The 53,655-nt window shown below is 35.2% G+C and carries 74 protein-coding genes and 8 pseudogenes; 38 read left to right on the top strand and 44 right to left on the bottom strand.

Annotation, left to right across the window (positions count from 1 at the left end):
- Positions 1 to 14: 14 nt before the first annotated feature.
- From NSQ09_RS21935 to NSQ09_RS21950, 4 genes are all read right to left on the bottom strand, one after another.
- Positions 15 to 512, bottom strand: coding sequence for a hypothetical protein (locus NSQ09_RS21935; protein WP_214288413.1), 498 nt, complete (start codon positions 510 to 512; stop codon positions 15 to 17).
- Between the two features lie 82 nt (positions 513 to 594).
- A complete protein-coding gene (locus tag NSQ09_RS21940) occupies positions 595 to 789 on the bottom strand; it encodes a hypothetical protein (RefSeq protein WP_003231036.1) in 195 nt (64 codons plus the stop codon).
- Positions 790 to 900: 111 nt separating this feature from the next.
- Positions 901 to 1,098, bottom strand: coding sequence for a hypothetical protein (locus NSQ09_RS21945; protein ID WP_010330351.1), 198 nt, complete (start codon positions 1,096 to 1,098; stop codon positions 901 to 903).
- Positions 1,099 to 1,169: 71 nt separating this feature from the next.
- The gene (locus NSQ09_RS21950) at positions 1,170 to 1,388 is read right to left on the bottom strand and encodes a YopT family protein (protein WP_041336980.1); all 219 of its coding nucleotides are present in this window, start codon (positions 1,386 to 1,388) and stop codon (positions 1,170 to 1,172) included.
- 182 nt (positions 1,389 to 1,570) lie between these two features.
- Here NSQ09_RS21950 and NSQ09_RS21955 point away from each other — a divergent pair, with 182 nt between their 5' ends.
- Complete coding sequence (locus NSQ09_RS21955) at positions 1,571 to 1,795, top strand: helix-turn-helix domain-containing protein (RefSeq protein WP_004399410.1); 225 nt, start codon at positions 1,571 to 1,573, stop codon at positions 1,793 to 1,795.
- A gap of 188 nt (positions 1,796 to 1,983) precedes the next feature.
- On the opposite strand, the gene NSQ09_RS21960 is transcribed toward NSQ09_RS21955, so the two are convergent.
- The 13 genes and pseudogenes from NSQ09_RS21960 to NSQ09_RS22020 all read right to left on the bottom strand — a co-directional run bounded on the left by NSQ09_RS21960 (position 1,984) and on the right by NSQ09_RS22020 (position 9,864).
- A complete protein-coding gene (locus NSQ09_RS21960; RefSeq protein ID WP_003231032.1) occupies positions 1,984 to 2,961 on the bottom strand; it encodes a phage lytic cycle repressor MrpR family protein in 978 nt (325 codons plus the stop codon).
- A 23-nt stretch (positions 2,962 to 2,984) separates the two neighbouring features.
- On the bottom strand, positions 2,985 to 4,367 hold the full coding sequence (locus NSQ09_RS21965; protein WP_003231030.1) for a DNA sulfur modification protein DndB: 1,383 nt from the start codon (positions 4,365 to 4,367) through the stop codon (positions 2,985 to 2,987).
- A gap of 106 nt (positions 4,368 to 4,473) precedes the next feature.
- Complete coding sequence (locus NSQ09_RS21970) at positions 4,474 to 5,550, bottom strand: tyrosine-type recombinase/integrase (protein WP_041336981.1); 1,077 nt, start codon at positions 5,548 to 5,550, stop codon at positions 4,474 to 4,476.
- Positions 5,540 to 5,752, bottom strand: coding sequence for a helix-turn-helix domain-containing protein (locus tag NSQ09_RS21975; protein WP_019712296.1), 213 nt, complete (start codon positions 5,750 to 5,752; stop codon positions 5,540 to 5,542). The genes NSQ09_RS21970 and NSQ09_RS21975 overlap by 11 nt, the downstream gene beginning before the upstream one ends.
- A 48-nt stretch (positions 5,753 to 5,800) precedes the next feature.
- Positions 5,801 to 6,118: a hypothetical protein gene (locus NSQ09_RS21980; RefSeq protein WP_041336982.1), complete on the bottom strand. Its 318-nt coding sequence runs from the start codon at positions 6,116 to 6,118 to the stop codon at positions 5,801 to 5,803.
- A 2-nt stretch (positions 6,119 to 6,120) separates the two neighbouring features.
- The gene (locus NSQ09_RS21985) at positions 6,121 to 6,321 is read right to left on the bottom strand and encodes a hypothetical protein (RefSeq protein WP_032677204.1); all 201 of its coding nucleotides are present in this window, start codon (positions 6,319 to 6,321) and stop codon (positions 6,121 to 6,123) included.
- Between the two features lie 328 nt (positions 6,322 to 6,649).
- Positions 6,650 to 6,775, bottom strand: coding sequence for a lysogeny pheromone peptide AimP (aimP, locus tag NSQ09_RS21990; RefSeq protein WP_009967508.1), 126 nt, complete (start codon positions 6,773 to 6,775; stop codon positions 6,650 to 6,652).
- Positions 6,776 to 6,788: 13 nt separating this feature from the next.
- Entirely contained in the window at positions 6,789 to 7,949 is a 1,161-nt protein-coding gene (locus tag NSQ09_RS21995) for an AimR family lysis-lysogeny pheromone receptor (RefSeq protein ID WP_019712293.1), read from the bottom strand.
- A 176-nt stretch (positions 7,950 to 8,125) separates the two neighbouring features.
- Positions 8,126 to 8,542, bottom strand: coding sequence for a hypothetical protein (locus NSQ09_RS22000; RefSeq protein WP_341032678.1), 417 nt, complete (start codon positions 8,540 to 8,542; stop codon positions 8,126 to 8,128).
- 76 nt (positions 8,543 to 8,618) lie between these two features.
- Entirely contained in the window at positions 8,619 to 9,197 is a 579-nt protein-coding gene (locus NSQ09_RS22005) for a hypothetical protein (protein ID WP_341032680.1), read from the bottom strand.
- A gap of 114 nt (positions 9,198 to 9,311) precedes the next feature.
- Entirely contained in the window at positions 9,312 to 9,446 is a 135-nt protein-coding gene (locus NSQ09_RS22010) for a hypothetical protein (RefSeq protein WP_341032682.1), read from the bottom strand.
- Positions 9,447 to 9,457: 11 nt separating this feature from the next.
- Positions 9,458 to 9,609, bottom strand: a pseudogene (locus NSQ09_RS22015) (hypothetical protein).
- A gap of 3 nt (positions 9,610 to 9,612) precedes the next feature.
- The gene (locus NSQ09_RS22020) at positions 9,613 to 9,864 is read right to left on the bottom strand and encodes a hypothetical protein (RefSeq protein ID WP_121591854.1); all 252 of its coding nucleotides are present in this window, start codon (positions 9,862 to 9,864) and stop codon (positions 9,613 to 9,615) included.
- A gap of 70 nt (positions 9,865 to 9,934) precedes the next feature.
- On the opposite strand from NSQ09_RS22020, the gene NSQ09_RS22025 reads away from it, so the two are divergent.
- Positions 9,935 to 10,114: a hypothetical protein gene (locus tag NSQ09_RS22025; protein ID WP_071579439.1), complete on the top strand. Its 180-nt coding sequence runs from the start codon at positions 9,935 to 9,937 to the stop codon at positions 10,112 to 10,114.
- A 94-nt stretch (positions 10,115 to 10,208) separates the two neighbouring features.
- On the opposite strand, the gene NSQ09_RS22030 is transcribed toward NSQ09_RS22025, so the two are convergent.
- The 23 genes from NSQ09_RS22030 to yonT form a co-directional block, all read right to left on the bottom strand.
- On the bottom strand, positions 10,209 to 10,721 hold the full coding sequence (locus NSQ09_RS22030) for a DUF1643 domain-containing protein (RefSeq protein ID WP_341032685.1): 513 nt from the start codon (positions 10,719 to 10,721) through the stop codon (positions 10,209 to 10,211).
- Positions 10,722 to 10,777: 56 nt separating this feature from the next.
- Positions 10,778 to 11,008 (bottom strand): hypothetical protein, encoded by a 231-nt coding sequence (locus tag NSQ09_RS22035; RefSeq protein ID WP_341032687.1) that lies wholly within the window; start codon positions 11,006 to 11,008, stop codon positions 10,778 to 10,780.
- A gap of 31 nt (positions 11,009 to 11,039) precedes the next feature.
- Positions 11,040 to 11,588: a hypothetical protein gene (locus NSQ09_RS22040; RefSeq protein WP_341032689.1), complete on the bottom strand. Its 549-nt coding sequence runs from the start codon at positions 11,586 to 11,588 to the stop codon at positions 11,040 to 11,042.
- Between the two features lie 25 nt (positions 11,589 to 11,613).
- Complete coding sequence (locus NSQ09_RS22045) at positions 11,614 to 11,850, bottom strand: hypothetical protein (protein ID WP_268400785.1); 237 nt, start codon at positions 11,848 to 11,850, stop codon at positions 11,614 to 11,616.
- Positions 11,851 to 11,895: 45 nt separating this feature from the next.
- On the bottom strand, positions 11,896 to 12,129 hold the full coding sequence (locus NSQ09_RS22050) for a hypothetical protein (RefSeq protein ID WP_019712282.1): 234 nt from the start codon (positions 12,127 to 12,129) through the stop codon (positions 11,896 to 11,898).
- A 72-nt stretch (positions 12,130 to 12,201) separates the two neighbouring features.
- On the bottom strand, positions 12,202 to 12,423 hold the full coding sequence (locus NSQ09_RS22055) for a helix-turn-helix domain-containing protein (RefSeq protein WP_032721663.1): 222 nt from the start codon (positions 12,421 to 12,423) through the stop codon (positions 12,202 to 12,204).
- Between the two features lie 73 nt (positions 12,424 to 12,496).
- Positions 12,497 to 12,829, bottom strand: a complete 333-nt coding sequence (locus NSQ09_RS22060; RefSeq protein ID WP_019712280.1) for a hypothetical protein — start codon at positions 12,827 to 12,829, stop codon at positions 12,497 to 12,499.
- A gap of 69 nt (positions 12,830 to 12,898) precedes the next feature.
- Positions 12,899 to 13,096 carry a hypothetical protein gene (locus NSQ09_RS22065; RefSeq protein ID WP_032677195.1) on the bottom strand — a complete coding sequence of 66 codons (198 nt, stop codon included), beginning with the start codon at positions 13,094 to 13,096 and terminating at the stop codon, positions 12,899 to 12,901.
- 102 nt (positions 13,097 to 13,198) lie between these two features.
- Entirely contained in the window at positions 13,199 to 13,525 is a 327-nt protein-coding gene (locus NSQ09_RS22070; RefSeq protein ID WP_003230992.1) for a hypothetical protein, read from the bottom strand.
- Between the two features lie 48 nt (positions 13,526 to 13,573).
- A complete protein-coding gene (locus tag NSQ09_RS22075) occupies positions 13,574 to 13,720 on the bottom strand; it encodes a hypothetical protein (protein WP_153912182.1) in 147 nt (48 codons plus the stop codon).
- Complete coding sequence (locus NSQ09_RS22080) at positions 13,721 to 13,969, bottom strand: hypothetical protein (RefSeq protein WP_341032692.1); 249 nt, start codon at positions 13,967 to 13,969, stop codon at positions 13,721 to 13,723.
- A 199-nt stretch (positions 13,970 to 14,168) separates the two neighbouring features.
- Entirely contained in the window at positions 14,169 to 14,372 is a 204-nt protein-coding gene (locus NSQ09_RS22085) for a hypothetical protein (RefSeq protein ID WP_041336989.1), read from the bottom strand.
- 33 nt (positions 14,373 to 14,405) lie between these two features.
- Entirely contained in the window at positions 14,406 to 14,675 is a 270-nt protein-coding gene (locus NSQ09_RS22090; protein ID WP_006640590.1) for a hypothetical protein, read from the bottom strand.
- Positions 14,676 to 14,720: 45 nt separating this feature from the next.
- A complete protein-coding gene (locus NSQ09_RS22095; RefSeq protein WP_341032694.1) occupies positions 14,721 to 16,517 on the bottom strand; it encodes an ATP-dependent helicase in 1,797 nt (598 codons plus the stop codon).
- 1 nt (position 16,518) lies between these two features.
- Positions 16,519 to 17,121, bottom strand: a complete 603-nt coding sequence (locus NSQ09_RS22100; protein WP_021493585.1) for a hypothetical protein — start codon at positions 17,119 to 17,121, stop codon at positions 16,519 to 16,521.
- A gap of 1 nt (position 17,122) precedes the next feature.
- Positions 17,123 to 18,049: a hypothetical protein gene (locus NSQ09_RS22105; protein WP_068947526.1), complete on the bottom strand. Its 927-nt coding sequence runs from the start codon at positions 18,047 to 18,049 to the stop codon at positions 17,123 to 17,125.
- Between the two features lie 5 nt (positions 18,050 to 18,054).
- The gene (locus NSQ09_RS22110; RefSeq protein WP_068947525.1) at positions 18,055 to 18,909 is read right to left on the bottom strand and encodes a hypothetical protein; all 855 of its coding nucleotides are present in this window, start codon (positions 18,907 to 18,909) and stop codon (positions 18,055 to 18,057) included.
- A 315-nt stretch (positions 18,910 to 19,224) separates the two neighbouring features.
- Entirely contained in the window at positions 19,225 to 20,442 is a 1,218-nt protein-coding gene (locus NSQ09_RS22115; RefSeq protein WP_341032698.1) for a hypothetical protein, read from the bottom strand.
- An 81-nt stretch (positions 20,443 to 20,523) separates the two neighbouring features.
- Positions 20,524 to 20,712: a hypothetical protein gene (locus NSQ09_RS22120; RefSeq protein WP_003230987.1), complete on the bottom strand. Its 189-nt coding sequence runs from the start codon at positions 20,710 to 20,712 to the stop codon at positions 20,524 to 20,526.
- A gap of 97 nt (positions 20,713 to 20,809) precedes the next feature.
- The gene (locus NSQ09_RS22125) at positions 20,810 to 21,724 is read right to left on the bottom strand and encodes an IS3 family transposase (protein WP_033880480.1); all 915 of its coding nucleotides are present in this window, start codon (positions 21,722 to 21,724) and stop codon (positions 20,810 to 20,812) included.
- Positions 21,721 to 22,038: a transposase gene (locus NSQ09_RS22130; RefSeq protein WP_014479904.1), complete on the bottom strand. Its 318-nt coding sequence runs from the start codon at positions 22,036 to 22,038 to the stop codon at positions 21,721 to 21,723. The genes NSQ09_RS22125 and NSQ09_RS22130 overlap by 4 nt, the downstream gene beginning before the upstream one ends.
- Before the next feature lie 127 nt (positions 22,039 to 22,165).
- Positions 22,166 to 22,417 (bottom strand): hypothetical protein, encoded by a 252-nt coding sequence (locus tag NSQ09_RS22135; RefSeq protein ID WP_144452899.1) that lies wholly within the window; start codon positions 22,415 to 22,417, stop codon positions 22,166 to 22,168.
- Positions 22,418 to 22,435: 18 nt separating this feature from the next.
- A complete protein-coding gene (gene yonT / locus NSQ09_RS22140; RefSeq protein WP_019712271.1) occupies positions 22,436 to 22,612 on the bottom strand; it encodes a type I TA system toxin YonT in 177 nt (58 codons plus the stop codon).
- Between the two features lie 1,022 nt (positions 22,613 to 23,634).
- On the opposite strand from yonT, the gene NSQ09_RS22145 reads away from it, so the two are divergent.
- From NSQ09_RS22145 to NSQ09_RS22215, 15 genes and pseudogenes are all read left to right on the top strand, one after another.
- On the top strand, positions 23,635 to 23,829 hold the full coding sequence (locus NSQ09_RS22145; protein ID WP_041336994.1) for a hypothetical protein: 195 nt from the start codon (positions 23,635 to 23,637) through the stop codon (positions 23,827 to 23,829).
- Positions 23,830 to 23,868: 39 nt separating this feature from the next.
- Positions 23,869 to 25,743 (top strand): annotated as a pseudogene (gene yonO, locus NSQ09_RS22150) (DNA-directed RNA polymerase YonO); the annotation flags it as partial.
- Between the two features lie 185 nt (positions 25,744 to 25,928).
- Positions 25,929 to 26,831 (top strand): NUMOD3 domain-containing DNA-binding protein, encoded by a 903-nt coding sequence (locus NSQ09_RS22155; protein WP_160245136.1) that lies wholly within the window; start codon positions 25,929 to 25,931, stop codon positions 26,829 to 26,831.
- 203 nt (positions 26,832 to 27,034) lie between these two features.
- Positions 27,035 to 27,667 (top strand): annotated as a pseudogene (locus tag NSQ09_RS22160) (hypothetical protein); the annotation flags it as partial.
- A gap of 262 nt (positions 27,668 to 27,929) precedes the next feature.
- A complete protein-coding gene (locus NSQ09_RS22165) occupies positions 27,930 to 28,208 on the top strand; it encodes an HU family DNA-binding protein (RefSeq protein WP_042976245.1) in 279 nt (92 codons plus the stop codon).
- Positions 28,209 to 28,762: 554 nt separating this feature from the next.
- Positions 28,763 to 28,874, top strand: a pseudogene (locus tag NSQ09_RS22170) (hypothetical protein); the annotation flags it as partial.
- Between the two features lie 1,027 nt (positions 28,875 to 29,901).
- Complete coding sequence (locus tag NSQ09_RS22175; protein ID WP_341032706.1) at positions 29,902 to 30,087, top strand: YonK family protein; 186 nt, start codon at positions 29,902 to 29,904, stop codon at positions 30,085 to 30,087.
- Positions 30,088 to 30,098: 11 nt separating this feature from the next.
- The gene (locus NSQ09_RS22180; RefSeq protein WP_327827418.1) at positions 30,099 to 31,298 is read left to right on the top strand and encodes a metallophosphoesterase family protein; all 1,200 of its coding nucleotides are present in this window, start codon (positions 30,099 to 30,101) and stop codon (positions 31,296 to 31,298) included.
- Between the two features lie 101 nt (positions 31,299 to 31,399).
- On the top strand, positions 31,400 to 31,765 hold the full coding sequence (locus NSQ09_RS22185; RefSeq protein ID WP_341032707.1) for a hypothetical protein: 366 nt from the start codon (positions 31,400 to 31,402) through the stop codon (positions 31,763 to 31,765).
- A 37-nt stretch (positions 31,766 to 31,802) separates the two neighbouring features.
- Positions 31,803 to 32,279: a capsid protein gene (locus tag NSQ09_RS22190; RefSeq protein WP_069322705.1), complete on the top strand. Its 477-nt coding sequence runs from the start codon at positions 31,803 to 31,805 to the stop codon at positions 32,277 to 32,279.
- A 101-nt stretch (positions 32,280 to 32,380) separates the two neighbouring features.
- Positions 32,381 to 33,376 (top strand): hypothetical protein, encoded by a 996-nt coding sequence (locus NSQ09_RS22195; protein WP_214288424.1) that lies wholly within the window; start codon positions 32,381 to 32,383, stop codon positions 33,374 to 33,376.
- Entirely contained in the window at positions 33,376 to 35,124 is a 1,749-nt protein-coding gene (locus NSQ09_RS22200; protein ID WP_032721637.1) for a hypothetical protein, read from the top strand. The genes NSQ09_RS22195 and NSQ09_RS22200 overlap by 1 nt, the downstream gene beginning before the upstream one ends.
- 23 nt (positions 35,125 to 35,147) lie before the next feature.
- A complete protein-coding gene (locus NSQ09_RS22205; protein WP_326285353.1) occupies positions 35,148 to 36,686 on the top strand; it encodes a hypothetical protein in 1,539 nt (512 codons plus the stop codon).
- An 18-nt stretch (positions 36,687 to 36,704) separates the two neighbouring features.
- Entirely contained in the window at positions 36,705 to 37,712 is a 1,008-nt protein-coding gene (locus tag NSQ09_RS22210) for a hypothetical protein (RefSeq protein WP_341032711.1), read from the top strand.
- 19 nt (positions 37,713 to 37,731) lie between these two features.
- Positions 37,732 to 38,022, top strand: a pseudogene (locus NSQ09_RS22215) (transposase); the annotation flags it as partial.
- 26 nt (positions 38,023 to 38,048) lie between these two features.
- Here the strand turns inward: NSQ09_RS22215 and NSQ09_RS22220 are convergent.
- On the bottom strand, positions 38,049 to 39,296 hold the full coding sequence (locus NSQ09_RS22220) for an IS256-like element ISBsu2 family transposase (RefSeq protein ID WP_031600262.1): 1,248 nt from the start codon (positions 39,294 to 39,296) through the stop codon (positions 38,049 to 38,051).
- Between the two features lie 97 nt (positions 39,297 to 39,393).
- Between NSQ09_RS22220 and NSQ09_RS22225 the strand changes: the two are divergent.
- From NSQ09_RS22225 to NSQ09_RS22325, 21 genes and pseudogenes are all read left to right on the top strand, one after another.
- Positions 39,394 to 40,356, top strand: a pseudogene (locus NSQ09_RS22225) (IS256-like element ISBsu2 family transposase); the annotation flags it as partial.
- Positions 40,357 to 40,643: 287 nt separating this feature from the next.
- Positions 40,644 to 41,108 (top strand): hypothetical protein, encoded by a 465-nt coding sequence (locus NSQ09_RS22230; RefSeq protein WP_017696875.1) that lies wholly within the window; start codon positions 40,644 to 40,646, stop codon positions 41,106 to 41,108.
- Positions 41,109 to 41,133: 25 nt separating this feature from the next.
- Entirely contained in the window at positions 41,134 to 42,237 is a 1,104-nt protein-coding gene (locus tag NSQ09_RS22235) for a hypothetical protein (protein WP_017696876.1), read from the top strand.
- Positions 42,238 to 42,287: 50 nt separating this feature from the next.
- Entirely contained in the window at positions 42,288 to 42,761 is a 474-nt protein-coding gene (locus tag NSQ09_RS22240) for a hypothetical protein (RefSeq protein WP_017696877.1), read from the top strand.
- 11 nt (positions 42,762 to 42,772) lie between these two features.
- Entirely contained in the window at positions 42,773 to 43,159 is a 387-nt protein-coding gene (locus NSQ09_RS22245) for a hypothetical protein (RefSeq protein ID WP_017696878.1), read from the top strand.
- 9 nt (positions 43,160 to 43,168) lie between these two features.
- Positions 43,169 to 43,831, top strand: a complete 663-nt coding sequence (locus NSQ09_RS22250) for a hypothetical protein (protein ID WP_114523554.1) — start codon at positions 43,169 to 43,171, stop codon at positions 43,829 to 43,831.
- Positions 43,828 to 44,334 carry a hypothetical protein gene (locus NSQ09_RS22255; RefSeq protein WP_017696880.1) on the top strand — a complete coding sequence of 169 codons (507 nt, stop codon included), beginning with the start codon at positions 43,828 to 43,830 and terminating at the stop codon, positions 44,332 to 44,334. Before NSQ09_RS22250 ends, NSQ09_RS22255 begins: the two co-directional genes overlap by 4 nt.
- Positions 44,331 to 44,603, top strand: coding sequence for a hypothetical protein (locus tag NSQ09_RS22260; RefSeq protein ID WP_341032712.1), 273 nt, complete (start codon positions 44,331 to 44,333; stop codon positions 44,601 to 44,603). The genes NSQ09_RS22255 and NSQ09_RS22260 overlap by 4 nt, the downstream gene beginning before the upstream one ends.
- Positions 44,604 to 44,675: 72 nt before the next feature.
- On the top strand, positions 44,676 to 44,993 hold the full coding sequence (locus NSQ09_RS22265) for a transposase (RefSeq protein WP_014479904.1): 318 nt from the start codon (positions 44,676 to 44,678) through the stop codon (positions 44,991 to 44,993).
- Positions 44,994 to 45,004: 11 nt separating this feature from the next.
- The gene (locus NSQ09_RS22270) at positions 45,005 to 45,904 is read left to right on the top strand and encodes an IS3 family transposase (protein WP_026113687.1); all 900 of its coding nucleotides are present in this window, start codon (positions 45,005 to 45,007) and stop codon (positions 45,902 to 45,904) included.
- A gap of 180 nt (positions 45,905 to 46,084) precedes the next feature.
- A complete protein-coding gene (locus NSQ09_RS22275) occupies positions 46,085 to 46,468 on the top strand; it encodes a hypothetical protein (RefSeq protein WP_341032713.1) in 384 nt (127 codons plus the stop codon).
- 35 nt (positions 46,469 to 46,503) lie between these two features.
- Positions 46,504 to 47,298: a hypothetical protein gene (locus NSQ09_RS22280; protein WP_010328117.1), complete on the top strand. Its 795-nt coding sequence runs from the start codon at positions 46,504 to 46,506 to the stop codon at positions 47,296 to 47,298.
- Between the two features lie 17 nt (positions 47,299 to 47,315).
- A complete protein-coding gene (locus NSQ09_RS22285; protein WP_114523556.1) occupies positions 47,316 to 47,927 on the top strand; it encodes a hypothetical protein in 612 nt (203 codons plus the stop codon).
- Positions 47,927 to 48,154 (top strand): hypothetical protein, encoded by a 228-nt coding sequence (locus NSQ09_RS22290; protein WP_114523557.1) that lies wholly within the window; start codon positions 47,927 to 47,929, stop codon positions 48,152 to 48,154. Before NSQ09_RS22285 ends, NSQ09_RS22290 begins: the two co-directional genes overlap by 1 nt.
- 63 nt (positions 48,155 to 48,217) lie before the next feature.
- Positions 48,218 to 48,574, top strand: coding sequence for a hypothetical protein (locus tag NSQ09_RS22295; protein ID WP_120028272.1), 357 nt, complete (start codon positions 48,218 to 48,220; stop codon positions 48,572 to 48,574).
- A pseudogene (locus NSQ09_RS23115) lies at positions 48,574 to 49,122 on the top strand (hypothetical protein); the annotation flags it as partial. The gene NSQ09_RS22295 and the pseudogene NSQ09_RS23115, both read left to right, overlap by 1 nt.
- Positions 49,123 to 49,514: 392 nt before the next feature.
- On the top strand, positions 49,515 to 49,934 hold the full coding sequence (locus tag NSQ09_RS22305) for a hypothetical protein (protein WP_042976260.1): 420 nt from the start codon (positions 49,515 to 49,517) through the stop codon (positions 49,932 to 49,934).
- A 1-nt stretch (position 49,935) separates the two neighbouring features.
- The gene (locus tag NSQ09_RS22310; protein ID WP_080332259.1) at positions 49,936 to 50,076 is read left to right on the top strand and encodes an XkdX family protein; all 141 of its coding nucleotides are present in this window, start codon (positions 49,936 to 49,938) and stop codon (positions 50,074 to 50,076) included.
- Between the two features lie 37 nt (positions 50,077 to 50,113).
- Complete coding sequence (locus tag NSQ09_RS22315) at positions 50,114 to 50,602, top strand: hypothetical protein (RefSeq protein ID WP_341032716.1); 489 nt, start codon at positions 50,114 to 50,116, stop codon at positions 50,600 to 50,602.
- Entirely contained in the window at positions 50,602 to 51,021 is a 420-nt protein-coding gene (locus NSQ09_RS22320) for a hypothetical protein (RefSeq protein ID WP_033885226.1), read from the top strand. Before NSQ09_RS22315 ends, NSQ09_RS22320 begins: the two co-directional genes overlap by 1 nt.
- A 13-nt stretch (positions 51,022 to 51,034) precedes the next feature.
- Entirely contained in the window at positions 51,035 to 52,036 is a 1,002-nt protein-coding gene (locus NSQ09_RS22325; RefSeq protein WP_033885229.1) for a tyrosine-type recombinase/integrase, read from the top strand.
- Positions 52,037 to 52,144: 108 nt separating this feature from the next.
- Here NSQ09_RS22325 and NSQ09_RS22330 read toward each other — a convergent pair.
- The 3 genes and pseudogenes from NSQ09_RS22330 to NSQ09_RS22340 form a co-directional block, all read right to left on the bottom strand.
- A pseudogene (locus NSQ09_RS22330) lies at positions 52,145 to 52,249 on the bottom strand (hypothetical protein); the annotation flags it as partial.
- A gap of 97 nt (positions 52,250 to 52,346) precedes the next feature.
- Positions 52,347 to 53,261 (bottom strand): IS3 family transposase, encoded by a 915-nt coding sequence (locus NSQ09_RS22335; RefSeq protein WP_033880480.1) that lies wholly within the window; start codon positions 53,259 to 53,261, stop codon positions 52,347 to 52,349.
- On the bottom strand, positions 53,258 to 53,575 hold the full coding sequence (locus NSQ09_RS22340) for a transposase (protein WP_014479904.1): 318 nt from the start codon (positions 53,573 to 53,575) through the stop codon (positions 53,258 to 53,260). Before NSQ09_RS22340 ends, NSQ09_RS22335 begins: the two co-directional genes overlap by 4 nt.
- Between the last annotated feature and the right edge of the window lie 80 nt (positions 53,576 to 53,655).

Consider the following 53,655-nt stretch of genomic DNA (forward strand, 5'->3'; position numbering starts at 1 on the left):
TCTGTATGCTGTGTTCATTTCGTCCCCCCTTCCAGTGCCAGTTGTGCTGTTGTAATTGCAAATTGAAGGTTGCAAGTATTAGTTTCATTGTTAATTAAAGGCTTGAGAACAGCGATTTTATTTAAAGCTTGTTTGATGCCGTCATTCTCTTTTGTAAGACGTTGAATCTCATCCTGAGCCAGTCGGAGCTCTCTTGAATTTGCTTCCTGTATAGCTTTCCCTTCACCTTCATGGTACCATGTTTCGTACGAGATTAATTGTCCTTTATTTATATTTAAATCAGGTCTCTTTCTTTTTATGTACTTAGCAAAACCACCACACAAAACTGTTTCATCGCTATGACATGCCCAATTATGTCCACTCTTTTCCTTCATCTCAATAATTTGCTTAGGTGTCGGAAGACAGCCATAATTTTGAGCCATTTCAGCTTCATCGCTGTGTGAGAAAGGACAACCCATACATCCCTCACTTCCACAATAAGAACGTTCAATCATATTAATTTCTTTCAACATACATCCCCCTATCTGAATCTCGATAAAACTTACATTTTATCCACTAATTTTAATTTTGTTACCTTAGTGAAAATTACACAATTCAATATGTACTTACTTCTTTGCCCTTACTTTCTTCTTCTCTTAACATATCTTCAGCTATATACATCCCCTCGTAAGCATAATCAATTATTGAATGAAATTCTCCGATGACTCTTCGTAAATTTTCCTCTTCTTTGTATGCTTTTAATCGCAGAATCGTTTTCATTAATTTATCGAGCTTTTCATCAAGCAACATAGCTCCCTTTACCATCTCCTATATACATATTATTTGTATTTGAATAAACTATAACCCATCATTTAATATCTGTCAATTAGATTCGGTCAATTTATGTGACCGAATCTAATTTTAATCTGAGAACATAAAGATCAATTCATTGATGTCATCCCTAAGCTTAACGAGGCTTTGTGGTGTAACTGAAATTGTAATATCTAATTTCTCTCCCTTGAAACCAAGTAGGAATTGATAATGTTCTGAAGTCAGCAATTTTTTTGTAAGTCTAAGACTAACCTCTTTGTAATTATCTTGATCAACAAATATATTCAAAACAATACCTTCATTCTCCTCTTGCTGCTGATTACATTATATGTTTTAACGGAGTCTTTCTTTTTTTATTTTTACTCAGGCAATTCTTCTGTATTTGTTATTTCATATTCCATATCATTTAATTTAAAATTTTCAACTGATCCGTCAGCTTTTAAAAACGAGACTTCTTTAGATAAAAGTAAATTTTCACAAATCCTGGTTGCCAATGTTTCAGAGACTTCTGGACTATCTGCTTTGTTTTTGAGTACAATCTCCAGATTTAGTGCAATATTGTTTAAATAACCTGCCATCCTCATTCTCCTATGTTCAATTTTCTGTGATAAACCCTTAAGGTGTTAAGGGAACGTGCGTTCTGTTTTGTATAATCATTATACATAGAAAGTAGGTGTTATGCTAGTGGTTATTTATCGGCTTCGTATGGTATGATATGTATTATGTCTTTCCATAACAGAACGCAGGAGGATGTCCGATTATGATTAAAGTTGAGATCGGGCAATGCTTGATACCTGAATTATGTAGAAAGAAAGACATTACAATCAATGAACTTTCAGAGATAACTGGGATTAAGAAACAGCAGCTGAGCGACTATAATCGATTAGTTAAAGTAGACATGTCTATTCGAACTGCAAAAAGAATTGCTGCTGCTTTAGATTGTAATGTCGAAGACCTCTATGAATTCAAGGTTGAAAGGCATTGAAACGACTAAGACTTTGGTCTTGGTCTCCTCCTTAGTAAACCATATGGTTTACATGACCATCTTACTACATTTAAACATGTATTTAAAGTGATTATTTTGTCTATTTTTGTCGAAATGCGAATTTTTTCACAATTTTTTGAGATAAAAGAAAAATCCATTTAACTAAAACAGTCAAATGGATTTCATATTTAAATCGTGGTCTCTTTTAAACCTAATTCTTCTGCGTAATATTTATTAACCTCTTCCTCATTAATATAATCTTGCATTGAATAAACTGCTCGATATTTGGATTTTACCCTTAAATTAAAGTCATCTATAATCTGATATCTTACAGAGTTATCAATAACCCCTTTTTCTTTATAAAGCTGATATGCTCTATACAAATGACCAGATCTAACAATAGTATTTGGTGTTAAAAAGTTAATTTTAAAGAACTCAGATATATCAGTAATTAGATTAGTTATTACAAATTTACTTGCTTGGCCGTCTCCTTTGTTGGACGTTCTTTTTGTTTTAACTACATAATCATTTTCAACTAAAAAGACTTCTTTTGTTTGGCCTTTTGCCTTCCCATTCTTTAATTTATATTTAGTTTCCTGAGCTGCATTTAAGGCAATAACAAGACATTCACTACTAACTTTTAGTTTTCGTTCACCGTGCTTTGAATCATAGAGGGTTAAAACGTTACCATTTAGCATCGCATCCTCAACTTGCTTTTTCGTTAAACTTAGCAATTCAGAATGAGCTAAACCTGAAACGCCTTCAAACAACAGTCTTAATACAGCCTTTGATTGATAGTTAACTAATTGATTTTCCATTTCCTCTAATTCACTATAAGTAATATATAATTTTTTGTCTCCGAGACATTCATAAAGCTCTTCTTCAGAAATAGTTCTTGCCAAATTGGTTAATCCTTTACTTAACTTATATGAAATTGCCCAATCAATATACAATGACAATAATGCTAAGGTTCTTCGAACACTACCAATAGTGGTTTGATCGAATGATCGTATAAGTTCTAAAATTTGCATTGATGTGAAATCATAAATGTCTTTATTATATAAAGTCTCAGTAATCTCTGCTTTTGCAAAAATAGGCCTCATCTGCATAACCATACCCTCAGATAAGGTATCTAAATATTTTTCCTTAATCTCACTATTGAACATTGCAACAAACAACTCCTAAGTAATTACTCGTCTATTTTTAAATTGTTAAAGAAATTCCATATCTTTTGTGGTGATTTAGCATTTCCATTCTTGTCTACTACACCTAATTCATCCCACAATTTATTTTTCTTACTAAAGTCTATAGAGCTTAAAACATCGGTAATTTTGCTTTCTAAATCATCTAGACTTACTCCATCTAACTGCAACTTCTTAGCTAGTACAACGTAGCCGTTAAAGAACAAATAGTTGTTCACAAAACTTCTCTTTCTTTCTTTTGCTATATCACCTAAGAACTCATCCACATATTGTGTAGCTAAAGCATCAAAGAAAGATGTAAGGTATCTTGCAGTTTTTAAAATGTCTGCCTGAGTTGAAAAATCTTTTTTAGAATAACTTCTTTCAATTGCCTTTTTGAAGTCAGAAAAAGTTATAAGTAAGTTCTGATTCTGATTTATCCAGTCTCCATTTGTCTTTATATAATCACCAATTATGCTATTATCCTGAATGAACTTAACAATTTTATTAGAATAAACATTTTGACTCATCTCAGCTACTTTAGATTTCTTCACTGGATTTATTGTATTTTGTTGCCCAAAATGCTCTCTCGCCCTTTTTTGAGTGTAGTTATAGATGTCCACTTTAAAGGTTTCTTCAAACAAATGATCTAACTCAGGATGCTGTCTTATAGCCATAGTAATGCCTATTAGCCGGTGATACCCGTCTAAAACGTCTAAAATGGTGTCTTCAGTCACTGTAAGCGACATAGTGTCGTCATCATATTTTAATTCTTCGCCACAACTTGCGCTTCCAACACGTGCATTAAACGTAAAAACTGATTTAATTAATTTCCCATCTAAGAAAAGTTCCTTTATTTCTTCAACCGATTGTTTATTGAGCTGCGGTACAGGTATCTCAATATCTGAGCCCTCTAGTTTTTTCGTTTTGTTCGTTCTTTGAGCATTAGGATTATAGTGCAATAACTTATTTTCAAATAGCATAAACAACTCTTTAGCAGTGATGGGGAAGAAATAATTATCATCCGAATACTTTACAACTTGTTTGAATGTATACGGAAATTTTATATCTTCCTCCACAGATCCTTCCCATAACGTTTCAATTTCTCTCATATCCGTTTCTGTGAAGTAATTTCGTGGATTAAACCTTTCACTTTCAAGAACTGAGTATAGGGACTTGGCTAAAAAGTACATATATTCTTTAGAAATTTCGACTTCTGGATTTTCTATATCATAAATTAACTTTTGTGTTGTCCCTGGAGTAATTTTATTTTTAGCCATCTCTAATTGAATATCGTTAATAAAAGATCTTATGTGTTTATTTTTCGAGATAGCATCTTTCATTTCTGAAAGCAGTTTCTCATTTGCAGACTGATCAAAGATCACTGTCATATAGCCTTTCACCTCATGTCATGTTGCTAAATTTAAAGTTACCAAAGGCAATCTGGTTAATCAAGAAGAATTATCATTTGAACTGAGTAATATACCGAAAAAATGATTATCGCTCATTTACATGCTTTATAAACTTTTTTAATGTAACAAGATCAGCGTTTTCAAAAAAACTAATAAAATCCTCTTGGGTTGCTTCATATAGTGGATTTAAATCGATTTTTTCATCCATTGTTACACCAGCAGAGTTCGCTATGTCAATCTTTCTGCTCATATATCTCTCTGTTGTTAATGTGTTTTTATGATTTCCTTGTTCTTTTGCTGCAAGTAAATCGTGACCAGAATTCTCATAGACATAGTCAATTCCTACACCCTTAAATGAGTGTAAGACTAATTCTCTTTCAGGAGGTATTCCTAACCTTTTTTTCGACCTTTTTAAGGAGTGTCGTAAAGATTGTTCCGAAAGCCCCTGAAAAACCAATTCAGTTTCGCTGTCATCCTCTTCCTTCAGCTGCAACAATTCCTCATAAAATACCTGGTTAATGCCTGTAGACACAACCTGAGATCCTTTATCAATAACTGTTACTATATAATGGCCTGTACTTTCATCAAGCTGTATGTCTTTCCATCTTACTCGCAAAATCGCACTTACACGAAAAGAAGTTCTGATGGCGAATTTAACAAACAGCTTTTTCATTAAAGGTTTCTGTCTTTCATTTATATACATATCCTGAGCGATTCTTTCGGCTTCTGTCTGGGTTGTTTTATCCCAGTTTTTAGTTACTGTTTTAAGCCTTTCGACAGTATTAAACACCGACAAGTCAATATAGTCCTTATAATCATGCTCCAAATATGTATAGAGCATCTTCAGGGAGGTCATTTTTCTGTTAATACTATTATTAACTAATCCCTTTTCCTGAAGATACTTCACATAGTTGCTTAATTCGCTTTTACTTACAACTAAATCATCGGGAACTAAACTTTTGACATCTTTACCTTTAATCACACTAAAGAACTGCTTAATATCCCCTTCATAATTCTTTCTGGTGTTCGACACCCTTCTAGTTGATGAAGGCATCATATAGTTAGAATTCCCTGAGCTACTTCTTATATCTTTATTGATTAAAAAGCCCTCGATATCATCGTAAACCGCATAATTTTTTAATTGTTTAACTTTATTTTGCATTATCTTCTCCTCCTTTCTCATCCAATAACTCATCAATAGAGACATTCAATACCAGAGCGATAAGCTTTATGGTTGTAACATCTGATTCATCTGGCATTTCAATGATTTTGTTTAATTTCTGAATATCAATCATTGTCTCCCTCGACAATTCCTCTATTGTGATGCCACGTTTGACCAATAGCTGTTTTATTCGCTCTGACATGTCAACCTCCTACTTTTTATGTATACTATAGACTGCAGTGCGTATATGTTATGGTTGATAAATAAACTCTTCAAATTCAATTGCAATGTGTCGTTTTAAATTCTTCACAAAATGTATTAGGGATCTAAAATGCGGATTATTTTCAATGCTTCTTTTTAATCCATCTCCACCTAATAATACTCTATTTAGATCTTTTAATAATGCTGCTATCTCTATTTTTGCACCATGTAGATCATCTTCAGTTTTTGCATTAACAATGATTTTCCTAATGTTTAGTACACTCTCTATGTAAGTTTGTTTAGCATTTAAAACAAAATCGGCATCAATATCTTTATGATTTGTAGATCTAAGTTCTACAACATGCATCATTAATCCTCCTTGTATTCGCTTAGCAATTTCATGTATCCTTTAGTTAGTTGTTTTCGAACATTTTCATTCTTCATTATTTTTGACTTTTCAATGCTTTTTTCATGAAAAAACAAATCATTTTTAACTAAGCTTTCAACTTTCTTTTGGTAAATAGTTTTATGTATTGTCATACTGTTTTTTAAGTAACTAATTGCGGACATACCACCAACCTCCTATATACATATTTTTTGTCTTTTGCATCTATAGCAATTGTAATGCATTACAAAAGGGAAGTAAAGATTTTTTTAACGACAAATAGCACATTCTACGCAATTTTTTTTTGCGAATGTGCTGCTTTGTAATGCATTTCATTTAATTAGGGTGTATGTATTTGAAGTTGATCACTAGATGTTATTAAAACCTAATATTTAAGTGACGGCCTTAAAACTACAAAAGACGCTTAGCTCAAAAGAGCCAAACGTCTTCCTTTTCTCTGTTTAATTTAATTAAATAAATAATAATACTAATAACTTTATGTGTCAATGGATTTTATGCTCCACGTGGCATTCCAGCAACCTCATAATCACCTGAAGCTTGTTGGATTGAAGAATCTGCACTTATGTAAGAAGTGCCTAGTGCGCCCAAGATAACTAAAGCCATAATAAGTTTTTTCATTGTCTCACCTCCTTTAAAGTAAAAGTAATTCTAAAAGTTTTTGATTTTCACCCATCTTTTGCAGTTCTAACAGTGGCAGCCTAATAAGGAATTTGTCATTAGACTTTTTAAAATACTCGATTGAAGAATAGAAACATGCTTTATTTTGTTCGAGTCTTCCTTTCAAATAATAATGCATTGCAAGCTCATTATCGTTGTGAACTAAAAGATCTAGTTTATCCAAAACTTCTTTTGCTTTGGAATTTTCATTAAAGTTGATAAAACAATGGGCTTGCTCCTGCAAATCCATAATTGAATCAGATTCAAAATTAATCCACTTATTTTCTTTGCGCCATACATTATTTAAGAAGCACAAAGCCTGCTGGAAAATCATGTTGTAATTTTCATTTTGAACAGAAACGCTTAGCCCTTTTAAAAAGTTTTCTTGAGCCAATTCATAATTCGAAAATAATAGAGAGTTTCCAATAGTTAAGTAGCTGAAAACCTGAAATCTCAGGATATTTGTACTTTCCAATGCCTTTTTCGAGTACTCTCTGCACTCCTCTAATGAATTTTCATTTAACTTTATATTAGACATTAGAACATGAACTCTTGTTTGATATGTATTTCTAATGTACATGTTCTCAGAAATCTCACTTAGGTCAATTTGTTTTATAAGTTGGGCCATCGGAGAAAAGTTACCAGTGCTTAAATAATGATAAAGCAGCAAGAGTCTTGAGAAAGAATTCATTTCAGGTGTTTTTATATTTAATTTGCCGAGTCTTTTTACTGCCTCAAATTCAGTAATAACACTGTTAGACAGTTCTCTATGTATTTTATACACTTTTCCATATTCTTTACTTTTCATATTGCTGCAAGAAATCATTGAATCTATTAAAACATCTTCTATTTCAAAAAACATATTTGCATCAGCATACTCCAATGCACTTCTTGCTGCCTTTGTCTTAACATCTAGGTTTAAACAGTAATCTTTCATTAATTCATATTCACGGTCTGGATACTGACTCTTAACAATGTTGACTATTGAAGAAAATTCATTAAATGTTTTCCCATCATGGTTTAAGAAGTCATAAAGAGGATTGGGGTTTTTAAGGCCAGCTACTGTTGCCCATTTATTCATTAAAGAGTTGTCATTTTCCAAGTCTTTCTTCATAGCTATCCTTATTAACTCCATTATTTCCCCTCATTTCTTTTTGTTGTCTTTATTGGTTAACTTAATAATACTATAGATCACATTACGAGTCAATTATTTTATACATATTTTTTGTATTTGTATTCTCTTTAAAATTCCTATTTTAACTAGACACAATGAGGACTAAACCTCATTGTGTTCTTTTAAAGCATAAGGCCCTACTTAAGGCTATAATACACCTCTTCCGCAATATCCTTTGCAAACCTAGCGAAAATTTCTCTATCAAAACTTCTTAAGCATTTAGCTAAGGACAGGATATTCTGCACATGGTCAAGTGTATTAGTCAAATCTAATGCCGTTACCAAAGAAAGCAACATGTCTTTGTAGTTCATATCTCCGGCAACGCCTTTATAAACCACATGTTGCCGTTCATCGAAAACTGGGGCATTCTCAGATAGGTGTATATCAAATTTCGCAGCGATATCCTCCCGCTCTATAAATATCAACTCTTTAATTAACTCTACTAATTGCTGTTCACTCAAATTAGAATAACTTGCTCTCAATAGATTAAAGGAATCCGCTCCTATTTCATTGTGGAGGTCTTCCCATCTAAAGTATAAGTAAACTTGTTTCATAAATTCTCCTTATCAACAATTATTTTTATTAAACTTACTTAAATTTAAGCAAGTTTCCATTGTGTCTTATTATAATTTAGGACTTGGATTGAAGATTTCGTATTTCTTCTTTAATTCCTTTTAGACTATCAGCAACATTATTCAAGGTTGCTTTTTGTTTCCAAACTAGTCCTCCAATATAATTTAAATCAAAGTCATAACTTTTATTATATATTCTTCCGTTAGTATCACTATAGTTGATATTACATGTGAAAACAGGATACCCAGAATCAGTTTTAATATCTGATTTTTCAGCAGCAATTCCTTTGATTTCTTGATTAGGAGCAAATGTCTGAATGCTGGTATTAAAAATTCCGTTTTTCATTTTGTACATATAGCTCTTTTGAAAATTACCGCTCTTTTCTTCTAAATCGACAGTCACATTGGTCGCTACACCATTACCGATATTCTTCATTTTAAAATCCAGCATAAATTCATTTATCTCAAAATAGATTATTACTTCCGGTTCCCTTTTACTTTCATACTCTTTCTTCGCTAATTTTGCAGCCTCTAAGCTAGCTTTAGATGATTTTTTAGAATAGTATGCGATGAAAATCGTTAATACAAACATCCCTAAACTTCCTGTGTTAGAAAGAAACCAATCCCATACATTCATTAACGTTACTCCTATTTGATCCACGATAACAAAGCCTTTCCTTTTTAATTTTTTGGTTTAGAAAGAAAAAACAAACTATCCAACATTAAGACACTGTTTATTCAGAATAATGCTTTAATAAAGCCGGTTCCAATCCACATACTCTAACCGCTTTTGATACAAATCTTCAAGTATAGCAGCACATTCAATCCAACCTTCTGCAACAATGCTTTTCTTGTCCCCATCCTCAATCCACTCTATCCAATACACATGAACACCCCTTACCGAGTCACTACTTGAATTTCCCTTACCTCACATTGAACATTTCATGGAGGTCATTAGATGTCAAATAACCACTCTCATCTAACTTAAATGATTTGAAGTATTCCTTGTTTTCAAACTGCAATACATAAAAATAATCAAGCAAAGGCATAAATCAACCTCTTTTAAATAATTTTGTAATTCTCATTATTAATGGCAGCAGACCGATTAACATGAAGAATGCAATCACATTAAGCTTATTTTTGAAAAACAGGCTGGCCAAATTCCTTTCCATGCCTGCTGCTGTTTCTTTATCCATGAGTTCTTTAAACTCTTCATCATAGACCTGATCAACAAAAATAAACTTAATGCCAGTCAATAATCCAACTCCAAGCCAAATAATTAAAAAATAAGCTAATCCAATCATTTGTTCCCTCCCTATATCGAACGGAATTTGGTATTCTTGAGTATGTTGAATAAATTATGTAGGTGATCTTGTGGAAGAGAAATACGAAACAAACGGGTATGATACTTCAATCGTTTATGATTACAAAGAGTATCCTGATGTAAAATACGGTCGCTGCGACAATTGCGATTACACATTGTTCAAAAGCTCTGTGAAGAGTGGGGTATTCTTACGCGAATGCCGTCGCTGCGGTATGAAAAAGAGCATTTAGTGTAATTGCTCTTTTTTTATTTAACTGATATCTATGACCTATTATGCAAACTTTAATCATTTGCTCACCTACCTTCTTTCAACCATTATTATCATCAATACGGAATAGGTTTTAGTTCACTGCTTAAGTACAATGGATGTCTTGGAAACTTATTATCCTTTGTTTTCTTGATACAGTAACAAGAATGTCCTTTCAGTAACTCTGACACCTCTTTTTCTCTCCTTTTAAATACTTTACCTTGAAAGGTATTACCCCAAGCTAAAATGATTTTATCAGCCATGTTAGCCGCATCTAGTAAGTACTTATTATTATTTTCTCCAATAGGGTCGTCTACCTTTTTTAAATCTTGAGGATGCGGAGAGATATAAGCGAATAGGTTCACAATAACCATTCCTCCATATCCCCAAGATTTCGAAAAGTTCACACAACGGTTTAGAGTTTTATCACATACAGAAGTGTCAGCAATGCTCGGATTGAGCATAATAAAGGCAACTTTATTCAACGCTCCATCCCATTCGCAGTCTAACATATAGCGATAAAGCCTTTTTGTTTCTTCATCACTATTAAATATGGCTTTAACTTTTTCTTCTGTAGTCCATGATCTCAACTTAAGACACCTCTTCCCTACTAGTTATCCTTTTTGCCTTCTCCTTTTACTTTTTGTCAACTCTCATCCCAATAAGCTGGTGGTACGCTTAATACTTGATATTTTTCATCTAAATAAGAGTGTTTCCTTTCCCAATCACTTTTCTTCCATGCTTCTTGACTGGTGAATGACGGATCTAAAGGCTTTGGATATTCTCCGTTCGCCCATCCATCTTCAATGTGATTTAATCTCGCTTCGCTGCCTTCATTATTGTATTTATACCAAACTGTAATAATTTTGACCGTCATATGTACACCTGCTCCCCTTAAAATCGTAGTTTTATTTAAATATATTTCTAATGAAGTTGCTTATCTCAGGAGTATAAGTTGAAATAAACATTGGGATTAACACTACACCAAGTATCCACCATATAATATTAAATAATTTTGGAAGCACACTGTTTTTTTTAATACCTAAATAGTTCAATAAAAAACTTGGTAAGTAAATTAATATTTCTAACCATGAAAGAGGGTTAACTGAATTTAACATCCGCTTTCTATATGTCCCTTTAGATGAAGACAATTGAATTAGAATTCCTGTTGCAATATCTTGTCTCCTACTTGGAAACTGTTTCATTGGACTTACCTGACCTGTTCTAATTCGACCGTAACCAGCTTCTTCTGAATATGGAATCAATACATCCCCAAAACCGGCTCTCTCTACTAGAGATATTATATTTGATTTGTATTCTAATAAATTTACATTAAAGTCTGGATCTAAGAGCCATTTTTCATACCATGAGATGAACTTTTCACATTGTTTAAATTTAGCATAGTTATAAACAAAATTTAACAACAGAATACATAAAAAAAGATAAACATATATCATCGAGCTCTCCCCTTAAGATGGATTTTTAGATACCCTGAGTATAGCCTGATTTGTCAATGGTCACGAGATGTTCTATATCTTCGTAATGCTCTGCATTCATAACCTCAAAAATATCAATGCCTAGGTTTTTCTTCAAATTGCTTTTTGCATGCAAAACAATCATATTGTCAGCATTAATACCATTTGGCATTTGTGGTACACCCGCATTTGTTTTGATTTCTATTCCGTTAACATTGAAGGTTACTTTTACTGTATTTTGCATTATAACTTTATTCTCTATGAAAGTACGATTTTATTGAAACTTAGTTTATTCATTATCCCTAACAAACTCTTGCAGCGCTTTAATAACACGCTTAGCTTGCTCTACATTTAAATGAGGAGGAAAATACTTATCTGGATGACTACTTATATCGTTATTCCCAAGAATGAAAACGCAATTCTCTTCAGCTAAAGAGCTTTTTTGAACTTTAACAATTGTTTGTTGAGTGTCACTGAACTCTTCATATATGGCAAAGCCTCTTTCACTATAATTTTTTGGCATATTTAAAACCATCCTCTTAAATAATATGTAAATGTTTCCTATCTCTGCAACTTTAGTATACCATTTTCATCTTTATCCATCGATATGGTTATGGCTTTTTTCGAATATCAGCAATTCCTGCAGCTCGATGTTTAGGTATGTACAGACTTTATCCAGTAGCTCTCTTGGATACCGCTCCATTTCGTCATTATAAAGCTTTCTGACGGTCGGATACTCATGATCAATATCTCTGGATAGCTTCCGTATACTGATCTTTCTTTCGTCTATTATGGGCTTTAAATTTGATTTAATCAGTGGTCTCACCTCAGTCTTGATCTTTATAAATTATCAATATGGTTGTAAAAAATGGTCAAGACTTGCTTGACCTTTATTTTTTCTTGATAACCTTTTCGAAGATGTCTGAAGGTATCCACCACTTTGTATCTTCGTCTAATCCATCCATCATTTGAACTTGAGTATACCCTTTGTTTTTATCCTCTTTTATATACATTACAGTATCGCCTTTAAAGAGGGTGTTTATATAATCTCCATCTACATCAAATGTTCCATCAGTTTTTGCTTCCTTTATTGCAGCTTGATATGAATCAATTGTATCTGATCCCTGTGTAGTTTCTTTTAAAATAAATAAATCCCCTTCTTCGTGACCGCAACCTGATAACAACATACATATTGAAAGAAACAAAATTAGTCTTTTAAACATTGATTAATAATCTCCTTTGTAGCTTTTAGTGAAATTAAAATTCATCATACGTAATGAGGTGTTATTCAATCACACTTGAGATTTAATAAAGTAATAGAATATAAATATAAATACTACTAGGCACCCACAGCCAGCAAATGAGTTTCGTTGACTTTCATATTTGTTCATTTGTTCTTCAGTCACATATGTTCGCTCAACTTTTCCAAATGATTTTGTTTCTTGAATTATTCTGCCATCAGGCTGTTTGTAGAAAGTAACCTTTGCCACAACGCTCCTCCTAAAGTTTTACTCAACAAATCCTATGTCTATAATTATATCGGCATCTACACCAAGGCCTGAACACCCCTTTGACAAATATAAATGCAAATCCTAGCTGATCGTAATCACTTTTTCGATTTTCTTTACAAATTCAATAAACTGATTTTGGTCTTGAAGAATACCAAGCTTTTCATATTCACCGGTAAAGAGCCATTGAGGGTTTTCCCCAGTTGTCTGTATCTCCATGATAAAACTTGTTCCTTTTGTGTTGATCTCTTCATCTTCCTGAATTTCATAATGATGTGTAATTAATTTTTTCAAAGAGTGGCTGTCCTTTATTTCTTTTGTATAAAATGATAATCCCTGCTCCTCATACCGCTTTAGTTCAAAGCCATTATCCACTAAAAAGTTTAAGTTGTTTTGATTTAATGTAAGCAAAATTTATTTCCCCTTTCATTAAAACTGCTGTTTTATTCAGAATTGACACTAATCAAAATATCCAAAAGGAAGGCTTTCTTTTAATAAAGACTGGTGAACTGTGATCACTTCTGAATCTTTTTCTTTTGAGCCTTCCAAAAGTTCAAGTGAGACGCTATTTAATACACCATTTACTTTCTTTAATTCAATCTCCATCTAATCTTCCTCACTATCTCTATTGTACAACCTATAATCACCTTCGCCATCTTCATGTTCAACGTCCCTTGATTCACATTTTTTGAAAATAAGATTCCCTTCATTGAAAATATTGTCTAACCCTGCATAATTAACATCATAGATTTTCCCGTTTCTCGCTCCACCTGTTGTATCAATAAGTTGTTTCGCCGTCACTGATACCTCAAGATAGAAAAAACGTTTGTTGCCGCAATCATTACATTTAGCCATTATTTAACGCCTCCTTATCCTGTCTAAGCTTCCGAATAGTCTCATTCTGTCTTTCTATAACATTTTCGTAATAGCAGAGTCTTTCTAAAGCTTGTATAGGATTTTTCTTAATCCACCTCAATCTTTCAATGAGCAGTCTCAGACTTAATTTATCCATTGAAATCATTTGATCACCCTCTCTATGTATAAAATTGTTGTTTTATTTAGAGTCCAAGTACCTTTTAGCTACTTCATCAATGTGCTTTTCAAGCCCTCCAATTGTTGCTCGTGTATTATTTCTCGCACATTCTCGAATATAGATCGTTACGTTTTCGCCTAATTCTGTGAGCCAATTTTCTCCACACTGTCCTTCATATGCTTTTCTTTCATACGATTCCAGCTTTTCTACAAATCTTTTTCCCATTTCAACCTTCTCCATTCTGTTTAAATTACTGTTTTATTCATCCTTAGAAAATTGTCTATTGAAAAGTTCAATCGCTCTATCATAGGTTGCTAATTGTGCGAGATGTTTGTCAATATTACTGCCATTCCCTTGCAAGCCATCCGATATATATAATTGCTGATTGTTTTTTAACTTTGATTCTAAATTATCTAACATGTTACGAATGCTTGAAATTTCATTCTCTAATCGCATTTTAGCCTGTTCTCTTTCTGCTTCAAGTATAACTAGGTTCCTATTTTCTTTCGTCATATCATTCTCTTTCATTTCAATCTCCTCGTTCTGTTTAAAATATGCATTTTATTTAGATTCTTAACAAACAAGATCATGTTGCCTATACTCATCAAAAAACATATTACAGTGACCAATTTGACTAAGATACAGGCTCTCCTTAGGTCTTGTTACGCCGACATAAAATAATCTTGCTTCGTCTAAAAGATCGCTTTTTATATGAGGAAACTTACCATCTTCAACCCCAATTAAGAACACATGTTTAAATTCTAGACCCTTGCTTGCGTGAATAGTCATTAATCGCACCGCATTTTCATTTTTCTTTATACTTGGCTTGTTGCCGTATACAAAATTAATGAACTGCTCTAAGTTATTATTCTTAACAAATTTCTTCATGGTATTGAGAGATTCTTTTCTGTCAGTTATCTCATCTTCATCGAGGTATTTCTCTTCTATGTAATCATTCATTCTGAAAGTTTTAACTACATTGTCGATCAATTCTTCCACGGCAATCCCTTTAAGCACTTGCATTTGGAGTTTATTAATCATACTTTGGAATTTCAAGACGTTATCGTTTTGAGTCGGACGATCAAATCTCATATTTAACATGGCCTCATATAAGGACATATTTGTTTGTCCGGCAAATGACTCAACATCTTTTAAATTCTTATTGCTAAAATAACGAAATGGATCATTCCTTAGTGTGAAAATATCTCGAAAGGCTGCATCATCATGTGGATCACGAATTAATCTTAAATAAGCTACAATCCCTTTTACCTCTTTTCTCTTGAAAAAGCTCCCATTATTAGTAATATCATATTCAATTTCACGCCTTTTTAATTCATTCTCAACATAGCTAGAATGAGAGTTTAATCTATAAAGGACACAAATTTCTGATGGTTTTTCACCGGCTTTAAGCAATGTTTCAATTTTATCAGCTGTATTCAGACCTTCTGCTTCTCTGTCCTGATACGTTAGTGTTTGAATTTCGCCATTGTTATGAATATTAGGGACGGAGTCTGCGTAATGTTCATAGTCACCATAGTATTCCTTGATAAAGCTGTTTGCGTTATCAACTATGTTTTTATTTGATCTATAATTTGTATCCAGGTTAATCACAGTGGCGTTTTCCCAATCCTTTTCAAACTCCATACAATACTCAGTATTGCCGCCTCTAAATGTGTAAATAGCTTGTCTATAATCGAATAAGCAGAATATGTTACCAGAGGCGCAAAGTTCTTTTAAAATGAGATTTTGTACTAAGTTAGAATCTTGATGCTCGTCTACAAGAATAAATTCATACGTATACTTATGTTTATTGTTTTTTAGCACCTTGTAACACTCCAATAAATAATCATCATAATCGTACAGTCCGTTTTTGGATTTAAAAGCCTCATACTCCTTATAGAAGAGACGTAATTGCTCCTCGGTATATTTACTCTCTTTAATTAAAAACTCGTCTGTGTAGCCCCTTAAAAAGTTCTTTTGGTAGCTGATGAAACCCGTAATGTCTTTAATGTCTGGTTTCTCTTCAAGTGATTTAAAACAGTTTTCTCGCTGCCATTCTTTAATCGTATTTTTCTCGTTAATTTCAATTCCCTCTTTGAGAAGAATGTTGCGGCATACTGAATGAAATGTACCTACATTCACACTAGTTAATTTCTGCTTATGTAATTTCTTCTTAAGCTCATTTGCAGTATTACGCGTAAAACTGATGGCTAAAATATCCTCTTGATCTTCACCGTAATCCCTCACCAATGTTTTAACACGGTTAAGGAGAACGGTGCTTTTACCGCTCCCTGCCCCTGCAATGACTGCGCAAGCTCCTTTATAAAAATTAATCGCTTCTAATTGTTGTTTGTTAAACTTTACAGTCATTCTAAATAATTCCCCCTTTTGTTCCCTCTTCTGTTTTTTCTAAATATGTAAATAAAGCATTGACTTTCTCTCGTTGAAGTGAATTATTTTCATGCATAGCTATGTATTCGTTAATTTTCTTGTCAATATATTTTCTGCTTGGCGCCCATCTTTTAACAATTTTCAAAGCAGCTTCAAAGTCATTGATGTTAATGCTCGAAGTATTAGGTACATTTAGAGCTTCAGACACTTTTCCATAGCATTGCATCAACAACCCTCTATAAAATAAAAGGTGCTCTGGACTGCCAATTGGTTTTACATAATCAAACACTTTACTTTTAGCAGCATTTTTAAACTCCAGAAATTTTCCTGATTTATCATGTTGGAAGGTAAAGAATGTTTCATCGTATTCTTTAAACTTGCCTTCCATCTTTGAAATTTCTTCTGCATTTTCACTTTCTTTTAAAGACAACTGCTCAACTTGAAGTTCCAGCTCTTTTTGTTTATCAGCCATTTTTATAAAATCTTCACTTAATCTATTAACTTTTAAACTTAATACCTTGTCCATGAGCATATCAATTTCTCCGTTTGACATCTTGTTCAATTCCAATTCATTAATCGCCATATTAAAACACCTCGATAATATTATTTTTATTCGTAATTTTTCTCATTTCTTTGCACCAGGATTCCACATTCCCGATTACAGAATCAAGATTGTTCATTATAATTTGATTGTCACTCATATCCCTAATGGCCTTTGCATACTTTACAGGCGCTAAACTACCTTTTAGTACTTTTTCAATCTCCCAAACCATTTCAGAAAGCTCTGAAGTGGCCTCAACTTGTCTCCCTAGATCATCCTGCTCTCTTGTTACGGCCTTTAATTTGTTTGTTAGCTCCTCGTATTCTTTTACTTTCACATCACTCCTTTCAAGTTGTTGCTCTAAGATCATTTTTTGTTTTGATAAGTTTTCATATTTTTTATTTTTATACTCTAATTCTTTTTTTAATGTTTCTATTTGTTTGTAGTCAGTGTTATCAATGACTTTTTCAACAACTGTCCTGTTCTTCTTTTCTTGACTTAATTCATAACTAAGATTCTTATTATTCTCTTCAGCTTTCCTCAATTTAGCTTCAAGCTCTTTGTATTCCTTTAATGTCTTGACTTCTCCATTTAAGACAGCTTTCTTAGCTTGTTTCTTTGACTCTGTTGATTCTGATGAAGGTTTAGCTATTTCATATGTTAGAGATACTGGCAGGTCTTCAAGAAGTCCTTTTTCGATGTTGTCGCAATTTGCGATGAGATCATATCTGTTAATTAATCGCCAAACGGCATCCCTTTTTAACCCGATAGATCTAAACCACTTTTCAAAAACCCCTTGATATTTGTTGTGACTTGCTAAATGCTCCTGGGCTTCCTTCAGTTCCCTTCCTAGCTTGGTATAAGCTTTACCGACAATCTCACGCATGTTAAATTCTTTTTGTTTAAGGAAATCAGCTGTTGATTGATCGACTAAATCATATTTGAACTCTGTTAATAATTCGTTTGCCATTGTCTTTACATCCTTTCTAAATTACCATTTCGATCCATTTTTAGTTTTATGTTTTTCAAAGGGTTATCCTCTTTTTTCACTTTTGTTGATTTGGAACCATCTTCATCAAGATCAATCAACTCGCTTGCAATAAGCTCTTGAAGCTTGTCTATTCTTTTCTTCTGGCTTTTTACTTTGTTACTAAGTTTATTGATCTTGTCATCTTTATCAGCTAATAGTTTGTTTGTTCCAGTCTTCTCATGTTTCAAAGACAAAATTTCGTTTTTAAGATCAAAGATTTCTTTTGTTGAGGTTTCTGTCATGTTTTGCACAGATTGCTGCATATTAAAAATCGGCGTTAACATGTTCTTCACCTCATGTAGAATTTGTATATTGTTCGACTTCATCATTTCTTTAATTACATTTGTATCTGAAGCAGGCGCAACAACTTCTTTCCTTTCATGAAAAACCGATGGAACAAACTCTTGTTGAGCACCGTCCTCCTCATCTGTGAGTTCTTTTCTTACCTTAATGGCTGTATCTGAATTTTTAAGGATCATTGCCAATCTTAAAGCTGCTCTTTTAGGAACGATATATAGCTTAATGAATTTCCCAGGCATATTATATTTATGCTTAAATCCTTCAAGCTCTAATCCTTCTAGTTTCTTCAGTCCGTCTTCAACCAAAACCTCATTATTTCTGTGGATGTATGTAGTTAATGTAGGTACTTTCATTCCGAAATACTCTGACAAGAATTTTATTGAAGTATGTTTTTTGTCACCTAGCATCTTTAACTTTTTCACTTTGTCCAAGGCATCAATTCGATCCATGTACTGCTCTCTTTCACTTTCCCTGATTAAATATAGATTGGTATTCTTCATATTATGTATTCTCCTCCTAATTCATATTTTTTATATTTGTTAATTACATTATATACGGGTCACTTTAATAATTCAACAATTTATATACATATTTTTTATTTTTATATGATTAAATATGATTGCTCATGAGGGGGTTTGGGGGTGGTGTGAGCAAAAATTGTTCAGGTGAGGAACGAACCGTATTGAACAATTAGCAGCACCCCCATTCTCTTAATTTATTATTTAATTTATTTTTGTCTCTCTTAAAGACTTAGACGGGAAAACCCTTGGTATTATTGAGCTTTTTTTAGAGTTTAAGAGGTTTATTCTCTTTAGCTACCCATTTAACCATTCAATAAGTAGCTCCCTCATCCTTAATGAGGGTATGTATAATGTTATTTCATCACCATCTCTTATTGCAGATCTCCAAATCCATTGTACTAACTCGGATAATGCAAATGCATCTTGATCAATTGTTATTTGATATTTCTCTTTAAAATAATTATATAGAACAGTGTTAACGTATCTGTTTATTGTATACACTAAATGTTTTTTGTGCTTAAAATCATTGGTAGCTCTTGCATTACATGACACAAACCCTTTTGTATATCCATTACCTTTTATTTTATTCTTATGTTCTGAATAGGTCGTCCACATAGCTTCATCACTTGATGACTTAACAATGTTGTTAAAGTAATTGAATACATTGTTCTTTACCTTCTTGATCGTATACGGTGATTTATTTTTATACCAATTAGATGATAAAGAATAATCCAATTGGCCAACTGTATTCAAGTTACCTTCATATATTTTTATTTTATTTCTTAATTGAGCCTTTAGAATACTCTCATATTCAGTATTATGTTTTGTAAACCTGTATTGCCCATCTATAAATTCAGAAACGTATTTTTGATACTTGATATTGTTTATATCATAATAATATCTTTGTATTTGAGCATCAAACATGTAAGTGAGTATGTAAACTTCTTTAAACAACTTGAATATATCTGCAGGAAAATTCCAAATCAATATATTGTCTTTAAAGTACATAAGATTATTGTTTAAAGCCATATCACGGATATCATCATAGCGTGTTTCATAGTCCTTTTTTTCTTCATTCCATTTGACAAATCCGCCTTCAACATATATTAACTTTGATTCAAATAGTGTAGTTAGATCATGCTTCTTAACACGTAACTGTTCAACTACTTCCATAACTTCATCTAATATCAATGTATAGTTGCCTGAAAGGATCAGCTCCTTTGTTTCGTCATTAGCATTTTTGAATAGATTATGTGTAGCAACAATATTTTTGTTCTGAGATAAAAGTTCATGAAATGACTCAAACTTATATTGTGTTTTGTCACCTTTCTTCTTTACTTTAGGTTCATAAATTTGTTTACTGCTTATGCTCTTCTTAATGCGATCCACTTCATCCAAGTACGGTGTAATGAAAATAAAATTTTCGTCTGTCCCTGAATTATTTATCATGTCAATTGCTGCAGATGTTTTACCGCTACCCATAATAGAATCGATCACTTTAACTCTTTCCATATATTCTCCTTATATTTTAATTTTGTATTGAAAAATAAGGAACGATAATTGCCTTACCGCTCCCTTATTTATAACGCATATTTAATTATCCTTATGTTGCTGCATGATTAATACTGAATCACCTTGTTTTACTTTGCTTATCTCTTCTCTGTACTCTAAAAGGTCTTTATCAATTCTGACAGTTGCTTCTTTGATGGAGTCAATATCTTTCTTGAGCATTTCCAATTCCTTTGTCAGCTGCCGAATAGCATCCAGGAATTTTTTCTCCAATCGGGTTAACCCCCTAATTTTGGACACATACTACTCTTAGCTCATTATTTCATAGAATTGCTCTTTATTTTAGGTGAGGCAAGAAAATCATCCTGCCTCATACTCTCACTTCTTTAATCGTTAGCTCTTCTGTTTGGTTTCGTTGATAAAATTCATTTGGTGCTAAATCTAAAATACTCGAATGGATTCTTCGATTATTGTAGAAATCCATGTATTCAGCCACCTCATGATACGCATCTGCGTAGGAATGAAAAGCGAACCGCCTCAAACATTCATACTCTAGTAATCGGTGAAACGACTCGATATGGGCATTCATATTCGGTGTTCTCGGCGGAATGCGTTCATGTTCGATGTGGAACGTTTCACATGCTTTCTGAAACGCTAGAGAAATAAATTGTGGACCATTATCCGTTCGAATGACTGGCTTTGTTTCTCTTTCAAATTGCTGACGCTTAAACAAGGCACGCTGCACGAGTTGGCCAGCGTCGTGTCCGGTACAATGTAAACCAATATGATAATCAATGATGGAACGGTCATATACATCAATGAGCGATAGAATAAAGAAGAAACGCTCTTCACCTTCGATGTAGCCGTATTTAATATCTGCTTCCCACAGCTGATTCGATTCAGTGATGATCCGGTTCCTCGCTAATTTTCTTGGATAGTGGAACTTCACTTCTCGCTGTGGCTGTAGGATATCGAGTTCCTTACATAATCGGTACACTTTCTTTTTGTTAATCTGTAGCGCATACTCGCTTCGAAGGCGGAGGCACAACTTTCGATAGCCATAGACACCGGCTTCACCTGAGATGAGTTCCATCAGCCATTCCTGTATTTGTTCATCCGGTATTTTTTTGCCGTTCTTAGTGAGTGAATAGCCCGGAATGGGTCTGCCCTCACTTACTGACTTTTCTTCTTTCTTGTATTGATAATAGTACGTAGAAGGAGAAATCTCTAAAATCTTCAGGACTTTACGGACGGCATAACCTTTCGCAATCCACTCATTCGCTATTTCAAGCGTTTCAGTAAGTGAGGGTTCTTCTTTTTTAGTACGTCACGGAGAATGGAAATTTCTAAATCTTTTTCGCCTAACAGCTTTTTAAGCTGGTCATTCTCCTCCTCCAACTGTTTGATCCCTGAGGGAGAAACAATATCTTGAATGCCGGAATGATCTAGATTGCCTTTTTCCTGAAAAGCTTTTACCCATTTGCTTACGAGATTTGGACTGAGCTCGTGACGTCTCGCCACCAAAGCTTTATTGCCTGTTTCAATTGCTTCTTGTACCACCTGTTGTTTAAATTCAGCAGAATGTTTTCGTCTTTGCATCACAAAAGCCCCCTTATTTGGCAACCATAAGTATAAAACCACTCTTAGTAGGTGTCCAAATTCATTAGGGGGCTAAATAGCAATCATCTCACCTCAATGATTTAATTATACCATGAGGCCTATAAGATTAGTGAGACTTGTTTCTTAGTTTAAGGAATACAAAATAGATGATCCACAACAATATGGCAATGATACATGTGACTACAAAAATTGTGTTGATTAGTGTTTGTGCTTCGCTGCTGAAGTAATCCTTAATGAGTTGAAACATCAAGAATAAGCCAATGAATGTGATATGGGTAAACCATAATGAGAATCGTTTCATGTTTGCAATGTGCTTGATCATGTTATAATATGGGTAGGAACTAAAGGAGAAGTTCATTCCCCTTTAGCTTAGCTCTCATCGGCGTATACGTTGGCGTTGTCTCTTTGGTCGGAGCCGCTTGCGTATACGCTTTTTCTTTTTGCTTGTCCCATTCTTTAGGTTTCTTACCTTCTCAACTATTGTTAGACTGTTGATTGTAAGAACCGTTAAAGATATGAGGAAAGCAACTATGATACCCACTTTCTCAAGCACTATGTACACCTCCTTTCCTATGACTCTATTATAACATAATTCATGATTTTTATATACATATTTTTTATATTTGTAGTGAGATATTTGTGTGTTGATGGATGGTGTCGAGATGCTTTGTGTGCTGTTTGATTGGGAAGAAATACAATTGGATTGGGAATTGATTAAGGATGCTTAGAGAGGTGTTATATTGGTTCTGAGAGTGTGTGAGTGTGATTAGGTTGGATAATAATGAGTGTTGTGTATATATGATGTGGGAACGGATGATGTTAGTGTGAAGAGTGTTTAGTGTAGGATTTATGATTGGGTAAGGTATGGTTATGTATAGTGATGAGGATAAGGTTAAATATGTCTTCGATTCCCTCGGATTCGTTATAAATACGATTATTCTTAATGAATCGTTATTCATTTTTAAATTGAAAAACAATTTATTTTTTAAAAATTTATTCTTGTGTTCGGCTTGGAATTATGTTAGCACTGTTGCAAACCTAACCAAGTCATCAAATGCACGTATAATGTTCCTTATACACGTATTACAATACCAATATATGGGGGTATATTTACATCTAATGGTAAAATTAAGGGAACAAATGTACTCATAGCACTTCCATTTCCACACCCTATCCAAATTTTCATTTTCCTAATTCCACCTCAAAATCACCCTTTTTCACATCGTATTTGCTATCGTAAAAGCCTTTAGTATCAACGTTTTTCCTTCTTAAAATTTTCCCTTTTTCATCAATATCTCCTTAAAACAACCACTTCCCCCTACTCTCACTTATGTTTTACGATCGCTTATCCCCTAATTACCATTCGATAATGCAAATACCCTTATGTTTACTGGATTTTTAAGCTCTTTAAATATTTTTACGATAGGCATGTTTTTAGATTACGATAATCACTCCATCTCCATATGCCTCAGAATACACCTCAATTACCTGGAGCTGTTAACACACTAGTGAAAAAACAATAGACAAATACAAATAATATGTATATAATAAATCCATAAGCGAGGAGGTGAGATAATGCAAAAGGATTCAGAGAAAGTAACGTACATGTCTAGGGATTTAATTGAATTTTTGGAGACTACTATTATCGATGGAACTGCTTCACAAGAAGAAACCACTCTTTATGAGGACTATAAACTATTTGGAACAATCGATAAAAAGAGCTATGCATTCAAAAAACTTGTATATAAGTATCTAAAAAGCGATTATTAAATCAAAAAATATGTATAAAAGTAATAAGGGGAGAATTTATTGAAAGGAAAAAAATACGGTCTAAATAAGCAAGTACATATTTACAGTATTGATACTTCTGCTTTTTATAATGATCAAGAAAACAAATTACATAACAAGATTTTAAAATCATACAGGTACAGAGATCATCTCAAAAAACTTGAACATGTTGATAAAAAACATAAGAAGTACATAACGCAAAGGATTATTTCCTTAAAAGAAAAGCTTTATAACGCCTTTAACGATCATATTCAAATAAGAACACTTAGAACAGATTCTCTGAAAGATAATAATGTGATTTCATTATTTGATTCAGTCTTAACTCGAACGCTGGGAATCAAAGAAAACTCTCTCTCTGAAGAGATCATGGTTGTCCAAACTTATCACTTTCAAATTTTAAGGGACATTATTGATAAAGGATTCATACATAACAATGAGAAATACGTTTATTTCACTAGCAGTGCCGGTCAAATTCGAACCAAAAAATCTTGTTTTATCAAGCAAAGCACCTTAGATAAGTATCAAAATGCTTTAACTTGTGGCCTTAGTGTGGAGCAAATCAATGCTCAAGGTGGAAGCAGCATAAACAAATGGAATAGCTACATGGCCTTATCTAATAGCGCAAGTAGTCCATGGGAAATTGATATTGATAAAACAATTGTCGTAAATGACTTAGAAACAAACGTTTCCAGCCTGGTTGATTATATTGACCGTGATACATATGAAATTACTCGTAAGATTATGGATATTCCTATAGAACATACAGATGGTTGTGGAATGATGCTCCCTAGTTTGAGTCAGAAAAGCTTTATGGTCAGATTACCTTGGGTTAAGGGTCTACTTGTTCCATTTGACTTTAGACAGTTTGCTGAAAAACACAGTTCATTTATAGTTAAGGACGTCTACGGTAAAGAATGGGACATTATTAAAGATGATATCCAAATAATTTTTACGAAAAGCCAGTTTAAGATGTGGAAGTACTATGATTCTTGGGATGACTATCGCTCTAAATTTAAAAAGTATGGATGTTTAGGAGCTAAATTAAATGAAGAAGATCCATCTGTTGAGGGAAAACTGACTTACCAGATGCTACAAACACTCACGGATATCACAGATGAGGAATTGAAACAAATCAGCTCAAAGACTGTTAGTGAGATTACTCAATTAGGCACTGATAAAGAAACAATGATGAAAGTTTTAGGGGCTACCGAGAAAAATAAACATAAGACAAGCCTTCAAGAAGCTCTACTAATATATCCTGAGCTGCTAAATGATGATCACACCAAAGAAATCATTAAGAATAAGAAGAAGAGTATGATTAAGGACGCCAAATCAGGAAAATTACTTGTTAGTGACGCCCGGTATACATATTTATGCCCAGATCTATATGCTTTTTGTGAAAGATTGTTTCTTGGAATTGAGAATCCGAAAGGACTGCTTTCAGGAAGCGATGTCCATTGTTCTTTATATGATGAAGGGTACATTGATATCCTTCGCTCCCCTCACCTTTTCAGGGAGCATGGTGTTAGGTGGAACAAAAAAGATGAGGGATATGAAAAGTGGTTCATTACCCCAGGTGTTTACACCAGCATTCATGATCCGATATCTAAACTGCTGCAGTTTGACAATGACGGGGATAAGGCCTTAATTATTTCTGATGAGCTAATCGTCAATATTGCCAAGCGTAATATGGAGAACATCGTTCCTTTGTATTATGAAATGTCTGTAGCCCAGAAACAAGAGATTAATAGCAGAAACATCTATGAAGCACTAACTCTTGCTTATGGAATCAATATCGGGGAGTACAGTAACAACATCACTAAGATATGGAACAGTGACAATATAAACCTGGACGTGATCAAATGGTTATGCATGGAGAATAACTTTACTATCGATTAAATTTATAGTCGCGTCGCATAGCGATATGCGGATGAAAAGTCAGTGAACCTAGAAAACTAGGGTGTGCATTCAGCGAAAAGTAGCGATAGGAAATGATCGTCAATGAGTGTGCTAACAGGGGAATTCTAATTAATACATTTTACATTTTTAAACAATGATATTTAAAACAAGGGGGTGACAAAGTGAAGTTTATAAATGAGGATGAGCATAAATATTTGAGTGGGATATATAAGATTGAGCAGATAAGCACCGGCTTAAAATATGTGGGGAAAACTAAGATGAAATTTATTAAGCGTTACTGGCATCACACTTGGAAGCTGAAAAACAATTCGCACTGTAATCGACATTTGCAGAATACTTGGAATAAATATGGAGAAAACGATTTCCAATTTCATGTATTGCAAACAGTTGATCCAAACTCAGATATGAACGAATTAGAAACTCACTACATAAATGAACTAGGTGCCTATTTAAATGGCTTTAACATGACCACCGGCGGAGAGGGCAAGAGTAATTGTAAGATGTCTGACTCAACCAAAAGAATTATTGGGGAAAAGAATAGGATTAATAACATCGGAAGAAAGCTTAGTGATGAGACTAAAGCCAAAATGAGTAAAGCGAGAATTGGAAGAAAGCTCTCTCCGCAGCATAAGGAAAAGCTTTTACAATCTAGAATGAATAAAAGGCATTCGCCAGAATCTAGATTAAAGATGCGTCAGTCTCATTTAGGGTCAAAAAATAAATCCTCAAAAATAAATGAAACGAAAGCATACGAGATAAAAGTTCGATTGATTAATGGAGAAAAGATGTCTGAAGTATCAAAGTCAATGTGTGTTTCCTACCCCATCGTTAAATCAATATTAGAGTGTAAAGTATGGAATCATATTCATGTTACTGGGTGGGACGACTTTATTCTTAAATACAAAAGCAAGAAGAAAAGCACTCTTACTCCAAAAGAAGTATTTTGCATAAGAGAACTTCTTAAAAAAGGGTTATCAGCACCCCATGTTGCAAAAATGTGTAACATAAAACCCAATGTTGTCTATGGAATTAAACAAGGAAGAACCTATAAAAATGTGAAATGAATGTAGAATGTATTATATGAAAACCCTGTGCCAAGCGTTTACATCATGCTGGGAAGCACTTGTAAATGAAGGTGCAACGACCATCCTTTATGGAGTAATAATAAGGTGAAATTCCTTATTATGAAGCGCTGACCATCTGTCTAGCACAGATGATGATATGGTCTATTCCCTAATAAAATATCGGGAAACCGAGGGTATCAAAGTTCGCAAAAACCTTGTTCATGCCCACCCGCCCTGATCACGTTGATGAGAAAATCAAAGATTACATAAAAAATAAAGTGCCCCACTTCTTCATCAATGCCAAGGATAAAGAAGAACATAGCGTAGAATCGATTAATGAAAGTACAGTAAATAAGTTAGACTCAATTATTCCTAATGAACGAATCAACTTTAACGCAGTTGCAGGAAAATTTGATTACCGTTTCTTACTTCGAAATAAAAAAGTGAAACTTGATGAAACGGTTATCAATGAGTACAAACGTCTTGACCGAAACAAAAAGTGGCTCATGAATAACGAAGAAATTAAACCAGGAGAAAAGCTATACGTCTATAAGATTATCAAACAAAGATTAATGGAAATACATAACGATGAGCAACTTATTACAGATGTTTTAGTTAAGTACCTATATAAAAAGAAGAGTAAATTCAAATCGACTTTGTGGGAGTGCTTTGGCGAACATATATTGGAAAATTTAAAGATTAACTTAAGGAATTTTAAGGCTTGTGGGAATTGCGGAAAAATGTTCAGTCCCTCTTCTAATAAATCTAAATACTGTAACAATTGCTCAAAAAAAATGATCTTAGATAAACATAAACGCTACAATAAAAAAAGATAACGACCAATAGAAAGTGCCTTGAGCCTTACTCCCCCAAGGGATACAGCATTTCTCGGCAAAAAAAGATCAACAAAAAAGCACCTTGAACCCTTGGTACGACTGGGCTGAAAGCCCCTTTTGAGATAATCGCCATAAGGGAGAAAGAAAGCTAATTTCCACATAAAAGGGCGAGTAAGTCTCCCATTTTTTCAAAAAACCACAAACGTTACCGTAATTATACTTTAACACAAAAATAAACGAAATCACTAGGAGGATTTAAAACATGAACAAAACAGAATTTGTTGGAGCAGTTGCAGAAAAATTAGGTGTTACTAAGAAAGAAGCTACTCCTAAAGTTGAAGCAGTATTTAATGTCATCGTTGAAACACTAACAAAAGGTGAATCAATTAAGGTTCCTGGAGTTGGAACATTTGAAGTTCGTGAACGTGCAGCTCGTAAAGGGAGAAATCCCCAGACAGGAGAGGAAATTGATATTCCGGCTACAAAAGCACCTGCATTTAAGCCGGCAAAAGCACTTAAAGACGCAGTCAAAGCTAAATAATCAGTTAATGAGGACGACAGGAAAGGCTACCTGCACGCTTTGTCACAAAGAGCTTATGCTCCTAAAAGAGGCAGAGTTAGAAGTTATGGAGGAAATTGTCGACCTCCCCTCTTTTCGCTTATCTTCATCTCCGGGTTAATTAATTATAGTTTTTTTTGATGGCATGGGGGTGCCGTCAATAATTACTTGATTACTGATATTTGGGATATCAGTTCTCGACTAATATTCATTTATGAAGATACAGACTAATCAAATGAATATTAGTGGAGATTCCTCTCCAGTGTGGACTAGCTTTTATTGATTAAACAATATCTACTCCCTTGTTTTCTGTATCATTCTGACACAAAACTGCGGCTGGTCATTGCAGTTAGTCGGATAATAGTCATTTATGAGGGTGCGAGGTTAACTCGAATGTCTGTATCTTAAGGAGACAGGTAAATGGCTATTATCGGGCTAAACATGTCGGTAAGACCTTTGCTACTCAAGTTTTTTATGTAGGGTGAATCCCATCACAGTCTTACTATGGGTGACATGTAGCCTGGATATTAATTGCGGTGTATTGCTTCGGCTTGCACTTAGGGAAGGGTAGATGCGTCTCCCTTCCCTTTAAATAATGCCCTTGTAAGCTTTGATGCTTATTATGCGGTCAACAAAATTTTTCCGGGTTAGCGAGGCTTTGTAATTACATACCCTCGTAAAATAAGTGAAATGGTTTTTGGGCGCTTGATCACCGCTCCCATTTCACAGAAAAGGATTATTTTCGGTCTTGCCTTTTCAATTTGACACTGCAACACATTCGCTATTTTATTCGCTACTTCTCCTTCAATGTTCTGTATGGAGACTCACCTTTCCCATGCACATACCTCCTTACACGGGTCAGAGAAAACTGTGCAAAATAAATGGCGAGCGTTGAGACGCTTTGTTTCTCAATAAGGCGTGTAACCTGACAAGAGAGTCTGAAAATGCCATTGAGAAGGCTTATTAGGGTCTTTCCTTCTCAAATTATTTTTTCCTCGGCTCTCAGACTCTGCTGAGCAGTTGGCAAGCAACATTAAAACTTGATACATTTTCCGGACTACGAGAGCCGGACGTTGGCAAGCAACATAAAAACTTGATATATAAGATGTAGGTAATAGGAACTTTAAACACATTCCAGGAAGTGTGTATTATTTGTTGTCATAGCTCATCTGCCATGTGTAGAAGGAGCCAGCTGGATTTCGCACAGCGATAACCAGCCTTTTATGCTCATGTACCATGATGTACAAAGAGTTTCTGAAGACGTTATTTGGCGTCTTTTGTTATTTTCGGCTTACTTATAGTTTGTCGAATACAAAGGTTTCAGTCGCTGAACCCGTAATCAGCGTATTCCCTGTCGATCTGAAGGCTTGCGTTCCTACGTGAGCTACTGACGTAGGTGAAACGGGGTTAGGATGCAGTCAGAACAAGGTCATCTAAATTGCTAGAAGGCCTTTTTGTGCTTGCGTTTTACTTTACCGATCAGCCGGAATGTGCTTACGATCCTTCCGGTACGCAAGTTATCAATAATCTCCTTCGGGCGTTTCCCCAACGCCTATCCGACTTATCTTTTCATCTCCTTTATATCCCCTTTTCGGACGTTACCGATGCTTCGGATCATCGGGCTTCCGAAGGAGCTTATTGCATGTAAATAAAACACATATTGGAGGAATTTAATTTGGCTAAGAAAGTTCATACAGTAAATTTAAAAGGTAATTATACTCACATTGATGGAATTATTGAAGAAGAAACAAAAACAGACATCGAGCGTTATGATCTGAATTCAATTTTAAAATCATTTGATGGTCGGAAAGTGAAAATTTCTATTACCGAAGAAGACGAACTTCCACAAATCAATGAGTAGGCGGTGACTGAATGACAGCTATTTTAGATCCTGTTTTACAACGAGAAAAAGACGAATCATTTACTGATTATCATATTAGACTTTTCAAAAACAAAGACACTTATCACATTGATACTAAAACCATTGCTGCTCTTTTAAACAAAGATCAAGGTACAAATTATGATGAGAGTAAATGGCGCAAAGACTTTAAGCAATATGAACGTTGGAATGATTACATAATGTCCAAGAATTTGGATGAAGAAATTCTAAGGAAATACGAAGAAGTGCGACTTCAATCTGAAAAGGAAAAGATTAGAACTCGTGATCAAAAAAGAGAATACAGAAAAAGTATAGCGAATCAAGCTCGCTTTGAGAAAATCAAGGATGACGTAGTCCAAGCTATTGTTAATTTAGAATCCAAAAGACCTCTTCGTTTCACTTACCCCCTCCCTGCAGCTGCTGAAAAGCATGGGCTTGCTTTATTCAGTGACTGGCACTTCGGAATGGAAATCGATAACCGCATCAATAAGTTCAATAAAAAAATATTCGATGAACGAGTTGAGCATCTCACAAACAAAGTAATTGAGTATGGAAAGAAGAATCATGTCTCCACATTACACGTTGCAAATCTTGGCGATTTAATTGGAGGTCTTATACATGTTTCAACGAGAGTTCAGGCTAATGAAGATGCTGTAGAACAAATTAAATATGTATCAGAAACGCTTGCTGAGGTTTTAACGATGTTGGCAAGTGAGTTTCAAGAAGTTAAGTTCTACAACGTAGCAGGCAATCACGGTCGCCTCTCCCCTTCTAAAAATGATGTCGGGATTAAAGAAAACTTTGAATACCTCATTAATTGGTATCTCGAAGCTAGATTAAGAGATATTAAAAACATTTCAATTGAATCGGAACAAGATGGCTTTATCCCCGCTAAAATCAACAATCATAAAGTCGTGTTTGTCCACGGTCACTATGATCGTGTTGATCAATGCGTAACCCGCCTACCTCAATTACTTGGCTATATACCTTCTTACATATTTGGTGGTCATATTCATCACAACTATGAAAAAGAATATGGCAGCACAACAGTTGTTGTAAACGGAGCGCTTGTTGGCGCTGATGATTATGCTATGCAGGGTCGCTTTGGTACGAAACCGTCTCAAAAGTTTATGGTATTTAATGATGACGGTGTTGAAGCTACATACATTATTCGTTTTAAAAATAAAAACTAAAGGAGGAACCTGCTTGGATTTAGCAATGCATGAAGTGTATAACCTTCACTTGTATGATAGAAAAACTGAGGAATCTTTAGTTGATTTAACAACACTTCAAGATGGAAATTTTTTATAGTGATGAACATGAAACGTATTTGATTTTTGCAAAGAATGCTCTGCTAAATTTTGAGGTGCTTAAATTTTTAGGTGATTATAAAGCTCCTACCTCCTTTGAATCAAAGTTGGGAAAGAAACAATATATTTCTGTTTTAACTGAGACACCTAAGCATGAATTCAAACTGTTGGCTGAAACTGTCGGTTCTCGCCCTGAGTCATCAGAGGCCCATAGAGTTACCTTAGAATTTAACAATGTAGAAATTATTTCTAGAGCTGAATTAAAAGGGGTTAACGGAGAAGTATCGGGTTTAGACTTGATTTTTAAAGTGAACCCAGTAGATAAAGAATTTTTTAAAATTCACTATTGATAAAACTTTAATTTTATAAAGATGAGGATGAGGAAGATTGAAAGAAGAAACTAAAGTTCTTTGGGAATATGTAAAGCTACTAAAAGAAATTAATGATAGTGGTTATCTGTGTAACAGGGAATTAAAAGACGCCCTAACAAGTCTGCATAAAAGCATGGGATTTGAGAAAAACACTAAAAGTGAACATACTAAACCCTTAAACGGAAATAGCTACACATTGAGCTCGGGCTATAATCCTGAAAGAATTGCTGTAATTAATCCTGGAAGAGAAGAAACAACCTTTTTAATTATTGATTTATACAATTCCCGTATTGAGGACATCTCAAAGAAAGTGGAATATGGAACGTTTAAACATCAGGCTAGTCAAATAAAAGCCGTAATTATAGACAAACGACCGAGTAAATTAATAATTGATGCAAACGGTATTGGAAAAGGTTTGCTTGATGCTCTTGCTGATACCTTAAAAGGAACCAAGGTTGTTTTGTCCGAAAATGGTGCCTTAACTTATAAATAAAATACTTTTTTAGAACGTCCAGTGATGATTGTGGTACTCCCCTTCCGCTCTATTGCTGGGCGTTTCATAAAATGTGTTTACATCAACTTTATGGAGGTGAAATGGTGGGTCGGAAACCTAAAGAAAAAGAAAAACTGTTATGTGCTGCATGTCAAAAGGAAAAAGACAAAGATTCTGGCTTTTATAATTCCCGCAGCAAGCTTTACGAAAAAATAGGAAAAGTACCAATTTGTAAATCTTGTCTCAAGAAAAATATTGATTACAGCAACATGGACTCTGTATACACCGTCTTACAGCAAATCGATGTCAAATTTGATCCTTTATACTGGGAGCAAGCAGTTCAAAGAAAAACTGACACATTTAGTGCATATATGACAATGGCAAATTCCCTAAAGCAGTTTAATGGAACTGGTTGGAAGGACAGTATTCTAGAACAACAACAAGAAAAAGCTATTGCTGCCGAAACTCAGCGTGATTCAGTAGAACAAGTCTCAGATGAAATAATTGATAAATGGGGAATTGGATATACACCCGATGAATACCACCAGTTTGAAAGGAAGTACAACAAACTCATTCGAAATTATGGAGAAAAAACCGCTCTCCATACTGAGGGATTACTCTCCTATATTCGCTTTCGTGTCAAAGAAGAACTAGCTACAGCTAAGGGTGAAGTAAAGGAAGCTAAAGAGTGGGGTCAAATGGCTTCAAAAGCAGCTACTGACGCAAAGATCAACGTTTCTCAGTTAAGCAAAAGCGATATTAGTGGCGGTGTGGATGTGCTTTCACAACTCTTCGAAGCAGTTGAAACTGAATTAGGCATCATCCCTCTCCTTCCCCGCCTAACCGCTCAACCTTACGATGATGCTGATTTAATCATTTGGGCCATAATCAATTATTACAGAAGACTAGAGGATAAAGAAAAGGTAGCTTATAAAGACATATATCATTTTTACGATGAGATGCTCGAAGAAGATTTCAAATCAAAGGGGCTAACTACAGAAGAAATTGAAAACTTGAAAAAAGCACGAAATAACGTTTTCCGTGACTTAGAAGATGTGTATAAAGAGCCACTTTACGACACTGGGGATGAAGAATAATGGCAAGCTACAAAAACTTCACCTCTAAGAACAATAAACATACAAAAAATCGAACAGATATTTATGAATCATCATTTGAAACTCCAGTAAATCCCAATGATAGCTCTAACTTAATACAGAAAAACATTTCAAAATGGGCAGAATTCACCTCCTTCATTCGTTTTTATCCTGATATTTTTTATGACATGTTAAAACCCGAAGTTGGTGGAATTGAACTTGATTTATACCAAAGAGTTATGATGAGAACCCTAAGTCGCTTCCCTCAAAATTACTTCTGTATTCCTCGCGGTGGATCAAAAACCCTCACTCAAATCATGGTTGCGTACCATACAGCAATCTGCTTCCCAAATGTCACATTAGCAATAACCGCTTCAACCAAAGAATCTGCGGTTAAAATTTGGAAAGAAAAACATGATGAAATTTTAAGATTCTATCCTTCTATTGCAGATGAAATCAAAAGCGAAAGTTTTTCCAAAGATACTGGAAGAGTTGAATTTCAAAATGGCGCAATTATCGATAACCTGGCCAATGCCCAATCTTCAAAGGGATTACGTAGAAGACGTGGTTCTCTTGAAGAATCTGCATTAATCGATAAAGATCTCTATGATGATGCCATTGAACCAATATTCAATATTCCACGAACTACAATGACTGGTGAAATTGATCCTGCAGAATTAAATGGTCAAATAAACCGTTTTTCAACATCAGGATACAAAAACTCTGATGAATACGAAAAGATTCTTACTATGGTTAAAGAAACTGGTGACTTGAAAGGCTCCTTTGTGTTTGGATCTGATTGGAGAATTCCTATCCACTTTGGTCGTCAAAAAATGTCCACGATTAATAAAGCCAGACAAGGAAACGTTACCCGTTTTCGACAAAATTACCTTTGTGATTGGATTGGTGCAAGTGACGGAGCTTTAATCAACATCAGTAAATTAATTAAAGCCAGAACTATTACACAACCAGAGCTATCTTGTCCTCGGGATAAAAACAAAAACTTTTTGCTTAATGAGTATGTTATTGGTGTAGACGTTGCACGTTCTGCAGCTGAGTCAAACAACAAAACGGCTATTATTGTTTTAAAAATTATTAGGAATAGTAACAACCTTATTAGACAAGTTCAAGTAGTTAATATCATTGAACCACCTAATGGATTAAGCTTTAAGGAACAATCCATCATGGTGAAAAGAGTATTTAAAAATTATGGCGGAAACCAAGACCTCTCACTCTCTAGAGTCAAAGCTGTTGTTGTTGATGGTAATGGAGTCGGCGGTGGATTAATCGACCGATTATTAGAAGATGTTACTGATCCTGAAACAAATGAAGAGCTTGGATGTTGGGCTACAATTAACACTGATCAAAAACCAGACGTGCCTAATTCACCTGAAGTCGTTTACAATCTAAAATCACAAGGTATAAACCAGGATATTATCACCCAGTTTTTAGACTATGTTGAATCGGGGAAGTTAAAGTTACTCAAAGCTTTCGAAGATATCAAAAACCAAAAAGACATTGCAGACGATGTTATGGTTGAAGCAGCATGTATTCAAACTCAGTTGTTTATTGACGAAGTGGCCAACCTACGGATCAAGAAAAACCAAAATTCTTTTACTGTAGAACAGGTTGTAAAACGTATCGATAAAGACAGATACAGTGCGATTGCTTACGCCTTATATTACATTGCTCAATTTTTAGAGAAAGAGGAATCCGATGAAGAGTATTCATTTGGGTTCTTTTTTAATTGAATTTTTTAATCAGGAGGTGAAAAATGGATACCCAAAAAGAGCCGTCTTATGAATATAATACTGATTTATCAAACCTGGATTCACTATTCTTCAATACCTCAAATACTTCAGTTTCATATGATCGAGTGAAAACTTGGCTTAATAATCACAACCTTTATAACAAACAAATTCGAAATGCCTCAAAATTTCTTTATAATTCAAATGGTATTTACAGAAATGTAATTGACTACATGGTTTCGCTCCCTACTCTAGATAGAGTTGTCTATGGGAACTCAAATGATCATAGTCAATTAAAATTGGACAAACGAACATATGAAATCACGTTAAGAAAAATAAATGACAAAAATATTGTCCGAGATTCACTTAGAAAACTAAGTCTTTACGGCACATCTTTCCACTATTTTGAATCAATTGTAGCCGACAACTTTCCTAAAACACTTAGTGATTATGAAGTTGATTCCATATCTGAAATCAACGATGCACAAGAGTTCAATTGTTCTATCCTATCGCTCCCTATCGATTACTGTAAAATTGTCGGGAGAAAAAACTCTTCTTATTTAGTGGCTTTTGATGTCTCCTACTTTGATCAATTCACAAGCAAAGGGAGATCTTTAAAACTTAAAAGGTGGCCAAAGGAATTTAGACAAGGTTATGTTGAGTACAAAAAAGATCTCAATAAACGTTGGCTCGTATTAGACAACAATAAGACAATCACCGTTAAAGGCAGTGCTGATATGGAAGATCAATGGGGACGACCGATTGGACTAGCTGCATTTGTTGATATGGTTTATGACGATTATTTTGTTGATACAAAAAGAAACATCCTTGATGATTTGAACAGTACATTAATTTATCAAACATTGCCCGAAGGTGAAAAGAAAGGTGTTTCTTCCTTAACGCAAAAGCAACAAGAGCAACAGCACAACAGCATCAAAAATGCCTTAGTTTCTAAAGGCGCTGTCAAAGGGATAAAATTCTTCTCTTTGGCCTCAGGCACTAAGCTAGACAAACTTGAGACAAACGTTGATTTCCTTAAAGTCAAAGGTGAAGATGAATTAATAAAACGAATATCAACTAACTTAGGTTTTGCAGGTTCAGCGTTAAATGGTCAAGACGGAAATTATTCCTCTCAATCTACAAACATTGAAATGGTGTCCTCACAAATTTTCTCCTGGTTAGAACAGATCTCTAGTGAGTTTAACAAAGTCATTAATTCAAATATCATTAAAAATCCCAAGTCTTATGTTGAAGTTTACTATCTCCCCCTTACCCACGTTAACCGTAAAGAAAAAGTCCAAAATATGAAGGACTTGTACACGAGTGGTCGAGGAAGTTTAACTGCTTGGATAGCAGCTACTGGGTGGAATCCTGATGCCTACTTGTCATTAATGGAATATGAAAAAGAAGAAGGATTCGATGAGAAGTTCCCTGTTCATGCAACTTCCTACACTATGAGTAAGAATGATAAGTCTGCTGGTCGTCCTGAAGACGATAGTTCTCAAAACGAGAACACCATTAAGTCCAAAACAAATAACAGTAATGGCACGCCCTCTGGCTCATGAAGGGAGGTGAATTAATATTTGAGTAGTGCAATCTTAGAGATTAATAATCAACGAAAAGTAAGTGGACGAACCTTTGTAAAGTGGGTTGTTCTTGAAATACATGAAAACAATGCCCAATACAATAAAAACGGTATTACCTGGATCGAAAAATACGTTAATGCAAACTTAAATTCCATTAAGGATATGCCGCTGTGTGTAGAATTTATTGATTGTGAAAACAGTGAACCATTTGGCCATGGCATGACAGAAATTAAAGATGGGACTCCCCTGTTTGAAAACAGTACTGTAGTTGGTGTTACAACCAATGGATATATCGACACTATAGAAGTAAATGGTCAACAAAAAAGAGTGTTAATTGGTGAAGGTTTTATTTACAACCAAAGGTACCCTAAGTTTGTACAATGGCTTAAATCGAAAATGTTTGATGGCGAATTCCCTGAGACCTCAGTAGAAATTTCTGCAGTTGAAGGCAGCTCTTCAATTGAGTATGACGGTGGGTATAAAGAAAAAGGTCGTATACCTATGAGATTTGATTTCACCGGCGACGCAATTCTCGGAATTGATCCAGCTGATGATGCTGCTGTCTTACTGGAACTAAATAATAATCACAAGGAGGAACAGTCAATGGCAAAAACACAAGATGAAGCATTAGTTGAATTGAATAATAAGCTAAACATTGAGAATAAAGCACTTGAAACAAAAGTGGCTGAACTTAATGAGGCGCTTAAGAAAAAAGATGAGGAGTTAAATGCTGCAGTAAAAGCAGCTAAAGATGAGAAAGCAAAAGTTGAGGAGAAAGAAAAAGAAATCAAAAAAGCAAAAGAAGAAAAAGAAAAAGCTGATGCAGAGTTGAATTCACTGAAAGATTTCAAACAAAACGCAGAAAACGAAAAGCTAAAAAGTGAACTAAATCAAGATCTCAATAAATATACAGAGAAAGAAAAATTGGGGGAGTGTAATATTAACTGTGTAAGTAAGGAATGCGTACGGTTCCTTACTCACACAGTTTTTTATTTGATAGAATAATAAGTATAAAGCTAAAGGAGTGGTTTCAGTGGGGAAATTGAAAAGAGATCCGAACTCCGTAGAATTAGCTAACAAGATTATCGAACAGTATCAGCCTAAATCAGTAGAAGATATGCAAGAAGCATTAAAAGACATATTTGGTCCCATGTTTGAGTCAATGCTAAAAGGTGAAATGAATCACCATTTGGGCTATGAATCCAATGACAAGGGAGAAAAAGAAACAAGAAATAGAAGAAATGGATATGGCAAAAAGATCGTGAAAACAACGGCAGGAGAAGTTGAAATTGCAGTCCCCCGTGATCGTGATGGTTGGGCTTGTCAAGAAAAGTGTGTAAGTTATTCTAGATATTTCTTCACACGTTCCTTTAGGTGGTCATGAACTAATAGTTGATTCATGACCATAGCCCATTGCTGGATGCGTCCACCATCCCATTTCTTTTCTAATTCTTTTGTTCGTAAAAACAATATTTTTAATAGGGCATTCTCATGGGGGAATGCTCCTTTTTTCGTGACTTTTCGAAAGCTAGAGTGGATACTTTCAACGGCATTTGTAGTGTACATGATTTTACGAATATTACCACCATAATCGAAAAGTTGTTCCACATGAGAAAAGTTTCGTTTCCATACGTCTACAGCTCCAGGGTACGTAGACCACTGCTTTTCAAAAGATTCAAATGCACTGTGACAAGCCTTAAGGCTTGGAGCTCCATACACTTTCTTTAAGGCAGCAGTAAAAGGCTTGTAGTCTTTACTTGGTATATACTTAATCGAATTTCGAATTAAATGAACAATACATCTCTGTACGGTCACATCAGGAAAAATCGCACGTGCTCCTTCTTCCAGACCACTAACGCCATCCATTGAGAGAAAGAAGATATCTTCTACACCACGAGATTTGATTTCATCAAAAATTTGCATCCATTTATGTTTACTTTCCGTTTCATTCAACCACAAACCTAGAATGTCCTTTTTACCTTCTATGGTATATCCTAGTATTGTGTAAACGGCATACTTCTTCGTTTCATAGTCATTACGAATGGTTGTGTAAAGACAATCGACAAACACAAAAGGGTAACAGTTACTTAAGGGACGATTTTGCCACTCTTCTAAATTAGGAAGTACAGTATCCGTAATGTCGGATACCATTTCATGAGATACAGAAAAGCCATAGATGTCTTCTATCGTGGAAGAAATGTCTCGTTGTGACATTCCTCTGGCATACATCGAAATGACCTTATCCTCTATAGAGGATACATCTCTTTTACGCTTTGGAATCAACTGCGGTTCAAATGAACCATCACGATCACGGGGGACTGCAATTTCAACTTCTCCTGCCGTTGTTTTCACGATCTTTTTGCCATATCCATTTCTTCTATTTCTTGTTTCTTTTTCTCCCTTGTCATTGGATTCATAGCCCAAATGGTGATTCATTTCACCTTTTAGCATTGACTCAAACATGGGACCAAATATGTCTTTTAATGCTTCTTGCATATCTTCTACTGATTTAGGCTGATACTGTTCGATAATCTTGTTAGCTAATTCTACGGAGTTCGGATCTCTTTTCAATTTCCCCACTGAAACCACTCCTTTAGCTTTATACTTATTATTCTATCAAATAAAAAACTGTGTGAGTAAGGAACCGTACGCATTCCTTACTTACACAGTTAATATTACACTCCCTGATGGTTCATTTGAACCGCAGTTGATTCCAAAGCGTAAAAGAGATGTATCCTCTATAGAGGATAAGGTCATTTCGATGTATGCCAGAGGAATGTCACAACGAGACATTTCTTCCACGATAGAAGACATCTATGGCTTTTCTGTATCTCATGAAATGGTATCCGACATTACGGATACTGTACTTCCTAATTTAGAAGAGTGGCAAAATCGTCCCTTAAGTAACTGTTACCCTTTTGTGTTTGTCGATTGTCTTTACACAACCATTCGTAATGACTATGAAACGAAGAAGTATGCCGTTTACACAATACTAGGATATACCATAGAAGGTAAAAAGGACATTCTAGGTTTGTGGTTGAATGAAACGGAAAGTAAACATAAATGGATGCAAATTTTTGATGAAATCAAATCTCGTGGTGTAGAAGATATCTTCTTTCTCTCAATGGATGGCGTTAGTGGTCTGGAAGAAGGAGCACGTGCGATTTTTCCTGATGTGACCGTACAGAGATGTATTGTTCATTTAATTCGAAATTCGATTAAGTATATACCAAGTAAAGACTACAAGCCTTTTACTGCTGCCTTAAAGAAAGTGTATGGAGCTCCAAGCCTTAAGGCTTGTCACAGTGCATTTGAATCTTTTGAAAAGCAGTGGTCTACGTACCCTGGAGCTGTAGACGTATGGAAACGAAACTTTTCTCATGTGGAACAACTTTTCGATTATGGTGGTAATATTCGTAAAATCATGTACACTACAAATGCCGTTGAAAGTATCCACTCTAGCTTTCGAAAAGTCACGAAAAAAGGAGCATTCCCCCATGAGAATGCCCTATTAAAAATATTGTTTTTACGAACAAAAGAATTAGAAAAGAAATGGGATGGTGGACGCATCCAGCAATGGGCTATGGTCATGAATCAACTATTAGTTCATGACCACCTAAAGGAACGTGTGAAGAAATATCTAGAATAACTTACACACTTTTCTTGACAAGCCCAAAATTGGTCGCGAAAGAAAAAATCGAACTCTTCTCCAAATCTCCTTCTCTTGAACTAAAGACACAAATTCTCTCGGAAATTAACTCTTCAATTGCTCAATCATTTATTGCACAACGTCAAAAGAATCAATCAACTGAAACAAATAGCACTAATGATAAAGACATTTTTTCAGAAATTAATGATGCTGGACAAGAAAGCTCAGTATCTATTAATGATCTCTATTAAAATAAAATAACACTTTTATAGAAATGAGGAATTTATATGTTCAAGTTTGGAACTATTGGTGCCTTCAAACAGGTGCGAAATAACCCGCGTTGTAAAGCAACAAAAGATTTAGTGCCTGGCTTGGTTGTGTTACCAGATGACTCTACTGGCCTGGCGCCTACCCCTACCGATGCTACAGCAGCAAAGGGCGACATTTATGTTGTTGGCAATATCATTGATAAACCTGAGGTTAGAAACAAAGCTGATTTTAAAGTATTGAAAGATGAATACGTTCGTGCTTTCCGTGTAACTGATTTGGCTGACCTACCAGTTGAATTGAGTCAAGATACAGTTCAAGGTTTTGATGCTCTCATTGTGGGCGATGTTATTGTCCCAGCAGGTGATGGAACTGGTCAATGGACTAAAGCTGGAGAAGATGTTGCTGATTATAAAGTTAAGCTTAAAGTTCTTGAAAAAACTACATTCGGTGGTAAAGGTCTGTACTTAAAAGTACAAGCCTAATCCCTAACTTTTGGAGGTAAAACTTATGAAAATTGAACTTAATAACGTAAAACGGGATTCAGATGTGTTTGCTAATCCCAAGTTAAATTCAAAATCGCCAATTATTGAGATCTTCTCTGCAATTGCAACAGGAAAAGATATTTCTAAATTCGGTAATAAAGCCGATACAGTTATGAAACATGTCAAAGATTTAGCAGCTCAAGCTGTACTAGGAAACCCTGTGGCAAAAGCTGAAATAAATACAATTGTTAGATTGGCAATTGAACCTAAACTTATTTCAGCTGTTAAATTATTTGATTTCATGGGTACTTTTAGACAAATCGGTTATGATCAACAACCAATGATGACTACATACGCACACGAATCAATTAGAAGTGGTTTCCAAGCTTCTCGTGGAGACGTTCCTTTTGCTACTACAACTTGGAACGAATACCCTATTGGAACACAGACTATTTCAGCAGGCTATGCTGTTAATTACCGTGAAATCCAAAGTGGAAACCTAGATAAAGTTGCTGAAGGTATGGAACAAGTTCAGACCGATATGATGAATAAAGCTATGTATTATGTCGTAAATGAAATGTACAACGCCATTAAGTCAGCTACCGGTGTTAAATATTTCTCGGAAAATGCCGGTATTCAAAAATCTGCAGTTGATGACACTATTAAGAAGGTTCGTAGATTCGGTCAACCATCTATCGTTGGTGATTATTCTGTTGTTTCTCAGTTAAATGATTTTGCTGGATTCCAAGCAGTCGCCGGAGATGCGACTAGTACAAAATTGCCTGAATCAGTAATGGATGAAATCCGCAAGACAGGTTTACTGAGTACTTATAAAGGTTCTTCTGTTGTTGAATTACCTAATGCATACAACCTCACTGAACTTAACAAGACTGGAGATAACTTCAAAACTTACCTTCCTGAAGGTCTTCTATTCTTCATTCCTCAAGGTGCAAAATCTCCTCTTCAAGTATTCCAACGTGGTGGATTAACTTCTATGACAGGTAACGATATCGTGTCTGGTACAGAGATTACTCGATTTGACATGGAAATCGGTGCAGGTGTAGCTAAAGGACAAGAATATCAAATCGGATTAATCCGTGATGAAAATTTCGAAATCACACCTGAATAAAATCATTATGGAGGGCATTGTCCCTCCTAAGTAAAATTATGGAGGGTATTATGTCAATTAATTTAGATAAGAAAATCGCTATTAAAAATTTGTGCTCGTGGGACTTATATTTCAAAAAATTAGAAAGCCATGGAGATTTCCGTTTACCTGCTAATGGCATTCGTCAAATTACAGTAGGTGAAGTTCAGTCTCAAGTTTTTGATAATGTGAAAATGTTTGTAGGCACTGATGGGCAAGGGTCTCATGCGAAAATTTTCATTGATGATAAAGAAACTAGGGTTCACCTTGGGTTTGAGGCTGCTGAAAATGACAGTGAGCAAGAAGTGATCACACCTGAAAGAATCAAGCAGATTTTAGCTTACAAAACTCAGAAAACATTCGAAGAAAATGTAACTAAAGATATCAAACTAGAATCCGAAAAAGCTCAGTTATTTGAAATTGCAAAGAAAGAAAAAGTAAATGACTATAAAAAGATCAAGTTTATCGAAGAATTTACTGGTTTTAAGTTTGATACAGAATCATAAGGAGTGATTTAATGACACCTTATGAAAAAATTATCAATGTTTTTCATTCTTTGTTTCAATCGAACGAAGTGTTGCCCGAGGGTCTTGAAAAACAGTTTTTGATTAATGCTATTAGCGATTACGAAACAGATCTTACAGATCTTGGTTTCCATGAAGAAACTAATACGTTTGATGTCAAACTTTCAAGAGCTCAAACCCAATTACTCGGAATGCTTATGTACAGAGGATATTTAGGCAGATACAGAGATAGAGCTCTCAAGTTGAATAACGTAATTGGACGAGATATTCAATTAACAGGCTTAGCAAACACAAAAGCACAAGTAAATAGAGCATATGAGAGCTTGTGTGATGATATTGATCAAAAAATTAGCAAGCTTAAAACCAATAATTTCGAGTGAGGTGCTTAGATGTCAATAGATTGGTACCTTTCTTCCTCCTCGAATTATTTAAGTGGCTGGGAAAACGATGAATTTAATACGAACAAATATGAAATATTTAAAGAAATTCTTGCGAATTCACCCGAAACATATGATATTGAGCTCAATCATAAGTCTCAACAGGTAATTATCCAAACAACCCAAGACAGTGAAACTAAGAAAGTGCTTACCGTATTAGGATTGCTTAATCGAGGCGACTTGATTAAATATGATGATAGTTATTGGATTGTTAATTCAAGACCTACAGACAATAAAATGAACGATAGTGCTACTATAAGACAATGTAACACCTCATTTTTTCTAACCTCAGAAGACAAGTTAGTCGATACTGGCAAAATTAACGAAATCACCGGTAAGCCAATTTATGAAAAAGTACCTGGTGAAAAAACTGAAGTCCCCTGCATATTCGAAAGGACAACTTCAATAAATGGCACTGAATTGGCGGTAAATCTTCCGGATGGTCAAGCAAACATTACAATTCCTTATCTTGTTCATGAAAAATTGAAAATCGGACTTACCCTCACCTTCTTTGGCGAAGATTATCAAGTCGATGATATAGACTATTCTAAAGTTTATGGAGACCACGGAACAATAAAATTGGTTGCCAAAAAGAAAGTTGGTGAAAAGGCATGAGCATGACTGTTGAACAGATGACAAAAGTCTTCAGATTAGTTATGGATGATGTTGAACTGAATCGGCTCTTGTATTATAAAGATGATCCTCTCTCCCCTTCTCATCCAGATGTTCAATCACTTGAAAATTATTATGACTCCACAAATGACTCACCCGCTATAATCAATACCATATTTAAGCGAGCACCTAAAACAGATGATCTATCGGATTCACCGTTATGTAGGATGTGTGTTTATTTAGGGAACGCATTACCAAAACCATCCAACCAAAGTGCGATGCTTCTTGATCAAGACTTGATGATTGATGTTTTCACCCATATTAACACCTTTGAAGAAACCGAATTTAGAAATCTTAAGATTAATGACAGAATTAATAAGCTCTTGTTCAATCAGAATTTTGCTGGTATTGGTAAGACAAACTCTTATAAAAGATTGTTAATCACTAATCCACCTGACGGTTACCTTGGATATAAATTAATATATACCTTTGGGGCGATGAAATGATTGATAGTGAATTCTTTATAACCGGTGAACCAATCCCTACTGAATTTGGCGATTGTCGGTTTATAAAAGTTAAGGAATATGCTTTTTTAACTCCGTACCTCAGCTGGTTTAAGATGTCTAAGAAAGAGATTATTTATACTTACAGCAAAAAGGAAAATAATCAATTTGGCCAATTAGATGGTCTTATTGCCGAACTTAAAAAACTGTCATTATTTGAAATTACAAGTATCCTTCCGAATTTTAAAGAAGCGTATGAAGTAACTATTTAGCCCCCTAATGAATTTGGACACCTACTAAGAGTGGTTTTATACTTAAGGTTGCCAAATAAGGGGGCTTTTGTGATGCAAAGACGAAAACATTCTGCTGAATTTAAACAACAGGTGGTACAAGAAGCAATTGAAACAGGCAATAAAGCTTTGGTGGCGAGACGTCACGAGCTCAGTCCAAATCTCGTAAGCAAATGGGTAAAAGCTTTTCAGGAAAAAGGCAATCTAGATCATTCCGGCATTCAAGATATTGTTTCTCCCTCAGGGATCAAACAGTTGGAGGAGGAGAATGACCAGCTTAAAAAGCTGTTAGGCGAAAAAGATTTAGAAATTTCCATTCTCCGTGACGTACTAAAAAAGAAGAACCCTCACTTACTGAAACGCTTGAAATAGCGAATGAGTGGATTGCGAAAGGTTATGCCGTCCGTAAAGTCCTGAAGATTTTAGAGATTTCTCCTTCTACGTACTATTATCAATACAAGAAAGAAGAAAAGTCAGTAAGTGAGGGCAGACCCATTCCGGGCTATTCACTCACTAAGAACGGCAAAAAAATACCGGATGAACAAATACAGGAATGGCTGATGGAACTCATCTCAGGTGAAGCCGGTGTCTATGGCTATCGAAAGTTGTGCCTCCGCCTTCGAAGCGAGTATGCGCTACAGATTAACAAAAAGAAAGTGTACCGATTATGTAAGGAACTCGATATCCTACAGCCACAGCGAGAAGTGAAGTTCCACTATCCAAGAAAATTAGCGAGGAACCGGATCATCACTGAATCGAATCAGCTGTGGGAAGCAGATATTAAATACGGCTACATCGAAGGTGAAGAGCGTTTCTTCTTTATTCTATCGCTCATTGATGTATATGACCGTTCCATCATTGATTATCATATTGGTTTACATTGTACCGGACACGACGCTGGCCAACTCGTGCAGCGTGCCTTGTTTAAGCGTCAGCAATTTGAAAGAGAAACAAAGCCAGTCATTCGAACGGATAATGGTCCACAATTTATTTCTCTAGCGTTTCAGAAAGCATGTGAAACGTTCCACATCGAACATGAACGCATTCCGCCGAGAACACCGAATATGAATGCCCATATCGAGTCGTTTCACCGATTACTAGAGTATGAATGTTTGAGGCGGTTCGCTTTTCATTCCTACGCAGATGCGTATCATGAGGTGGCTGAATACATGGATTTCTACAATAATCGAAGAATCCATTCGAGTATTTTAGATTTAGCACCAAATGAATTTTATCAACGAAACCAAACAGAAGAGCTAACGATTAAAGAAGTGAGAGTATGAGGCAGGATGATTTTCTTGCCTCACCTAAAATAAAGAGCAATTCTATGAAATAATGAGCTAAGAGTAGTATGTGTCCAAAATTAGGGGGTTAACCCGGTAATATTTAGTACAGTTTTTAATGGCGTTGAAATTTTAGAGAAACTTACACCGGAAAATTTTGAAGCCCTAAGAGAATTGGTCTTGAGAATGTCTTGTCTAAAAGAGGAAAAAATCAGCTCTAACCCAGAGATACAGCGAGCTAACGAGCGCAGCAAAAGGGTGAAAAGTCAGGATTCAGATATGGTTGATATGGCAGACATCATGAGCAGTGTTGCTGCTCACACTGGATATTTGTACAAAGATATAAATGAAATGACTCTGTTTCAGTTATACATGACTTACTACAGAGTTGGTCAATTCAAACAGTACGATACCTCCACCCTGTTTGCAACCGTTTCACCTGATGCAGCCAAACACATGGAAAGCTGGGGAAAACATATCGACTTATTTGAAGAAGAAAAACACTACATAAGCAGAGAAAGTTTCATGAAACAAACTAAAGGTTTTGGTAAAGGCAGCGCATAGCTGTCTTTTTTATTATTTAAGGAGGCAACAATTAGATGAAAACAGTTATTCAAGATACAGCTGACGTTTATTTTAAACGAAAATCTGACGGTAAGCTTGTATTCACAGCCGAGGCACAAACAGCATCATTCTCCCAAGCAATCTCCGAAGAAAAACTCAGAGGTGGAATCGGAAATAAACCACTTTACATTCTTAAATCTGAGAAGGAAATTAACCTAACTGTCAAAAATGCTTTCTTTGATTTAGAATGGCTTGCAATGACACAGGGTGAAACAATTCAGGAAGAAACAAAAGTAAAGGTTTTCGATAGAGAACATGGACTGATTGTAGATGATACAAACAAAGTTACTCTAAAAGGAAAACCTGTAAGCGATGTTACTTTCTATAACAAAAAAGGTTTAACATATAAGATTGCTGTTTCAACTGATGGCACATATACAATTCCAACAGCATTTGCGGCTGCTAAAGACAAACTAACAGCTGTGTATCAAATTGAAAAAGTCGGTAGACGTTTAGCCATTAAAGCCAGCAAGTTCTCAGAACGATATGAAGTTGAATATCGCACCATTGCTTATAACCCTGATACAGAAGAAGTTTACAGTGACATCTATATCCAGTTCCCTAACGTTTCTCCTTCAGGGGAATTTGAAATGTCATTAGAAAATGGAAATGCTTTAGCACCTGAAATTAAGTTTGAAGCGTTAGCAGATACAGATACAGACGAAATGGCTGTAGTAATCGAAGCAAGTAGAGATGAAAATACCGCAGCTCCGGTTGAGGATACAACAGGTTCAACTCAAAGCTCAGATCTTGGCGGAACAACTGAATAATTAAGGAGGCGTTTATTATTGCTTTTTTAAACCAGGACGGTGATAAATACACCTCTGCAAAAGATGATGGGACAGGTAATCCCATAACAGCTGTATCAATTGAACGTTCCACTATCCCATTGGAGGTTGGTCTCAATAATGACCAGCCTCTTAATGTTAATGTGGCCAACACTGCACTTGATGTAAATATAACTAATACGGCTTCTGTCCCTGTTTTGGTTAAAAACACTGCAGCAATTAAAACCCAAGTTCAAAAATCCTATTCTGAATTTGTTGTTACTGATGCTGATACCGTAGCTACAGGTGCAACTAAGTCTTATACAGTTGATCTAATCGATTCACTTGGTGTTTTCAGAACTTACGGTGTTGCTATGTACACAACTCAAACAGACAGCTCAAACAGCAAAGTTTTAGCAAGTATTTATTCTGTACCGAAAAACATCCCATTTTATTCTGCAACTACATCAGGTAATGATAGTTCTGTTTTATTCAACAGCATTGCCTTTGTTCAGAATTACCCTTTGCAAAAACAATTAACTTTCACTGCTCCAAAAATACATCTGACAGTTAAAGCAGCCGGGACAGTTGATCTAACTGGGTTAAAAATCGTTGTTTGGGGGATGGAATAATGACATTTGATGAAGTATGTGGTCTGTTCAAACAATTTGATGGCTTGGAACAAAAATTCCTATTGCTATCAGATGGATCCTATATCAGTGTTGATGATTTCAAGCAACGCTTTGAAGGCGACTTCAATGAGTACGAACCTTTAAGTTCGCTTCAGTCATCCCCTTCTTCTACCCCAGCTTGGGAAGGTATATGGAATAAGCTACAAGAGGATGGGCTTTTTGGATAAGTCCTCCCCTCTTGTTTTTCTAGATAAAAGACAGTTTTTATTCAAATTAAGGAGGTGGAGTTGTTGACAGAAACGACTGAAAATGTCGTAGTTACGATTCCAGACAAGACTTCATTTACATTTCATGAAGCAACAACTTCCCCATCAGAAGGTGAAGAATTTGTAGTGAGTCATTTTCGGGAACTTACTGTTAAGATCTCTGGTTCCTCTACTTCCCGGGAAGTTAAATTCTATGCAGTCGATGAAAACGGTGAAAAGACTGCTTTAAGTGGCACCAACAAAACTGATTTTCAACTCGCCAGCAGTACATTGAGCACAAATGAATATTGGGACTTTGATATTGCTGGACTGTTTAAAGTAATGTTTGAAGTTTCCGCAGTTAATGGTGATGTATCTGTTAAAGGAAATGCGGTGAGCTAATGAGTAGCAGTAAATTTGTTGGTCAATTAAAACAAAACAATGAACAAATAAACAACCTAAAGGAAATCACTACACAAGCCGAAAAGCATATGGTTGTTCACGAACAAAAGCTCACTGAAATAGTTGATGAATTCATAGAGAAACAAAATTATGAGTTGAAGAGTCATACAGAAAATAAAAATAATCCGCACCAAGTTACTAAGGATCAGTTAGGTCTAGGAAAAGTATTAAACATTGAGCAAGCAGCTAAATTAGATTTTGACTCCCATACCGCTGATACTAATGTACATATTACAACCACTGAACGCAATACTTGGAACGCCAAAGAAACAACAGCAGGATCTCAATCAAAAGCTGATCAAGCACTTACTAATGCAAAAGCTTACACTGATACCCATGCCAGCAATAAATCTAATCCACATGGTGTTACTGCCTCACAAATCGGACTAGGTAATCTAACTAACGATAAGCAGGCTACAAAAAGTGAATTTGATTTGCACGCTGGTGATACAACTAAACATGTTACCGCTACTGAAAGAAATTCATGGCTTTTAAAGAGCGATATCACTTCCTCTGTTACCAGTGGAGATACTTCCAAAGTATTAAACGGAGAAGGGGCAAAATTACTTAATGATAAGATAACCGAATTACAGAATGAGGTTTATTTAACTGATTTATTAAGTGTTACTACAGGTGAAGTCACTCTAAAAGATGACATAACAAAGTACAAGAAACTACTTGTTGTAACTGGAGGAGTTTCAACTGGTGATGTTAGAACGTCATTAGTTAGATGTTTCTACACGTACACCTTCAGGCCTCTGACCGACACAATTAATGTCTCTACTTCTAGGGGGAAATTCTCTGCCAGTATTACTTCAAATACTTCAATAAGCATTACACAAGCAGATGATGCCTTAAGATACATTATTGGTTTGAAATATTGAAAGGAGGGTTTGCTATAAACGTTTTTATTATCGATAAAATAACGAAAAAAATTATAAAAAGAAACATTGGCTTGCCTGATGACAGCAATAAAGAACTCTCTTCCTACTTTGATAGTAATGAATATGATTTATCAAAACATTTTTTTGCAACCGGAGAAAATTTAGAGGAAGGCTTTTATAAGATTGTAAATGGTCAAGTAGTTGCTAAAACCACTGAAGAGTTAATTGCTGATAAAGTCATACCGCCAACGACGGAAACACATCCTGAGCCAGTGTTAACCATTGAAGATTTAAAAACCCTGAATGATGCGTTAGGTAAGCAATTGGTATCGGAAAAACTAAAAAATACACAATTAGAGAACAAGCTTTCCAATCTCGGAAAAACTGTTGTTTCTATAAAATTAGGAGTGTTATAAAATGACTGATTTTGAATTTTGGGAAATGGCATACCGGTATGAATGGGCAACTAAAGATGATCTAAAAAAGGCTGTAGAACTTGGAGATATCACTCCAGAAGAATATAAAAAGATTACTAATGAAGACTATGTAGCTGCTTAAGAAATATTATATGGAGGATATTTAAGGAGGAAATAAGATGACAACAAAAAAGTTAAATTTAGGTTTAATTGAGGAGAGCGTCAGTAAATATGACAAGAAAGAAAAAGTCCAATTAACTGATGACGTACATGTATTTATTTATCCATACTTCTCTCCTTCTCGATTGACAAAAATGTTATCCGGATTGATTTCTGATCAAGAAGAAGCAAAAAAAGCAGGGATTAAATCATTTAAGGATATAAATCAAGTTCAATGGGCATTCTTTTCACTAGTTAAAGAATTTACGGACTTGGGCATTCCAAATGACATTAAAAATAAAGTCAAATGGTATCTTAAACTTGTAGATTCAGAGTTCTTCCCTTTGATTATCAACAGCTTCCCTAAAGAAAGTTTAGAAAAACTGGGTAAAGCCACTGTTATGCTGCAACAAAACATAGATGAGTTATCAAAAAAATCTCAGGAAGAAGCAAATAATCTTATCCTTCAAAAGGTCGAAGAGATTGAAAGCAGCGCTGATCCACTGTAATGGCGAAAAACATAAAAGAAATCAAAGCAATGGTTGAACAAGCTGCAATTCAGTCTATACATAAATCTTCCTCTAACGTTAAGCAAGTCATGACGAAAACAGGTCAAGATCATGTTGAAGAAGATGTTTACGGCACCTATAGCCCCCTACTTTATGAACGTACAGGAAAGCTTAAAGACGCTTTTATAACCACCAACGAGAGTAACGGGGTATCCTTGGACAATATTAGAGAAGATGATGGGAAAGATGTTGCTACAGTCATTGAAACCGGACAGGGGTATACATACCCTGATTCATATGGATATGGCTACGGTAAACCTCGTCCTTTTATGAAGAAAACCTCTGAGACACTAAAAGATGGACGATTAACTGCAGCGCTAAAAAAAGATTTAAAGGCAGATGGAATTAAAACAGACTAATGGCGGTGAATTAATGGCCAAATCAATTGAAAAGAATATGCTCAGATCTCGAGCAATAAAACTCCCCGAGGTCACGGAATCAATGTGGGAGCAAGTAGATGAAGAGCACAGAAACTTGGTTCAAGAGTTTTTAGATGCTCATTCATTTAGAGATAAAACACGAAAGCAGTATTACTCCTCCCTTCGCCAATTCTTTTGGTGGGTACATACCTCTCTTAACGGGAAAAAACTTTATAAGATTTCAAAGCGTGATTTCATTAGGTATCAAAGTTTCTTAAAGAATCGTGGGATGTCTTCAAGTGGGATTGCTTTAAAAAAAGCCGGTGTATCCTCGTTAAATAATTATATCGAAAATGTTGTTGCAGAAGATGATCATAATTATGAGAAATTCAGAAATTTCACCCGCGGGCTTCCAGCTATTCCTAAAACCACTACCTATGAAAAAGTTAAAGTTACATATGATGATTATAAACTGATGATGGACGCCCTAAAAGAGGACGAAAATTATTTGGGGATGGCATGGCTTGCTACTGCCTTTAATGTTGGCGGGCGAAGAGCAGAACTCATACAGTTAAAAACAGAAATATTAGATTACCCTGTTCCAGAGGGTCAGTCATACGTGATGAGTCATAAGGTATTTGGAAAAGGTAAAGGTGAAGGAAAACCTCTTGAGTACATGATTAACACAGAAGCACTGGAGTATCTTCGTTTATGGCATGAAAAACGTGGCTATGATCATGAATACCTCTTCACTACTCAGTATGGCGGAGAGCCTAAACAGATGTCAGAGTCTTGGGCTGATTATTTTTGCTCTGATGTGTTATCAGACATCCTTGGTCGACGTATAAACCCCCACCTCTTTAAAGCTTCGTGCATCACTTATCTCCTAGAAGTTAAGAAAATCAAAATTGAATTGATAAGCAAATATGTAGCTCATCATGAAGATGTCTCAACAACAATCAAGCACTATGATTTACGGGATTTTGAAGAAGAAAAGAATCAAATATTTGTTTAGTTAAAATCCCTCTTTTATTCAGAATCAAGATTCCTCAAACGAGGAATTTTGCTTATGAATAAAACAAAAAATCACTTTGCCCCTTATAAAGACAAAGTGATTTTAAAATTAGCTATTAGGTAAATCTACTTTTGCAGGAGTACTAGTCCAAGGTTTGCCCATTTTCTTTTTATGAGCTTTATCTTCAAAAAATTGAACTGTAGCATACTGATACCGGGTTAACCCCCTAATTTTGGACACATACTACTCTTAGCTCATTATTTCATAGAATTGCTCTTTATTTTAGGTGAGGCAAGAAAATCATCCTGCCTCATACTCTCACTTCTTTAATCGTTAGCTCTTCTGTTTGGTTTCGTTGATAAAATTCATTTGGTGCTAAATCTAAAATACTCGAATGGATTCTTCGATTATTGTAGAAATCCATGTATTCAGCCACCTCATGATACGCATCTGCGTAGGAATGAAAAGCGAACCGCCTCAAACATTCATACTCTAGTAATCGGTGAAACGACTCGATATGGGCATTCATATTCGGTGTTCTCGGCGGAATGCGTTCATGTTCGATGTGGAACGTTTCACATGCTTTCTGAAACGCTAGAGAAATAAATTGTGGACCATTATCCGTTCGAATGACTGGCTTTGTTTCTCTTTCAAATTGCTGACGCTTAAACAAGGCACGCTGCACGAGTTGGCCAGCGTCGTGTCCGGTACAATGTAAACCAATATGATAATCAATGATGGAACGGTCATATACATCAATGAGCGATAGAATAAAGAAGAAACGCTCTTCACCTTCGATGTAGCCGTATTTAATATCTGCTTCCCACAGCTGATTCGATTCAGTGATGATCCGGTTCCTCGCTAATTTTCTTGGATAGTGGAACTTCACTTCTCGCTGTGGCTGTAGGATATCGAGTTCCTTACATAATCGGTACACTTTCTTTTTGTTAATCTGTAGCGCATACTCGCTTCGAAGGCGGAGGCACAACTTTCGATAGCCATAGACACCGGCTTCACCTGAGATGAGTTCCATCAGCCATTCCTGTATTTGTTCATCCGGTATTTTTTTGCCGTTCTTAGTGAGTGAATAGCCCGGAATGGGTCTGCCCTCACTTACTGACTTTTCTTCTTTCTTGTATTGATAATAGTACGTAGAAGGAGAAATCTCTAAAATCTTCAGGACTTTACGGACGGCATAACCTTTCGCAATCCACTCATTCGCTATTTCAAGCGTTTCAGTAAGTGAGGGTTCTTCTTTTTTAGTACGTCACGGAGAATGGAAATTTCTAAATCTTTTTCGCCTAACAGCTTTTTAAGCTGGTCATTCTCCTCCTCCAACTGTTTGATCCCTGAGGGAGAAACAATATCTTGAATGCCGGAATGATCTAGATTGCCTTTTTCCTGAAAAGCTTTTACCCATTTGCTTACGAGATTTGGACTGAGCTCGTGACGTCTCGCCACCAAAGCTTTATTGCCTGTTTCAATTGCTTCTTGTACCACCTGTTGTTTAAATTCAGCAGAATGTTTTCGTCTTTGCATCACAAAAGCCCCCTTATTTGGCAACCATAAGTATAAAACCACTCTTAGTAGGTGTCCAAATTCATTAGGGGGCTAAATAG

The organism is Bacillus sp. FSL W8-1202, from assembly GCF_038006165.1.
Taxonomy (GTDB): Bacteria; Bacillota; Bacilli; order Bacillales; family Bacillaceae; genus Bacillus; species Bacillus subtilis.

Coding starts and splice junctions, on each gene's coding strand:
- NSQ09_RS21995 (WP_019712293.1), bottom strand. CDS start 7,949: ATGGAGTTAATAAGGATAGCTATGAAGAAAGACTTGGAAAATGACAAC.
- NSQ09_RS22100 (WP_021493585.1), bottom strand. CDS start 17,121: ATGGCGATTAATGAATTGGAATTGAACAAGATGTCAAACGGAGAAATT.
- NSQ09_RS22110 (WP_068947525.1), bottom strand. CDS start 18,909: ATGAAGAATACCAATCTATATTTAATCAGGGAAAGTGAAAGAGAGCAG.
- NSQ09_RS22075 (WP_153912182.1), bottom strand. CDS start 13,720: ATGGAGATTGAATTAAAGAAAGTAAATGGTGTATTAAATAGCGTCTCA.
- NSQ09_RS22080 (WP_341032692.1), bottom strand. CDS start 13,969: ATGGCTAAATGTAATGATTGCGGCAACAAACGTTTTTTCTATCTTGAG.
- NSQ09_RS22290 (WP_114523557.1), top strand. CDS start 47,927: ATGACATTTGATGAAGTATGTGGTCTGTTCAAACAATTTGATGGCTTG.
- NSQ09_RS22085 (WP_041336989.1), bottom strand. CDS start 14,372: ATGGGAAAAAGATTTGTAGAAAAGCTGGAATCGTATGAAAGAAAAGCA.
- NSQ09_RS21970 (WP_041336981.1), bottom strand. CDS start 5,550: ATGCAAAATAAAGTTAAACAATTAAAAAATTATGCGGTTTACGATGAT.
- NSQ09_RS22060 (WP_019712280.1), bottom strand. CDS start 12,829: ATGTTTAAAAGACTAATTTTGTTTCTTTCAATATGTATGTTGTTATCA.
- NSQ09_RS21975 (WP_019712296.1), bottom strand. CDS start 5,752: ATGTCAGAGCGAATAAAACAGCTATTGGTCAAACGTGGCATCACAATA.
- NSQ09_RS22235 (WP_017696876.1), top strand. CDS start 41,134: ATGAAAATTGAACTTAATAACGTAAAACGGGATTCAGATGTGTTTGCT.
- NSQ09_RS22115 (WP_341032698.1), bottom strand. CDS start 20,442: ATGGAAAGAGTTAAAGTGATCGATTCTATTATGGGTAGCGGTAAAACA.
- NSQ09_RS22165 (WP_042976245.1), top strand. CDS start 27,930: ATGAACAAAACAGAATTTGTTGGAGCAGTTGCAGAAAAATTAGGTGTT.
- NSQ09_RS22145 (WP_041336994.1), top strand. CDS start 23,635: ATGCAAAAGGATTCAGAGAAAGTAACGTACATGTCTAGGGATTTAATT.
- NSQ09_RS22095 (WP_341032694.1), bottom strand. CDS start 16,517: ATGACTGTAAAGTTTAACAAACAACAATTAGAAGCGATTAATTTTTAT.
- NSQ09_RS22045 (WP_268400785.1), bottom strand. CDS start 11,850: ATGCAAAATACAGTAAAAGTAACCTTCAATGTTAACGGAATAGAAATC.
- NSQ09_RS21960 (WP_003231032.1), bottom strand. CDS start 2,961: ATGTTCAATAGTGAGATTAAGGAAAAATATTTAGATACCTTATCTGAG.
- NSQ09_RS22230 (WP_017696875.1), top strand. CDS start 40,644: ATGTTCAAGTTTGGAACTATTGGTGCCTTCAAACAGGTGCGAAATAAC.
- NSQ09_RS22340 (WP_014479904.1), bottom strand. CDS start 53,575: ATGCAAAGACGAAAACATTCTGCTGAATTTAAACAACAGGTGGTACAA.
- NSQ09_RS22265 (WP_014479904.1), top strand. CDS start 44,676: ATGCAAAGACGAAAACATTCTGCTGAATTTAAACAACAGGTGGTACAA.
- aimP (WP_009967508.1), bottom strand. CDS start 6,775: ATGAAAAAACTTATTATGGCTTTAGTTATCTTGGGCGCACTAGGCACT.
- NSQ09_RS22020 (WP_121591854.1), bottom strand. CDS start 9,864: ATGATTGGATTAGCTTATTTTTTAATTATTTGGCTTGGAGTTGGATTA.
- NSQ09_RS22000 (WP_341032678.1), bottom strand. CDS start 8,542: ATGAAACAAGTTTACTTATACTTTAGATGGGAAGACCTCCACAATGAA.
- NSQ09_RS22185 (WP_341032707.1), top strand. CDS start 31,400: ATGGAAATTTTTTATAGTGATGAACATGAAACGTATTTGATTTTTGCA.
- NSQ09_RS21985 (WP_032677204.1), bottom strand. CDS start 6,321: ATGTCCGCAATTAGTTACTTAAAAAACAGTATGACAATACATAAAACT.
- NSQ09_RS22200 (WP_032721637.1), top strand. CDS start 33,376: ATGGCAAGCTACAAAAACTTCACCTCTAAGAACAATAAACATACAAAA.
- NSQ09_RS22050 (WP_019712282.1), bottom strand. CDS start 12,129: ATGCCAAAAAATTATAGTGAAAGAGGCTTTGCCATATATGAAGAGTTC.
- NSQ09_RS22315 (WP_341032716.1), top strand. CDS start 50,114: ATGACAACAAAAAAGTTAAATTTAGGTTTAATTGAGGAGAGCGTCAGT.
- NSQ09_RS21940 (WP_003231036.1), bottom strand. CDS start 789: ATGTTGCTTGATGAAAAGCTCGATAAATTAATGAAAACGATTCTGCGA.
- NSQ09_RS22310 (WP_080332259.1), top strand. CDS start 49,936: ATGACTGATTTTGAATTTTGGGAAATGGCATACCGGTATGAATGGGCA.
- NSQ09_RS22040 (WP_341032689.1), bottom strand. CDS start 11,588: ATGATATATGTTTATCTTTTTTTATGTATTCTGTTGTTAAATTTTGTT.
- NSQ09_RS22035 (WP_341032687.1), bottom strand. CDS start 11,008: ATGACGGTCAAAATTATTACAGTTTGGTATAAATACAATAATGAAGGC.
- NSQ09_RS22240 (WP_017696877.1), top strand. CDS start 42,288: ATGTCAATTAATTTAGATAAGAAAATCGCTATTAAAAATTTGTGCTCG.
- NSQ09_RS22205 (WP_326285353.1), top strand. CDS start 35,148: ATGGATACCCAAAAAGAGCCGTCTTATGAATATAATACTGATTTATCA.
- NSQ09_RS22090 (WP_006640590.1), bottom strand. CDS start 14,675: ATGAAAGAGAATGATATGACGAAAGAAAATAGGAACCTAGTTATACTT.
- NSQ09_RS21950 (WP_041336980.1), bottom strand. CDS start 1,388: ATGGCAGGTTATTTAAACAATATTGCACTAAATCTGGAGATTGTACTC.
- NSQ09_RS21935 (WP_214288413.1), bottom strand. CDS start 512: ATGTTGAAAGAAATTAATATGATTGAACGTTCTTATTGTGGAAGTGAG.
- NSQ09_RS22195 (WP_214288424.1), top strand. CDS start 32,381: ATGGTGGGTCGGAAACCTAAAGAAAAAGAAAAACTGTTATGTGCTGCA.
- NSQ09_RS22130 (WP_014479904.1), bottom strand. CDS start 22,038: ATGCAAAGACGAAAACATTCTGCTGAATTTAAACAACAGGTGGTACAA.
- NSQ09_RS22260 (WP_341032712.1), top strand. CDS start 44,331: ATGATTGATAGTGAATTCTTTATAACCGGTGAACCAATCCCTACTGAA.
- NSQ09_RS22245 (WP_017696878.1), top strand. CDS start 42,773: ATGACACCTTATGAAAAAATTATCAATGTTTTTCATTCTTTGTTTCAA.
- NSQ09_RS22280 (WP_010328117.1), top strand. CDS start 46,504: ATGAAAACAGTTATTCAAGATACAGCTGACGTTTATTTTAAACGAAAA.
- NSQ09_RS22320 (WP_033885226.1), top strand. CDS start 50,602: ATGGCGAAAAACATAAAAGAAATCAAAGCAATGGTTGAACAAGCTGCA.
- NSQ09_RS22180 (WP_327827418.1), top strand. CDS start 30,099: ATGACAGCTATTTTAGATCCTGTTTTACAACGAGAAAAAGACGAATCA.
- NSQ09_RS22325 (WP_033885229.1), top strand. CDS start 51,035: ATGGCCAAATCAATTGAAAAGAATATGCTCAGATCTCGAGCAATAAAA.
- NSQ09_RS22135 (WP_144452899.1), bottom strand. CDS start 22,417: ATGAACTTCTCCTTTAGTTCCTACCCATATTATAACATGATCAAGCAC.
- NSQ09_RS21980 (WP_041336982.1), bottom strand. CDS start 6,118: ATGCATGTTGTAGAACTTAGATCTACAAATCATAAAGATATTGATGCC.
- NSQ09_RS22005 (WP_341032680.1), bottom strand. CDS start 9,197: ATGAATGTATGGGATTGGTTTCTTTCTAACACAGGAAGTTTAGGGATG.
- NSQ09_RS22255 (WP_017696880.1), top strand. CDS start 43,828: ATGAGCATGACTGTTGAACAGATGACAAAAGTCTTCAGATTAGTTATG.
- NSQ09_RS22105 (WP_068947526.1), bottom strand. CDS start 18,049: ATGGCAAACGAATTATTAACAGAGTTCAAATATGATTTAGTCGATCAA.
- NSQ09_RS21965 (WP_003231030.1), bottom strand. CDS start 4,367: ATGACAGTGATCTTTGATCAGTCTGCAAATGAGAAACTGCTTTCAGAA.
- NSQ09_RS21955 (WP_004399410.1), top strand. CDS start 1,571: ATGATTAAAGTTGAGATCGGGCAATGCTTGATACCTGAATTATGTAGA.
- NSQ09_RS22250 (WP_114523554.1), top strand. CDS start 43,169: ATGTCAATAGATTGGTACCTTTCTTCCTCCTCGAATTATTTAAGTGGC.